The following is a 57,671-nucleotide window of genomic DNA, read 5'->3' on the forward strand; positions in this document are numbered from 1 at the left end:
TTTAACCGCAAAGCACGCAAAGATAAATCGCAGAGGACGCAAAGCAGATGCAGGTTGTTTCCCGCAGATTACACTGATAACCGCAGAATAGGTTTTATACATATTGTCTTCCGACCTCTAACTCCCGACCTCCGACTTATTTTACCACAGAGAAAGTAGAGAAAAAACACAAAGGCCACAAAGAAGAATTAACCACCAAAGCACTAAGACACCAAAATCTTCCTTGTTATTCCGTGCATCCGTGGCTATTTAACCCGTAGTAATCTGTGAATCCGTGGCTTTTTTACATCCACTTAATGACCTTAAGTTCTTAATGGTAAAAATCGAGATAAGCTTATGTTGCAATTCTTTTGCCTAATATCGTCAAACTCTTTTCTTCACCATCCAAAACTGCGATGTTGGGCAATTGCCCCCAATGCTCAAAACCAAATTGCTCGAACAAGCGCAGGCTCGGTGTATTGTGCGAAAATATAAATCCAATAAGCGTTTTGATACCGTAGTTTGGCGCCTCATTAATACAATACTCCAGAATTCTTTTGCCCAATCCCTTCCCCCTGCTTTGCGGATCGATATAAATACTAATCTCGACAGTAGCCTGATAAGCTGGCCGGCCATAAAAAGATTGAAAACTAACCCAGGCCAGCGTATGGTTCTGTTCATCTGCTACTACCCAGAGCGGCCGGTTAGCATCATGCTCATCAAACCACTGCTCGCGGCTGGCTACCGATACGGGTTCAGTATCGGCAGTTGCCATTCTCGTAGGTACAGTGGTGTTATAGATTTCCACAATCCTGGGTAAATCATTTTTAGTTGCGTTCCTGAATTTTAGTGTATCCATATCCGTTTAATGTTCGTTCAAATGAGTGGTTACTGGTTTAGCGGTTTGTCCGAATAAATTTCTAAAAGCTTTGAGTTTGAGTTCAGATATGCCCATCCCGGCAAAGATAAATAGTCCGCCGATTAAAAGCTGCCAGGTAATTACTTCGCCTATGAGGTAAGCTGCTGCAAATGCACCGAATATCGGTTCTAAAAGATAAATTACGGATACCCGTTCGGCACTGATATATTGTTGTGCCACGTTGGATACAGAATACATGTAGGCAGTAGAGAAAAGTGAACAGAAAATAACCCCCAACCAAAAAGTATTATCGGCCGGCAGCAAGCTTTCTTCAGTGCTCCAGATCACCGCACCAAAAGTAAGCAGCGCACAGGTGGCAAACATAGGTACAATGGTAGCAACAATATCTACCTTTGCTGCTTCTTCTTCAACCCTGATGAGGTAATAGGCAAAGCCGATGGCACCGCCAATGGTAAATAAATCGCCCACGTTAATGGCGAAACCATTTTTAACCGAAATGATAAACAAACCCGTTAATGATAAACCCGCAGCAATCCAGATTTTAAGGTGTGGCACTTTCTTATACAGCGCCATTTTTAATAAGGGCACAATCACCACCGTGGTTCCGGCTAAAAATGCAGCTTGCGAAGCTGTGGTGAGCTTAATGCCTAAAGTTTGCAAGCCAATGCCTAACATGAGCGGGATAGCCAGCAAAGCACCTGAAAGTATGCTTTTATAATTCAGCTGTTTCATTTTTTTGCGAAAAACAACTGCCAGCACCAGTGTTGCCCCTATAAAGCGGTAAAGTAAAAAAAGTTGCGGGGAGTGGTTGCTAATCGACAATTTGGTTATCGAAAAGGATAAGCCCCAAAATGCGGTGCCTATAATGAGTAACACCAGGAAAATATTTTTCTTGCCCATGCTTATAATTGTTTTTTCATCATCAGATCGGTTTGTTCATCATCGCCCAAACGAAAAATATGACTGTTAAATACCTCGAAACCAGCTTTGGTGTAAAAACGGATGGCCCGCTGATTATTTTCCCATACGCCAAGCCATATATTTTTGTATTGGAGCTCCTCAGCCACCTCAAAAGCTTTATTTAACAGGGCCTGTCCTACTTTTTGGCCATGAAAAGCAGCCAGCACATAAATACGTTCAATTTCAAGCGCATCTTCCAGTTCCTGCTCTGTTTGTTCCTCTCCGGTGTTCAGTTTTAGATAACCAACTACATTTCCTTCAGAAAGGGCGAAGTAAAACTTTGAGCCGGGATTTTCAAGCTCAGCCAGTAATTTATCGTAAGAAAAGCTCGAATCGAGATAAGCCTGCATATTGGCCTCGCTGGTGGTATCGGCAAAAGCTTCTAAGAAGATTTGCCGGCTAATGGTCTGCAAGGTTAAAATAGCTGAGGGGCCAATCTGCTGTATGGTTATTGAATGATGCATTTTAATGTTGTTTGCTGGCTTGTAATAGCACAAAGATAAGTCATACAATAATTCAGTAAAATGCTATTTTATCATTTATTAATGCATAAATTGCAATAATGGATTTACAGCAAATCAAATACTTTTTAACCCTGGCCGATGAACTTCATTTCTGGAAAACAGCAGCAAAGATGAACATTACGCAATCTGCACTGAGCCGGCAGATACAGGCTTTAGAGCAGGAACTGGATATTCAGCTCTTCATCCGCAATAAGCGCAATGTAAAGCTTACTGCAGCGGGCAAGTTTTTGAAAGAAAAATGGATGAAGCAGTTCAATGAGATCAGCCACATTCATAAGTTTGCCAGTCAGATCCAATTGGGCGAATATGGTACCATCAGGATTGCACACCCCGATTCTATTTCAGGTTCGCTGGTACCGCAAATTACTTCGCGGATAAATGAAGAATTTCCCAAACTACAGATTGAGCTGGTACAGGTAATGTATGAAAATCAACAGGAGTTTTTGGCTAACTATAAGCTCGATGTGGTAATTACACGCGATAAGACCACCATTGATGGCATTAGTTCAAAAAAAATCTATACCGATCATCTGGCATTGGTGGTGCCGGAAGACCATCCGCTTAAAAATATAGATGAGCTAACGCGCGAAATGCTGGTGGCCGAGAAATTTATTTTGCCGGTTAAGGATGAGGGTAGCAGCTATAACCGCATTATTAAAAATGTGTTTAAATCGTTTGGAATTCAACCCAATGTTTACCTGCATTCGGAGTTTGGCTCTACCATTATCGCCCTGGTGCGGCGGAAATTGGGAGTGGCTATTCTGCCCGATTCGTATATCCATCATGCAGTGCCGGGTATCAGGTATATCCAGCTGCCCCATCCAACCGATCTTTACCTGAACTGGAGAAGTGATGATGAAAATCCGATTATAGCGAATATTATTAAGCTGCTGTTGGAGATTGAATTGGTTTAAGCTGATTAACAAGAAACTCTCCATGTTATTCCGTGCATCCGTGGCTATTTAACCGCAAAGCACGCAGAGATAAATCGCAAAGGCCACAAAGCAGATGCAGGTTGTTTCCCGCAGATTACACAGATAACCGCAGAATAGGTTTTATGCATATTGCCTTCCGACATCTGACTCCGGACCTCCGACTTATTTTACCACAGAGAAAGCAGAGAAAAAGCACAGAGGCCACAAAGCAGAATTAACTACTAAGGCACAAAATCTTCCGTGTATCCGTGGCTTTTAACCGCAAAGCACGCAAAGATAAATCGCAAAGGGCGCAAAGCAGATGCAGATTGTTTCCCGCAGATTACACAGATAACCGCAGAATAGGTTTTATGCATATTGTCTTCCGACATCTGACTCCGGACCTCCGACTTATTTTACCACAGAGAAAGCAGAGAAAAAGCACAGAGGCCACAAAGCAGATTTAACCACCAAGGCACAAAACATTCCGTGCATCCGTGGCGTTTAACCGCAAAGCACGCAAAGATAAATCGCAAAGGCCACAAAGCAGATGCAGATTATTCCCCGCAGATTACACAGATAACCGCAGAATAGGTTTTATGCATATTGCCTTCCGACATCTGACTCCGGACCTCCGACTTATTTTACCACAGAGAAAGCAGAGAAAAAGTACAGAGGCCACAAAGCAGAATTAACTACTAAGGCACAAAATCTTCCGTGTATCCGTGGCTTTTACCGCAAAGGGCGCGGAGAAAAAACACAAAGTGCGCAGAGAGGAAAAGCAAAAAGTACTATACCACTATCAATTGCTAACTTGCCAGCATCAATTGCTAACCCACCAGTATCAATTGCTTAGCTACCAGCATCAATTGCTTAGTCGCCAGCATCAATTGCTTAGCCACCAATATCAATTGCTAACCTGCCAGTATTAATTGCTAAGCTACCAGTATCAATTGTTTAGTCACCAGTATCAATTGCTTAGCCGCCAGTATCAATTGCTTAGCCGCCAGTATCAATTGCTAAGCCACCAGCATCAATTGTTTAGCCGTCAGTATCAATTGCTAAGCCGCCAGTATCAGTTGCTAACCTGCCAGCATTAATTGCTAACCTGCCAGCATTAATTGCTAAGTCACCAGTATCAATTGCTAAGCCACCAGTATCAATTGCTAAGCCACCAGTATTAATCAGGTCTATACTCACATAGCCAACGCTGCATGTGAGGAAAGGGTTGTGTTTGATGTTTTTCAGCTTGTATATGATCGAAAGTCATACCGCACCATTGCAAGAGCGGGATTCCCATGGGGATTTCTTGCTTAAAACTTTCAATTATGGCTTTCCCGCCGGCGCTGTATCCATCATTGTGAAACACAACTATTGGATCGATATTAAGGTGAATACAGGCTGCGTAAGACCAGGCAATGGCCATCATCTCGCCTCCCTGATGGAGATCGGAAGCGGCTAAATCATCGCTCATTTCTTGCCTGATTGTTGGTGGCATACAAGCCAGATGACCGGCTTCATGCAAAATATCGCCGGGATAAAGTAACTTATTAAGATCGATAATTAAGGTGCCCTTACTGAGTTTTAAGCCGGGAAGAAAGGTCTGGCTGTTGATTTCGCTAAGCTCATAAACTAAACCGATCCTGTCTAAAAAAGACAGGATCGGTGAGATTTCTGATAAAAAGGATTTCATGCTTAAAATTTAATCATGCCCAAATTGCATTTAGGTTTCTTATCTAAAATTGTATTTCAAGCCTATTTCAAATTCTCCATTGGCATAATTCTGTAAAGCTGAAGTATTGGTGGTATACATCACCAAAATAGCCAGTTGGTTTTGATAAGTTGTACCTGCACCAACCGAAACGCTGTTGCTGCTGTGGTAAATGGTACTTAACAAAAGTTTGTTGGTCCAGAACTGGGTGTTTAGGCCCAGATCAACAATATCACGGTAATTATCAATACCGCGGTAACTGAACTTCGGCTCAATTACACTTAATACTTTGTTAGGGTTGATGAATTTGTAGCTTACCGCAGCAAAATAGGTTGCCCTATCTACCACTGATCTCGAAAGATCGCGGTTAAAGAAACGTTTCATGTTGGGTAGTGCCGCCTGGATATTTAAATTCTGGTTGCGGAAAGCAATCCCGAAATCACCATCGAAATACAGCTTGCGCTGGTTGAAGTTTGTTAACGACATATCGCCCTGGTCGCCCCTGATCTTGCTGAAGTCGATCCACTCGTTCATAATACCTGCCGAAAGACCAAAATCCAGGTAGCTTGATTCGTTGTTAAGTGGTAAGTGATAGGCATAGGTACCTTTTAAACTGGTACGTTGAATCACTCCTGCGTTTTCATTATAAAATGATAATCCAGCTCCTACTTTGTTGCTTTGGGTACCGTAAGTTGCGGTTACTGCCTGCATGGTGGGTGCGCCTTCAATTGAGGTCCACTGTGCTTTGTAACCTGCGTTAAGTTCCCATCCTTTTTCAATACCTGCCATAGCCGGATTGCTTAGGTAAAGGTTTTGATAGTACATGCTTCCCATAGGGTTAAGCTGCGCAAAAGTGGTCATGCTGATGCCAAGCATCAGGCAAGTGATCAAAATTCTTTTTGTTTTCATCTTTATACGTTTAGCTAAGCCATGATCAGTTTTGTATAGTTAAATACTCAACTGATCATGACTGATTAATCTCTCTTATTGTTGACCTACTATGGTGATATATCCTTTTCTTACACCAACACCAGGACCGAAATCGATGATGTAGTAGTAAGCACCCTCAGGTAATACCGATCCTCTGAAAGTACCACCCCAGCTGTTGTCGTAGCCTTTCATTTCAAACACAAGCTTTCCTGAACGGTCGAATACCTTAACTGTATTGTTTGGATACATATCGATATTCTCTACTTTCCAAGTATCGTTTTTACCATCACCGTTAGGTGTAATAACGTTCATAATATTCAGCACCTGGTAATCGGCCCTTACCTCGAGGGTAAAAGTTTTGGTGCTGCTACGACCGTACTGGTTAAAACCGGTAACCGTGTAAGTGGTGGTTTGAGATGGTCTAACTGTTAATAAAGCATTGTTTTGTCCGCTAAGGATACCATTGGCATTTGACCACTGATAAGTTAAAGCACCACTTGCCGTAAGTACAGCAACCTCACCTTTGCTGATGCTGTTACCCTTGTTGCTGGTAATGGTAATTACCGGTGGCGGGTTCTCGATTACAGTGAACGACTGCACCACATTGGTTGCGGCCTGGTAATCGGCATTTCCGGCCTGACTGGCAGTAATGTTAATTACACCTGCTTTCAAGATCTCAACCTGGTTACCATTAATAATTCTGGCTACAGTTGGATTACTGCTGGTATAAGTTACCGGTAAACCTGAGCTTGCCGTTGCTGTTAAAGTAAAGGTACCATCGGTATCTAACTTATTTGGCAATGCAGCAAACGTAATGGTTTGTGCAGTTGGGTTAATGGTTAAGGTACCTGCAACATAAGTAATGCTATAGTTTGCCGCAGCTGCACCGCTAGCTGTAATTGGGTAATTACCTGCTGATGATGTGGTAGTAGCGGTTGTACTTAACACTACCGGACTGGTTAAAACTGCTGCAGTTTCAGTACCCACAAAACCACTGTAACTTGCCGTAAGTGCAGGGTTAGCTGCTCCAAAGTTTTTGTTTTTATTGTCGGCCGTAATTACCAATGCTTTTCTGGTAATTTCGAGATTAGCCGGTACGTAGGTAATAGTATAATTGCTACCTGCACTAAGTGTATTTTGTGCAATGGCATAAGTACCTACAACCTCGCCTGCTGCCCTGCTCAATGCACCTGTGGTGTTATCGCCGGTAGCTAGTGCACCTGCAGATAAAGTATAGGTTAATGCAGGATCTGCTGCGCCATACACTTTTGTCTTAGCATCGGCAGTAACCGTAATTGGTTTTACACTGATGTTTGCAGTTGTAGTTGCCACGCTGGCCAAAGTATAGTTGGCAGCCTTAGCTCCCGATAATAACAAGCCTGCGCCTGTTACCACTTTCGCAGTGCCCACGTTTTTATCGGCAAAGGTTGCTGTTCCGCCTGTTAAGCTTACATCGGCAACATCAGCAGTTAATACACCGGTTAAGGTTCTGCCTGTAATGGCAGCAGTAGTAGTACCATCGTAAACCTTGTTGCTGGCAGTAATGCTTCCGTTAACTGTTTTTGCAGTAATGGCAGCAGTTGTGGTGGCTACGCTGGTTAAGCTGTAGTTAGCAGCTTTTGCACCAGTAAGCGCCATACCTGTTGAAGTTACCGTTTTACCTGTAGCTACATTAGCATCGGCAAAGCTTGCGGTTCCACCTGTTAAGGTAACATCAGCAGCGTCGGCAGTTAAAACACCGGCTAAACTTCTGGTTAATACAGTAGCGGTAGTGTTGCCATCGTAAACTTTATTATCAGCGGTGAATGATCCGGTGATGGTTTTAACGCCAATGTTAGCTGTTGTGGTAGCTACTCCGGTTAAGTTATAGTTGGCAGCTTTTGAACCCGCTAAAACCATACCTGTTGAAGTTACCGTTTTACCTGTACCAATGTTGGCATCAGCAAAACTTGCTGTACCACCGCTTAAGGTTACATCGGCTATATCGGCCGTAATTACGCCAGTTAATGTTCTGGTTAAAATAGTTGCGGTGGTGTTACCATCATAAGCTTTATTATCGGCTGTAAATGCACCTGCAATATTTTTTGCAGTAATGTTAGCGGTTGTATTAGCTACGCCCGTTAAATTGTAATTGGCAGCTTTGGCTCCGGTTAAAGTCAATCCTGTAGCCGATACCGTTTTAGCTGTGCCTACGTTTGCATTGGCAAAGTTTGCTGTTCCGCCGGTTAAAGTAACATCGGCCACATCGGCAGCTAACACGCCAGTTAAGGTTCTGGTAAGGATATTTGCTGTGGTAGCGCCATCGTAAACTTTGCTATCGGCAGTGAAGTTACCGGCAATATCTTTTGCGGTAATATCGGCTGTTGTAGTAGCTACAGAAGATAAAGTATAGTTAGCCGCTTTGGTACCGGTTATAGTCATACCAGCAGCTGTAACCGTTTTACCAGCACCTTTATTCGCATCGGCAAAGCTAGCAGTACCGCCTGTTAAGGTAACATCAGCTGCATCAGCTGGCAATACGCCTGTTAAAGTTCTGGTTAACACAGTAGCAGTGGCATTGCCATCGTACACTTTATTATCTGCTGTGAAGTTACCGGTAATGGTTAAACCTGTGATGTTTGCAGTAGCAGTACCTACACCTGTTAAGTTGTAGTTAGCTGCTTTTGAACCAGAAAGGCTCATACCTGTTGAAGTTACAGTTTTACCGGTACCAATGCTGGCAGTGGCAAAACTTGCTGTTCCTCCGGTTAAGGTAACATCTGCTACATCTCCGGCCAGTACACCTGTTAAGGTACGGGTTAAGATACTCGCAGTGGTATTACCATCATAAACCTTGTTATCGGCAGTAAAGTTACCGGCGATATCTTTTGCAGTAATATCGGCGGTGGTAGTACCTACTGAAGCTAAAGTATAGTTAGCAGCCTTAGCACCTGTTAAAGCTAAGCCTGTTGCAGTTACGGTTTTACCTGTGCCTTTGTTGGCATCGGCAAAAGTTGCTGTTCCGCCGCTTAAAGTTACATCTGCAGCATCAGCAGCCAGCACACCTGTTAAGGTTCTGGTTAAAATGGTGGCATTAGCCGATCCATCGTACACTTTATTTGCAGCTGTAATGTTTCCGGTAATGGTTAAACCAGTAATGTTGGCTGTAGTAGTAGCCACACCAGTTAGGCTATAGTTAGCTGCTTTTGCACCTGTAATGGCCATACCTGTCGAAGTAACCGTTTTACCTGTGCCTACACTGGCTGTAGCAAAACTTGCTGTACCACCGGTTAAGGTAACATCTGCTACATCTCCGGCCAGTACACCAGTTAAGGTTCTGGTTAATACGGTTGCTGTGGTGTTACCATCGTACACTTTATTATCGGCAGTAAAGTTACCACTGATGTTTTTAGCAGTGATGTTTGCAGTAGTTGCATTTACAGTTGTGATATTGTAATTACCTCCTTTAGCTCCTGCCAATACCAAACCTGATGCATTTACAGATTTGCCTGTACCTACGCTTTCGTTATTGAAGGTTGCTGTACCTCCGCTAACCGTTACATCAGCAACATCAGCGGCCAATACACCTGTTAAGGTTCTGGTTAAAATGTTGGCAGTAGCATTGCCATCGTACACTTTATTGTCGGCAGTGAAGCTCGCAGTAAGGTCTTTAGCGGTTATATCGGCAATTGCTGTATTTACACTACCCAAAGTATAGTTGGCAGCTTTGGTTCCGCCCAAAGTCATTCCGGTAGCAGTAACCGTTTTACCGGTTCCTTTATCGGCATCGGCAAATGTTGCTGAACCTCCTGTCAAAGTAACATCGGCAGCATCAGCAGCCAATATACCTGTTAAGGTTCTGGTTAAAATTACTGCATTGGTGGTACCATCGTACACTTTATTGCTAACCGTAAAGTTACCTGTTAAGGCCAGTCCGGTAATATTGGCTGTAGTTGTAGCCACGCCGGTTAAGTTATAGTTTTCGGCTTTGGTTCCATCCAAAGTCATTCCGGTTGAAGTAACCGTTTTGCCTGTGCCTGCAGTTGCAGTTGCAAAAGTAGCTGTACCTCCAATTAAAGATACATCAGCAACGTCAGCTGGCACTACGCCGGTCAAACTTCTGGTTAAGATACTTGCTGTAGTATTACCATCGTATGCTTTGTTAGCAGCAGTGAAGGTTCCGGTGATATCTTTTGGTGTAATATTAGCTGTTGTGGTATTTACAGCAAATAAAGTATAGTTACCAGCTTTAGCACCAGTTAATACCATACCGGTTGAAGTAACGTTTTTACCATTTCCGGTATTGATACCTCCGAAAGTTGCTGTACCACCAGTTAAGGTTACGTCTGCAATATCGGCAGGTAATACGCCTGCTAAAGTTCTGGTTAATATTGTTGCGGCATTGGTACCATCATATACTTTATTATCGGCAGTAAAGCTACCCGTTAAGGCCAGGCCGGTAATGTTTGCAGTGGTTGTTGCAACAGATGATAAGGTATAGTTAGCTGCTTTGGTACCTCCTAAAGTCATACCTGCTGCAGTAACGGTTTTACCTGTACCTACATCGGCTGTACCAAAAGTAGCTGTACCACCAGTCAGGCTTACATCAGCTGCATCGGCAGGGAGTACACCGGTTAATGTTCTGGTTAATACGCTTGCTGTTGTATTGCCATCGTAAACTTTATTATCGGCTGTAAAGGCACCGGTTAAAGCTAAACCGGTAATATTTGCGGTGGTAGTAGCTACACCTGTTAAGTTATAATTGGCAGCTTTGGTTCCGGTTAGGGTTAAGCCAGTTGCAGTAACGGTTTTGCCTGTACCGGCAATTTCATTATTGAAAGTAGCTGTACCACCTGTGGCAGATACATTTGATGCGTCGGCTGGTAGTACACCTGTTAAAGTTCTGGTTAAAATGGTAGCAGCATTAGTACCATCGTAAGCTTTATTGCCAGCAGTAAAGTTTGCCGTAATATCTTTTGCAGTAATATCGGCTGTAGTGGTATTCACTGATGCTAAAGTATAGTTAGCAGCTTTAGTACCTCCCAGGATCATACCAGTTGAAGTAACCGTTTTGCCTGTTCCTTTATCAGCATCAGCAAAAGTAGCTGAGCCACCTGTTAAGGTTACATCAGCCACATCGGCAGGAAGTACGCCTGTTAAGGTTCTGGTCAATACATTAGCCGCGTTGTTTCCATCGTAAACTTTATTGTCGGCAGTGAAGTTACCTGTAAGACTTAAACCAGTAATATTAGCCGTAGTTGTGGCTACACTGGTTAAATTGTAATTAGCAGCTTTTGCTCCACCTAAGGTCATGCCAGTCGCGGTAACTGTTTTTCCTGTGCCTGCTGTAGCTGTTGCGAAAGTAGCTGTTCCGCCTGTTAACGTTACATCGGCAACATCTCCGGCCAGTACACCAGTTAAGGTTCTCGTTAAAATACTCGCTGTGGTATTGCCATCGTAAGCTTTGTTATCGGCTGTGAAAGTTCCGCTAATGTCTTTTGCTGTAATGTCAGCAGTAGTTGTAGCGATTGAAGTTAAATTATAGTTACCTGCTTTCGTACCGGTAAGAGTAATGCCTGTTGCAGTAACAGTTTTACCTGTTGCTGCATTTTCATTATTAAAAGTAGCTGTACCTCCTGCTGCAGTTACATTTGCCAAGTCTCCTGCTACTACTCCAACTAATCCCCTGCCGCTAAGCGTAGCGGTATTATTCCCATCGTATCTCTTATTGCCAGCAGTTATAGTTCCGGTGATATCTTTCTTGGTAATATCAGCAGTGGTTGTTGTCACAGATGATAAAGTATAGTTAGCTGCTTTGGTTCCCCCTAAAGTCATACCTGTTGCTGTAACGGTTTTACCATTTGCTACATCAGCAGTACCGAAGGCAGCTGTACCACCTGTTAAGTTTACATCAGCCACATCGGCAGGGAGTACACCGGTTAGCGTTCTGGTTAATACGCTTGCTGTGGTATTGCCATCATAAACTTTATTATCAGCGGTAAAAGCTCCGGTTAAAGTAAGGCCTGTAATGTTGGCCGTAGCAGTAGCAACCCCAGTTAAATTATAGTTGCTTGCTCTGGTTCCGGTTAAAGTTATACCCGTTGCGGTAACCGTTTTACCGGTACCAACACTTTCATTATTAAAAGTAGCAGTACCACCAGTGGCAGATACATTTGCTGCATCAGCAGGTAATACTCCTGTTAGTGTTCTGGTTAAGATCGTGGCCGTATTGTTACCGTCGTAAGCTTTATTACCCGCTGTAAAATTACCTGTAACATCTTTAGCTGTAATGTTAGCTATAGTAGTATTAATCGTTGATAAGGTATAGTTAGCAGCTTTAGTTCCTCCAAGGGTCATGCCCGATGCGGTTACTGTTTTACCATTAGCCACATTTTCATTATTAAAAGTTGCTGAGCCACCAGTTAGTGAAACATTTGCCGCATCAGCCGGAAGCACCCCAGTTAACGTCCTGGTTAAAATGGTTGCTGTATTATTACCATCGTATACTTTATTATCAGCAGTAAAATTACCGGTTAAGGTTAAACCTGTAATGTTAGCTGTAGTAGTAGTTACGCTGTTTAAGTTATAATTACCTGCTTTTGTTCCCGTTAAAGTCATTCCTGTAGCGGTAACTGTTTTACCATTGGCAACATCAGCTGTATTAAAAGTAGCAGTTCCGCCAGTTAAAGTAACATCGGCAAGATCACCGGCCAGCACACCTGTTAAGCTTCTTGTTAAAATACTTGCTGTGGTATTGCCATCGTAAGCTTTGTTATCAGCAGTGAAGCTTCCGGTAATGTTCAGTTTTGAAATACTTGCAGTGGTTGTTGCTACGCCTGTTAAGTTATAGTTACCTGCTTTGGTTCCCGCAAGTGCCATACCTGTGCTTGTAACCGTTTTTCCTACTCCTACTATTTCATCACTAAATGTAGCTGTACCACCTGTTAAACTTACTGTTGCTGCATCGGCAGGTAATACGCCTACTAAACTTCGGCCTGAAATCGTAGCATTTGCATTCCCATCGTAAGCTTTATCAGAGGCAGTAAAGGTACCGCTGATATCAAGCTTGGTAATGTTAGCTGTGGTGGTTGCAACACCCGTTAAGTTATAGTTAGCCGCTTTCGTTCCACCTAAGGTCATGCCAGTTGCAGTTACAGTTTTGCCATTGGCAACATCGGCTGTGCCGAAAGCAGCTGTGCCACCAGTCAGGTTTACATCGCTTGCATCTGCAGGTAATACCCCTGTTAAGGTTTTGGTTAATATACTTGTGGTGGTATTGCCATCATAAGTTTTATCCGACGCGGTGAAAGTACCACTAATATCAGCCTTAGTTATGCTACCAGTAGTTGAAGCTGTTGTAGTGGTAAGGTTATAATTATTTTTTGCACTACCTGCCAAAGCAAAAGTATTGACAGTAACTGTTTTTCCACTACCTACTGCCGGAGTATCATAACTGGCTATACCTGATGCACTCACAATATCTCCCCCTACTTTTCCCACTAGGTTATAATTGCTTGCAGCCAAAAATGCCGTTGTACTGTTATCGTAAGTTTTGGTAATTACCGGCGCTGCATTTAACGTAAGGGTTAAATCCTTTTTATTTACGGTTAAGGTTTTGGTTACTGTAGTTGCAGCATTATAATTGCTGTTTCCGGCCTGAGTGGCTGTAATAACACTTGTACCTGCACCTACTATGGTTACTGTATTGCCCGAAATAGTGGCAACAGTTGTTGTTCCTGAGGAGTAGGTTATTGGCAAATTGCCATCGGTATTAGCTGTTAATGTAAAGGATGCATCGCCATAGGTTTTAGTCTGATCGGCGAGCGTAATGGTTTGATTGGCCTTAGCAATGACAATGGAATAAGATTTTGTTCCTGTATTGGCTGTGGCACAATTATCGGTAGCTTTAATATCAAAATTATAGGTACCGGCCAAAGTAGGTGTTCCGCTAATTACACCAGTAGCCGATGCTAAGGTGAGTCCGTTAGGTAATGCCCCTGAATTTACTGTGTACGTAAAAGTACCACTTCCACCCGATGTAACATTTGCTGTCTGACTATATGCTGTATTATAGGTACCACCAGCCAGGGTAGCATTGAAGGTTAAGGTAGGATTTAAAAGTGTTAAGTTGGCTGCATTAGAAGTTAAACCATTGGCACCTGAAAGCACAACCCTGTATTGACGACCTCCCAATGTTGTGGCGTTGGTAATAGTCAATGTAGCGGTTTTGGTACCGGTGTAAAGTCCACCTTCGGTTAAATTATTGAATGTTGTTCCATCAGTACTTTCCTGCCATTGGTAAGCGCATACATTGCTGGCCACTACAGTAAAGGTAGGCGAAGTGCCAGGACAAATATTATTGCGATCGGCAGGATGGGTAGTAATGCTTACTCCAATAACCGTATATACTTCGGCTGTAACAGAAGGGTTCCATGGATTACCAGTACCTTCAATCTCCCAATTACCGGGGGTATTTATAGCATTCAGTAATGCACTAGCTGTTCCTGTTTTTAAGTTTGCAGTTTTATTATATCGGGCAATTTGGGCTGCAGGGAATGAAGGATCACCCGGATCGCCCAGCCTGATACCCAGATTTTGTGCGCCGCTGGCCAGAGCAGCAGGTAACATTGATCTTTCAGCAGCCGTAGTGGTATTAGATAAGGTTGCATCCCAGTATGTAGCTGCTAAGGGGTCTCTGTTGATACTGATACCTGCCAAAAATGTAGGACTGGCAACAGTGTTCACAAACGCAAACAACTGATCTCCAGATATTTCAGCCAAACTCATATGTTCGGCAGGTGTAACATTTAAAACCGTAGTATTATAAGAATCCTGTTGTATTGCAATTGTACCGCGGGGAGTTCCTGCACGCGATTTAGCTGTAAGGATGTACTTACAGGTAACAATCACCTCGGTACCTGCAGTGTATGCTACATCCGCCGTCCATTTTAATATGGCATCACTTCTACCTTTATCGGCTGGTTGAAAAGCATTGGCACTTGTCCAGCCCAGATCGGTAAAATAAATAACCTGGCCAGCAGGTATATCTTTCAATATCATAAAAGAGAAAGAGTCGTCTACTGTGGCGCCATTTACACCATCATCTAACTGATTATAGCCAGTAAAGACTAAATCGCCAGGGCCCAGCGTACATTGTGCTGAGGCAGAAAATCCAAAGCATAGAGCCAGACAAAAAGGTACTAAATACCTTAACAGTTGTTTACGTAAGAGTGCTTTCATAGAGAGCGCTGATTTGGGATAATTAATATTTTTATGAGCAGAGGTAAGTATTCAACCATCCTGTTGAAATCCCTACTATTTTCTGCTCGATCATTCTGTTAAAAGATGCTTCTACTGCATCGAGGTTAAGCGTTTGAAGGTGTTGTGTTTCTCCTGCCGTAATATTGACATAATACAACGGATTTATGTATTGGTGACTACCGGTATGCAATTGCATCGTTCCTTTGGCCCCGGTAAGTTTTTTATCGGAAAGTAATTTAATTATGTTTTGAGGATCATTGGTACCGTTTTTACGTACACCTGCAATGGCCTCAAGAATTAGGGCAGTATCCCAGCCCAATACGCCAAAGCTATCTGGTACCCGGCTTGTGCGGCTTTGAAATGCAGCAGAATACTGCTCATTCTCAGCTAAAGGATTATGAAGAAACCAGGATGTAAAGCCTTCAACATCAAAACAATTAACGGTATCGGTTAAGGCCCCCGATTCCTCTACCATTACCGGACTTCCATAGAAAGTAACAGCCGTATTAACTTTTGTTTTATTTATCTGGCTGTGAATCTCGGCAACAAGTTCTCCGCTTAATACGGTTAAAAATGCTTTTATTTCTTCATCCTGAGCTAAAAAGGATACCAATGGTGAAGCATCGAAGTTACTTTTTAACTGGTGGCCAACTAAATTAAAGCCGATTTTTTCGCCGGTACTTGAAAAGGAAGTTGAAATGGCGTGGCACAACGAATAACCCCCATCATAATAAGAGCTGATGAAAGCTGCTTTCTGGTGTTCTTTTGTAATCTTTTCGCCGGTACACCAGCTTCCTAATGCGCTACTTAAATGATGGTGAATTACATTTGGATGTCCCTCCCAGGTTTGAGGGTATTTAGCACCATGGTTAACCACAATCAATAATTTGTTTAGGGCTTTAACCAGTGGAAATAACCCCTCAATAACCGGAAAATCGGCATAAACAACCAGCAAATCTACCTGATGCTGCATGAATAGTTCCTCGGCTTTTTGTTCGATTATCAATTCATCTATGCCAAATCCGATATTTGCAGTTATCAAGGCAATTTCACCCGTCAGGCCATGTTGCTCCAAAAACGCATGAATCCCATCCATAAAGCTAAAAGCAATTAGTGGATGGGTAGTAGAACGAGGTAATAATAAACCTACTTTCATTTGTTTTATATTTACCTGATTAGTTTGATGTAGGATAAACGCCGAATAAAGAAATGATAAAATTTATTGCTAAATAAGGCTGCATATTATTGTGTGGTTGCGAACCTCCCTGTGGTGCGAGCGATGTTGTAGAAGCAAGTGGTGCCATCTTTAACCCGCTCGAAGTTTTACTGAAAAATTTCTTCAAGGGTGCAATTCCTATCGCGTGATTATCAGGAGAAGAAAAGTTACCTGAAGAATCACCGCGGGTCATGAGTGTTAACTCCCCGTTAATGGTATGTTGATGGGCGGGCATTTGATTCACAGTTAAGGTAACCGATTCGACTCCAGCCATCTGTCCTATTGTATAAGTTACTCCTGACGACGTACCCATGTGTACAGGTACGCGTCCGTTTAGGTTAGGCAGTCCAAAAGTAGTCTGCCCATCCCCACCATAAGTGGTACCTATCAAGTTATATAATACATCATTTTCTGCAATAGAAAGTAACTGACCGCTACATAAAGCCCATCCTGCAGGGGCAAAATTGCCTCCAAACATTCTAATTTCTCCAACGTATGGTGTTGCCATAATTTCTTTTATTTATTAATTAGTTTAACTTCTAGCCGGAAATACTCCCCGTAAGGCCACAACAAATGATACTGCTAAATACGGCTGCATATTATTGTGTGGTAAGCTATTACCTACAAATTCGGTTGTTGAATTTAAGGTAACATTAAGCGGGGTCATAAAATTAGCACCTGCGGTATTGGAATATAGGTTAGTTGGCGCTGCATTTGCCGGAAAAGACCCTATAGCAGTAGCAGTTAGCGGAGTGGTACCTGTGCCTATAGCCACCTGTAAAGTGTGCGTATGTGAAGGCATTTCGCTTGAAAGCAAGGTTACATTGGTTGAACCTGATGTCTGACCAAGATCATATATTGATCCGGTATTACTTTGCCCCTGCCCTAGCGGTACCGAGCCCTGCAAGTTAGGTAAGGCGAAATTACTCATTCCATTTCCACCATAATATGTACCTAACAAAGAAAACAATGCGGTATTTTGAGATATTGGTAGCAACTGACCATTGCAAAGTGCTGTATTTACTGGTGCAAAATTACCGGCGAACATAAATATTTCGCCTACAAAAGCTTCTGATGGCATAATTCGTTTTAATTAATTTCGTGAAGGAAAAATACCCTGAAGGGCAATAATAAAATTGAGTACTGTGTAAGGCTGCATATTGGTGTGCGGCTGGCTACCACCAATTACAGCTGTAGTAATGGGTGCAATATTTCCCATACTGGTGTCCGGAACATTAGTAAACCTTTTTGTTTCAGCAGTATTCTCGGCAAAATAATTATTCTCGGGGGCCGTCTGATTAGCTACCGTACCTGTTTTTGCCTTTACCTCACCAGGTGTAACAAGGTGAGCATGCTGAGGCATTTCTGCTGTTGTAAGGGTATGGGTGGCAGCACCCCCTGTTTGCCCCAACACAATGTTATTTCCCCAATGCATGGGCACTTTACCTCTAAAATCAGGGAGTGCAAAAGTGGTTACACCGTTTCCACCATAGGTGGTTCCTAAAATAGAAAACAGTGCTTGATTTTGTTGTATGGGTAGTAATTGTCCATTACACATTGCCCAACCTCGTGGGGCAAAATTAAATGATACAATGCTCACCTCGCCGAGGTATTGATCGTCTGCTGGCATGATGTTGAGAGTTTGGGATGATTTATGTGTGTAAATGTAAAGGAAAGTTTTCACAACTAGCAAAAAAAATATCAAAATCACAATATTTAAGTATTTGTTTCGTTGTTATGCATTTTATTCATTTTTTTTTCACAATATTTACATCAAATTATTTACGCCTTATGCAATTTAAACGCAGGTCATTCCTTAAAAATGCCTCCCTACTGGCCGGAACAGCATTTTTAAGTTCCCCAATCGAATCTTTTAGTGCAATTCACAAATCCATTAACAACTTAACTAAAGGCAATAACATTAGTATTTTTCATACTACAGAATTGAATGGAAATGTTAATCGCAATGCCAATTTAATAGGCGGACTTCAGGAAATCCGTAGTACAATTAATCAATCTGAAACGGCTGGTTTAATATTAGATGCCGGCAATTTCACGAGCCAATCATGCTCGTCTGACATGGTTTACCAGATGAATAAAACAGGTTATCATGCAGCAACAATTGGAACAAACGAACTGATGCTTGGCGCTGCAAAACTCGAGCAACTCATTTCTGAGACCAATTTTCCTGTTGTAAATTGTAACTATACATTCGAGGCCTCAACAAAAGTTAAACCTTATTTTATTGTCTACTCTGGCAAACTTAAAGTTGGTATTACGGGTGTTTGTGCCGAAGTTAACACTGCTGGTTTAACCTTTCATGATCCTTACAACCGTGTTAATAAAATGACTAAATATTTAAAAGAGCAGGAAGCCTGCGATTTGGTTATTTGCCTTTCTGCACTTAATGCAACAGACAAAAAATTTAACAACCAGGGTTTAGCAGCTGCTTCTAAACATATAGACTTAATTATTGGTGCTAAAGGCGAAAAAATACAAAATGGCGCCTTAGTTTTGCGCAATGCAAATCAGGGTGAAGTAATTGTAAGCGCTTCCAGTTATAATGGAATGCTTCTTGGAAAAACAACTTTTGGATACAATACGGATAAAGTACGTAATCATTTCGACCATCAGTACCTGATCCCAGGCTCTCCCTTTAAGAAAAACTCACTCCAGGCTCAAAAATTATATCACCAATTAACATCTGATGTAGTTTAACTACTCTATTCGTTCTTACCTGTTTCTGCGAACGGGTAAGAACGAACATAAAAATGCTCAGATCTTATTTTTTAATATTATTGGATCTTTATTGCGACCAGATGTCTTAACAAACTTTTGTAAGCTGCTTCAGCTACAGCATAATTTTTAAGCTCAGGCTTATCATCTACTGAATCTTCCTGCATTACCGATTTAAAAAAACAGATAAGCAGCGATTTTACCCCCCAACCATAATCGAAAAAGGTATTATTAGGATCACTAACGGTAATAATTTCTTGTAGGGCTCTGTAATACCCGGCAATTACTTCTGCTGTAAATAAATTAAAATCCTGATTATGTCGCTCCTGAATATCGATTTTTAAAATTTCTGAATTAATCATTCCAGGAACGGCTTGCATCCCTCTCCTATGATGATGTGAAGCAATTACAGCATTTGGCTCTCTCGAAAGAAAAAAGAAGGGTGTATCAGGATACCATTTCCTTAACAAGGAGTAAAAATGAATGTGCCAGCTATCTAATTTGATAAATAGCTGTTCATACCCTGCTTTTCTCTTTTGGCCCATTAAAGCAACTGCAGATTTAAACCAGAGTTCCTGTTGTTCTGCTGTTATAGCAGGATCTTGTTCCTGCATCCGTAAAATTTCATCAATTAAGGGAGCCTCCGGATAAACAATATTTGTTTCAGCAGTAGCCAAAGCTTGTGATAATAAAGTCGAACCGCATCTGGATACATGAAAAATAAATGCACCTGGAGCTATCGAGTCCACATCCTTCGCTGCTTCTATTAAAAAATCTAAACTGCTTGCAGGTATATATTCAGATCTTTCTTTCATACGCAACCGGCAAAACCGAATGGTTTCATCAAAAAAAGGCTCTTCAATATGCTTTTCCTGCAAATCCAGCCACAAAAGTTGCCAATCATTGTCCTGATAGCTCAGTTTATACGGAATCCAGTTAACCAGTGTGCTCACTTCAAAGCTTTTTTCAGTTGTACCACCAATTCTTTTGCCGCCGGCGTATCCATGCGTTCCAGTTCTTCAATCATTCTTAAGGTTGTAGCCTGATCTAAGGCCTGCCCTTGCTTTTCTGCTTCAAAATCATAGCCATAAGCTTGGAATAAACGATCAGTCCATTCGTTTCTCAAAGCATCGATTACCAGATGTACACGAACATTTTCACCTGCATTAATAATACTGTGGGTTTGATCGAAATCGATGTACCAGCAAGAACCTTCTGCCAGTTTGAGTTGCTCCCCGCCTACCATAAACTTAAGCTCATTGTTGGTTTGGATGGGAATATGAATTCTAAGCACTCCTCCTTCATAATTACAGCCACGATCACGGTGAGGTTTAATCTCTGCCCCGGGATGTAAAGCGAGTAAGCGAATAGCATGTTTTGGGCATTTCCATTTTTCTATGATGGATTGAATATAAGGCAGTTGGTTTAGCAGCGGTGTATCCTGATGATGATCTACCCCATAATGCGCAGAAATATCCTGTTCTTTTCCGCTTGCAGAACGTAAGGCAATACTTTGCCAGTTTCCTTCGTAATCTTGCTTATTGAAATGATCTACCCAGCTTTGCTGTAAAGCAATGGTCAGTTCGGCTTTAAGCAACGAAACATTATAATTTTGGTTAAACTGAATGTATTTTAGCAAGGTCGGGATGTTTGCCGTAATATTAGTTATTGTTTTTTAATGCGCAAATATTTTAACTGGTTTTTCTTTCTAAAACCTACAGCTATTTTTAAAATTGCAATTTTAATCTTAGTATTGACTTGATTTAACTTGCTCAAGCGCTATATGCACAATTCTTCTATATCACCGTTTCTCGATGTTTACCGGCTTCATCATCATCCCAGCCATCCTCAAAGACAAACAGACGAATCTTTTACACAAACAGAACAGCTTTTCCTGAATGTATTTCAACTGGGTTTATTTGAAGTTTATGATTTTTTATACACCAAATGCATAGACAGCAATCATTTTACGCAATGGATTATCGATGTGAAAGGGCAGGATTTTTTCGATACCGCATCATTTCAATTCAACGAGCTGCAAAATGGCAAAAATAACCTGAACGAGACTGGTTTTATTGATGTATTGACAGCCGAACAGCACGCTTTCTGGAATACGAATGGCTATCTCAAAATAGAAAAACTAATTAAAGAACAAGACTGTGATGCCGTAACCGACCTGATTTGCCAAACCCTGAATATCGATTTAGCAGATGCTGCAACCTGGTATCCGCAACATGAGTTATTACAGGGCTTAATGTTACAGAAATATCAGGATGAAGCCATTGCAAATATTCGCAATAACACTCCACTTAAAGCAGTTTTTAGCAGTTTGTATGGTCACAATAACATTTTAGGCAATTGCGAAAAAGTAAGTTATAATCCCCCGGTAAATCAGCATTTCACTTTTAAAGGCAGTCCGTTGCATTGGGATATTAATTTCGAAATAGGTCACAGATATTACATTCAGGGCTTATTGTATCTGAATGATGTTCCGGCCAACAGAGGCGCTTTTACTTTAATTCCAGGCTTTCATCATCAGATTGATGACTACCTATCCCAATTCGACCATCCAGAAAGCGCAATAGCAGATTTACGCAACAAAGGACTTGAAATTCCTGTTGAAGGAAAAAAGGGCGATTTAATTGTTTGGTTAGAGTCGCTTCCTCATGCGGCTAGCCCGAATTGTTCTGATTTGCCAAGATTTGTTCAGTATGTGAGTTTTAATGAGGTAAACTAGCTTTTTAACCGCAAAGTTCGCAAAGAAAAACCGCGAAGGACGCAAAGCTGTTTTTTACCACAGAAGGCTACAGAGAAAAACACCGAGTACACAAAGCACAGTTTTATAGCAAATACAGAAACATCAAAATCATCCGTGTTTTCCGTGCATCCGTGGCTTTAACCGCAAAGGGCGCGGAGAAAAAACGCGAAGGATGCAAAGTCATTTTTACCACAAAGAGAGCAGAGAAAAACACCGAGTACACAAAGCACAGTTTTTAGCAAATACAGAAACATCAAAATCATCCGTGTTTTCCGTGCATCCATGGCTTTAACCGCAAAGGGCGCGGAGAAAAAACGCAAAGGACGCAAAGTCATTTTTACCACAAAGAGTACAGAGAAAAAACACCGAGCACACAAAGCACAGTTTTATTGCAACTACAGAACATCAAAATCATCCGTGTTTTCCGTGCATCCGTGGCTGATTTAACCGCAAAGTTTGCAAAGAAGAAACGCGAAGGACGCAAAGCTGTTTTTTACCACAGAGGGCTACAGAGAAAAAATGCAGAGTACATAAAGCACAGTTTTATAGCAAATACAGAAACATCAAAATCATCCGTGTTTTCTGTGCATCCGTGGCTGATTTTTATTCCCCCCTTCAACAAAGGGAACCAGATTATAGCTAAATAAGCATCGCCATGTGCTTTCCATTATTTTTTTTAATTTTAAAGCTGCTCACCACCATAAACATCTATACTTTAAACAACCACACCATGAAAAATAACAATCAGGAACAAGAACATCAATCACCAGCAGCACAAGCCTTTACCCAAACTTTTTTTCATGGAACAAAAGCAGATTTAAAACCCGGAGATCTGATTACAACCGGATATCAATCGAACTTTGTAGATAAAAAACTGAAGCACATTTACTTGTCGGCAACCTTACACGCCGCAATATGGGGTGCAGAACTGGCCTCGGGCAGTGGACCTGAGCGCATTTACCTGGTAGAGGCTACGGGGCCACTTGAAGATGATCCCAATGTAACTGATAAAAAATTCCCCGGTAATCCGACGATGTCTTACCGTTCAACCCATCCTTTCAGAGTTATTGGCGAAGTTAAGTTATGGGAAAGTCACTCACCCGAACAGGTTAATACGATGAAAGCCGGAATTGAAAAGCTTAAACAAGAAGGGATTATGGCAATTGAGGAATAAGCGTGAATAGCATGCTTAGCGAGTGGCCAAAGTTGCATCCAGAATTTCGGCAATAGAAAAAACTGCAGCACAAATAAATTCATCTGCTGCACCGTAATAGATCGTAAGCTTGTCGCCATTTACCACATGCCCGTTGGTAAAAACCACACGACCAAAAAATCCGCTGAGCTCGTAAGGTTCGGTAGGAACCATTATCGGATCTATTGTTCTGCCCAACACAATAGCCGGATTATCCAAATCGAGCAAAAAAGCACCCAAACAGTATCTTTGCGACTGGTCGGCACCGTGATAAATGGCAAGCCAACCTTTTTCGGTGCGGATTGGTGCAGCCCCTGCCCCAACACGTGCGCTATCCCACATACCCGGCCTGGTTTTAACAATACATTTGTGGTTTCCCCAGCTTTCGCCATCTACCGAATCGCAAAGCCAGATGAAGTTACCACCAATTTCTTTCGAACTTGGCCGGTGTAAGGCAAAAAACTTCCCGTCGATTTTTTCTTCAAACAAAGCACAATCTTTATTGTGCGGAGGCAAAATCATTACCGGTAGGGAAAAGTTTTTCCAATCTTTAGTAGTTCGCAATCCAACCCCTACCCCTGAAGGAGAAACCGCAGTGTAGGTCAGATAAAAGGTTTCGTCAATCTTCACAACCCTGCAATCCTCAATTCCAAAACGTTCGAGTTCACCCATTCCAAAAATTCCGGGATATCCTTCTTCCTCGGTAAAGTTTATACCATCGTTACTACTCAGTAATCTAAGATGGGAAATGGTTGTGAGATAATCGAGACCACGGTAGTTCATTACCCGCGCATCGGTAGCAATTAATTCAGGATCATTTAGCGCAACTGCTGCTATTTCCAATTTTCCAGATGCATTCATCGTTGGGAAAAACACAAAGCCTTCTTTTTGTGCAATGTTTTCGGCCACCCGTACAAGCAGCCAGGTTTTCCCTTTAAAACGAAAAACACCAGGGTTAAGTAAATAGATTACCTGCAAAGATTTTTCGCTGGGTGTAATATCGCGGGGCAGTAAAATCGGGTTGGATTCAAATCTGTGGGCAAGGTCTTTCATGTTTTAATGAACACCCTCTGGATGGTTAATGTTTTAACTTTAACCTGCTGACCTTCGAACACAGTAAGCAAAACCTTAACTGATTAACAAATGAGCAGTAAGCGATATTCACCATCATTTTCAACAGGCGCCCGATGCACGCAAGGCAAAACTTTTTGTTGGGGATGATCTACCGCTAATTTCCAAAGATGCCCCAGGCCTAAATTTGTGGGTTTAGCACCGGGTTTTGGCTGATAGTGCAGATCGAAAAAATATTCCTTCAAAAATTCTTCAAATTCAGCATCGGAGCCATCGTGTAAGGCTTTAAGTTTTTCGCGGATTTCGGGAATTAAAACTTTCTGTTCGGCCTGATCATTCGGCAAAATATCACTCGATGCGCCATAATACGTACATAAAAAAGTATCAGTAGCCACCGGCGAGCGGTCTACATGATAGGAATATACATCGGTAGAAATGAAATCGAGCTCCTCATCACGCTGATAATTTTTAATGAGGTTGAGTGAAGGCGATGCGCCAAAATCAGTCAGCAACTTCAAATCAGTTAGGATGATCCTTCGGGCAATATCTCCCATTTCAGTAAGTTCAAGTGATAAAAGATCTTTGGCAGAAATTTCTGTAATATTTTGATCCAACTGAAGTTTAGCCACAATTTCTTTAAAATCGCCATCCAGTTCCCTGTACCAGCACAAAGCGTTAATTGTTCCCTGAAAATTAGAAGCCGTCAGTTCAGCAAAAGTAGCCACCAGGCCAATTTGATGGTTATCTGAAAATTTAGCGATCATTTACTTAACAGTATTTACTGAAGAATTATTCCGGTATAAAAAAATTAACATACACATTTATGCTCAAAAACAGTTATAAAGGAGTATAATTTTGCGTTGCAATGTTAAAAACTCAGGTTTAAAAAACCAAATTTCAAAAAAAAACATCCGGAATGTTTTTCAACAATACAATACGCCGCAAAACACCATCTTCAAATCAAATTTATCCTACCAGTGCCACATTAAAAACATACCGCGTTTTACTGCATTAAAATCTAAAAATTTTGCAAATTGCAATGTAAAACCAAACCCTCCCATGACCCGGAAAACTACTGACGGCCCTTTAAGAAACAAAGAGCGTACAAAAAAAGCAATGATCTCGGCTGTAGGTAAAATCCTGGTTAAAGAAGGATTTACCGGTCTTAATGTCAGCAAAGTTGCAGCAAAGGCTAAAATCGACCGTAAGTTAATTTACGATTACTTTGGTGGTATGGAAGGTTTGGTAAAAGAATACCTGAACACCAGGGATTTCTGGGCATCTAACACCGAACAAATTGAGCAGGCTATCCCTGAAAATGTAGCAGATATTGGCAAAGCAGCAACCTGCGATATATTGGAACAACAGTTTGATGCGTTAATGGAAAATGCTGAAATGCGTAGTATCATAACCTGGGCGCTTTGCCAGGACCTGAAACCATTAAGAGAGCTTAACGAAGCCCGTGAAGAGCTGGCTGAAGCTTTTTTTACCAACCTGGCCGATGCCTATTTTAAAGATAAGGACAAAAATTTCAGGGCGGTGGTTGCCATTTTAATCAGCGCCAATTATTATATGACCCTGATTAGCCAGGTGAATGGCAGTAAAATATGCGGAATCGATATTCAAAAAACGGAAGATCAGGAAGCAATAAAAAAGACTTTCAGACAGATTATCGATTGGGCATATGCATAACTGACCTGTGCTGCCTGTGCATTATTTGGTATTCCACTTAAATAATTTAATGCCCACACCGGCAAATAATAGCACATAGCCAATGGATATGAGCACTGCCACACTTGTAGCGGAAGACCAGGTTTGCGGAGTCATACTGGTAGCCAGCATCATTTTCACAGCACCGTACGGAGAATAATGTATATATTTTTTAACCTGCTCTCCAAGGGTACCCAATTCGCCGAACATGCCCACCATAATAAAGATAAAATATACAATCCTCGTAGTGGCATTAACAGTTTCGGGATTTTTGATCAGGCCAACAATCAGCTGCCCCAGCGATAAATAAACTGCACCGCCCAAAAAAGCCACAAAAAAGGTTATGACATAACCTGCTAATGTTAACGTAACACCATCATACGATTTGTCGATAATAAAGATGAGTATGGTGAGGAGCATAATCATAAAAAGTTGTATAGCCAGTCTGCTTACCATAATTGCCCAGGTAGGCACCGGAGCAACCCTTAACCTTTGAAATATTCCCTTATCCCTGTCTCGCGCTACTGTAATGGAGTACCCCATCAACCCAATTGCCATCAGGCCAAAGGTAATGGCAGCTGAGAGCGCATAAGCACCTCCCAATTTAGGAATGAGGGGTTTCCAAGATATTAATATAACCACAGGCACAAGGAGTGCCAGGATAGCGGAACGGCGGTTAGCCCTGAGGACTGCGAAATCTGCTTTTAACAATGCCATTAAGGCGGTGTTGGTTTTAGGAATTGATACCGACATCTGAAAATTTTTAGGCACGCACTTCGCGACCGGTTAATGCAATAAACACGTCTTCCAAAGTAATTTTTCCACGGCGGGAAACAGCAATAACCTCCGGATCATTGCGGTGTTTTTCTATCAACGCCTGGGGTTCATCGATGGTGATAATCTTACCGTGATCGACTATAGCGATGCGGTCACAGATCGCTTCAGCTTCTTCCATTGAATGTGTAGTTAATAAAACGGCATGTCCGCTTTTACGGATCGCTTCTATACGTTCCCACAATTGCCTGCGCGACTGTGGATCAAGACCTGTGGTAGGTTCGTCAAGCATAACCAGACGGGGATGATGTATGGTTGAGATGACAAGCGACAAACGTTGTTGCTGTCCACCGGATAGCTGGGCAAATCTCCTGTGGGCAGCGTCTTCCAACTGGATTTCTTTTAAAATCCGGTTAACCCCGTTTTTATCAAGTGGTACACCATATATACCAGAAAACAGCTGCAGTATCTGCACCACATTAAGTTCAGGCTGAAAGGTTGTTGACTGCAATTGTACGCCCATTGCCGCACGTGCGTGCAAGGGATTTTTAATTACATCATAGCCATCAACAATGATAGTGCCCGAAGAAAACCTGACCAAACCTTCTATTGCACTCAATGTGCTGGTCTTGCCAGCCCCATTGGGACCGAGCAGGCCAAAAATTTCTCCAGGCAAAACGCTGAAGCTAATGTTTTTCACAGCCTCGAAATTCCCATAATTAACAGAAAGGTTTTCGACATTTAAAAGGCTTTGACTGATCTCCATATACCAAAGATATAAATTTAGGCCTATTCAATGTTCTCCTTTATAAATCTGTTAGCTGCTTAGGTTATGGTTTTACAAAAATTTATTCCAAACGGGCGACTTTAGTTTGTAGAAGACAAAGACATGGAGAGTTTATTGCCAGGTGCTTTACCAAAATGGCCAGTATACCATTCAATCAGTTTATCAGATTTAAACTGGCTATTGCCGTTAACACCTCTAATGAACCGTTTGGCAGATTTAGTTCCATCTTCGCCTTGCATAGCTTGAAAAAGCACATAATCAACTAAAATTTTATCGTCAGGCTTTGGGCCCTTGTAGGCTAAAATGGCTCCATCCTTACCAATAATAAATGGTGCAGGATCATTTAGTTTCAAAATCTTACGGAATTCAGCCGATGATGCATCGTCAACTAACCTGTTGGTTGTAGATGAGCTATCTGAGCCGACAATTAGATTAGCAAAAACTACGTCAGGATATTTAGCAAAACGTTCTTTGAGTAACCGGTACGACTTTTCTTGTTCTGCAGATAATTTCTTATTTCCCCAAACATACAGATAGACCGTTTTTCCGCCATACAAATTTTTAAATGTTTGATGCTTACCATTCGGATCTTCGATCTGTATATCAGAGACATAGGTACTGGTATAATCATTATAATCTTTAACCAGGAGTTTGGCAAAACCTTTAACCATCATGGTGCAAGAACTGGTAAGGACACAAAGGCCTAAAATAAACAGGTAAATAATTTTTTTCATCTTTTAAAATTTGTTAGGTACTGCAAATACGTTTGTTACTTTGTATGCAGGAAAGACGACAAGGATTTATTAAAGGTTGCACCACCATTTAGATATATTTATTCACTGCCTGGGTAATTTCACAAAATAGCGATAGTACCTGCGAGTTGCCCCTTATAAAGTGACTAAACATAAATTAAAAAAAGGATTGCTGATGTAAGGTTCAAGTAAAACACCATGACCATTAAAACAACAATCCTTTAATACTATTATACTGTCAAAGTAGCTTCGCTGAAAGTAGCGCTTGATTCTATTTCTATACTGTAATCAGCTGACATTTCAGGCTCCTTACCCCATCTGGGAAAATAAGCTGAAAGAGGAAATTATCAAGTACAGGGTACATTTGACAGGCCCTCTTTAACTTTTCTGTTGAAATCAGGAATAATACTGAATTTTCAATTGCCCGGAAGCTCAAGGTTGCTGAGTCCTCCGATTTTCTTTCCCAAATAAATACGCTTTGATCTCTTCCCTGTCTAATATCGGTTTTTTGAAACAGCGCTCCCGCTGCATATGCGGTAACAAGCCCATTTATAACTACAATAAGGGTATCTCCTTCTGCCGATGGTTCATTTATTGTTATACTATTGTTTTTTACTATTGCAATGACCCTGGCCAGACTATAAATAAACTTAACGGCCTTCTTTTCAGTACTCCATAAAGCATGGAAGAAATTTAAAAACGCTCTTCTCTCACCTATCGTATTTTCGTTTCTCTTAGCTAAGCTATCAACCATCTTACAGTCGTTATTTTTTCCTTCAGCGCGTTTATCTTCGCCTCAATCACCTTAGATTGCTTATTTAAGCAGCAATTTCTTCAATTCATCAAGCTCTAAATGCTGCTTAATCACAAATCCATCCTGATCAATAAGAAAAGTAGCAGGTAATGCTGTAACCTGGTAATCTGTAACAATTTTAGATTTCATGGCCGATGGTGCAATTAATTGTAACCACGGAATACCATCTGACTGGATTGCTTTCTTCCATAATTCCTTATTTTCATCAACCGATACCGAAACAATTTCAATTCCTTTATTTTTTAAGTCTTTATATATGGGAGCAATGTTTCTGTTCGTTGCCCTGCAAGGTGTGCACCACGAAGCCCAAAAATCAACCAGCACGAATTTATTCGTTTTTAATAGTTCCTCAAGTGATACATTGTTACCGGTTACTGCAGGTAAAATAAACAATGGTGCTTTTTTGCCCAACAGTAATTTTCCATCTGCAAGCTGAAGTTTTTTATCAAGCTCAGCAGATACCAGGTTAGTTTTTTGGGTAGCCGAAAAGATTTTAACCAGTTCTCTAAGCTCATGATCCTGCCAAATATTAAGGTAGCTGTGTGCAAGCCATTCGCCCAGGCTGTTGTTGATATTGTTTTTGATAAACGCCAAGCGGGCAGTCTGAACTTTTTCTGCCTTTTCCCTGTTTTCCTTTTCTGCTGCGAGCTTCTCTTCCAAACTACTTGCTGTGGTGTATTTTTTCCCTGCTAAAGTCCATTCTTTTTCGAGCGGTTTAATAGCGGCAAGATATTTTTCATAAATCTGCTGTTTTGCTCCACCATTAACCAGTGTCTGTGAATCGGTGTTCAACACTATATGGCAGGATCCTTTTTCGAGTATCACAATACGGCTAAAAAAAGGTTTTCTGAGCTCAACAGAATAAACAGCCGGAAGACTATCAGCTACATGAAAAGTGTAGTGCCTTTGGTTATCCAACACGCCGGTATCGATCAGTTTCCTGGCTGGCCATTCTCGATACAATTTTAACTTAGTACCACTTTGGTGTAAAGCCGTACTAAATTCAATATCCATATTTATGCGTGCTGCCGATTGTGCTTTGGCGCCAAAAGTTAAGCCGGCCACCATAAGGGCAACCAAGCCAGCAGTTTTTTTCAAATAAACCATCATTTCTAACATCTTTAATCCTTGTTGTTTTTTCCTGCTGTTAACTGATCTAATAAAGTAGTAATCCGCTCGTCACTTGGTCGCGGAGCATCGTACTGCAACAGCTTCCCTTCGGTATCGAATAATAAGAATCTGGGGATGGCTGTGATATCATAATGGTTTACAAATGCGGATGCACTCCCTGCAAAAAGCTGAGCAATATTTGAAGTTGCTTCGGTTTTCACCATATCTAACCATTTTTGTTTCTGACTTTTACTATCTATAGAAACACCTACAAAACTGATATTCTTATCTTTATAGCGCGATGCAAGCGCATCAAAAAACGGACGTTCCTTTTTACATGGGCCACACCATGTTGCCCAAACATCTACGTAGAGATACTTCCCGGCATAGTCTTTTAAAAACACAGGTTTTCCGTCGGTATTTTCTAAGGAGAGCTTAAAGCCTTCTGCTCCGGCAAGCATACTTTTAAATTTTTGGATATTTGCCCAAAGATAATTTACGTAAGCGGTGTCTCTTATTTTCTGGATACTGGTAGCGATTATGGTCTCTGCTTGCGCTGAAGGTGTAACCCCTTTGCTGGCTTTAATGTATGCTTTAAGTTTATAAAAGGCATAAGTATCCAGCAACTGCTGATTGTCGGTCAACTGGTAGGCCTGTTTAAGCGTATAATCTAATTCCTGCGCTTTATCGCCGCTTGTTGTTGTTTTTTTATTGAGCTGAATATAATTATCTAACCAAAACAAAGGAGACTCTAACTGAAACATCACCTCATTTCTGTTCAGGTACCGCTTATAATCAAATCCATCGTTGTAATAATCAGCACTAATTACCCATTTTTTGTCTTTATTCTTCTTCTGCGCCTGGTAATATCGCGGGTAATCATACAATATAGAAGTGTATTGAAAAAATGTTGACTGATCGAGATATTCTTTAATGAAGCTGTTCTTTCCCTGATAAGAGGCCTTTACCTTTGCCATTAATGTTTTAATTTCATTGAGCTGTAGTTTTACCGAATCGGGATTTCTGTTTTCTTTGTAAATGCTCATCATTACCGGATTAACCAGGCTATTGGCTTCATATAAGACTTTAGTCTCTTCATTAATCCCTTTGGTGAGATCGAGCTTTACCTCCGGGTTATGCACCTCAAACTTGGCATGCACATTTTTACCAGGTTCCAGAAAAAAATCGACAGCTCCCGGACGCCCTTTTACGGTATATGTTAATTTATACAGTCCGGATTTTTGAGGATTCAACGCTACCATGAATCCGCCTTGCTCATCAAGGTTTAGCTCATATTTTTTAGTCCTACCCAGTGCTACATCCTGGTATCCCTCCGAAATATCCCAAAGGGTAGCCTTTATTTCGCTGGCAGGCACATCGCCAGAGAACTGTCCGTTAATGGTGGTTTGTTGTGCTGCTACACTAAATAGCTGAAGCAAAAGGCCTGTCAGCAACAGATATTTTATATTAAAGGAATTAATACGCATTTTATTGGATATCATTGAAAAACTATATTTTACTTATTGCCTTTTTTGGGCAGGTTTATCTGGGGTTTTGAATAATTAAAGGATTAATTGAAATAATTTTAGGGGCGATCTGTAACTGATACCGGTCGCTACCTGGTTCCAGGCTATAGGTTTGTCCGCCAACCGTCCTTGTAATTGTTTTCTTAAAGCGCTCGTCGCGGTTTAATCTTTTAAGTTCAAACCACCTGAGTCCGCGAAAAAGCAACTCTCTTCTCCGCTCAGACAATACCTTAAGCAAAGCATCATCTGCCGAAGTAGCAGTTAAGGCTACATAATCTGCTGGCTTGAAGCGCTTGGTACGCAATGTATTTAATAGCGAAACGGCACCATCTTTATCTCCTGATCTGGCCAGGCATTCGGCCTTGATTAACATCATTTCAGGTACACCAATACTAAAGTTTGGCGTAGTGCCAAGATAATCGGGATTAACACTGGTACTTGGCGCTCCGGTTGAGGTTAAGCGGGTAAAGTTGAACACATAGCGAAGGTCTTTCTGCTCTAAAACGCCCAATAAATCGGTACTGGCCATAAAACGGGTAAACAAACCTGCATTTGAAGCCGTTTTGGTGTAAATATTTTCGATATTATTCTGCGGCAATGGGTTATTTTGTATGGTAGCGGCAGTTGGTTTAAGCGGATTACTAAAACTTAAGGTATTCCAGTCGAATAATGTACTTTTCTTCGCCAATACCAGGTTAGCATATTTTAGGGCATTTTCATAATCGCCTTTAAACAGGTACACTCTCGAAAGGAGTGCCATAGCAGCCAGCTTACCCGGATGAATATAATTCCGGCCTTCTTCCGGAAAATCGGTTATGTTTATTGCCGTATTCAAATCAGCAGTAATCTGATCGCAAACCTGCTGTACTGTTGCCCTGCTGGCCTTTATTTCCAAATCTGCATGTAGCATAATCGGAACCGATAAATCTGTAGCAGCAGTTTGCGCAACATAATCTTTCCCGTATAAATTAGCCAGGGAAAAGAAATAATATGCGCGTTGGGTTAAGGCCTCGGCACGTAAGCGGTTCCTGGTTTGATCGTTTCCCTGCTCTGACGACTGCAGATTATCCAGCACCAGGTTACAAATGTAGATGTAATTATAAGGCGAATTCCACTCTGCATCATCGTCTGTTGCCAGTAAAAGCTCTTTTTGCCAGGTATAAGATCTTGAAGTCCGATCAGTTGTTGGCGCGGTAACCGTGCCTATTAATACATCATCAGTCATAAACTCCGAATAGATATATCCGGATTGGCTGAGTAAAATATCATTTAAAAATTCTTCGTAATCTGAAAGTGTTTTAGGAATGACTTTTCCCTTTATGGGATTTGCATCCAGGTATTTTTTGCAGGATCCAAAACCAATCAGGATAAACGCTGCGATTATAATTAATTTAATTTTCATTTGGCTAACATGATTTAAAGGTTAAAAACCTGCACGCAGGCTAATCGTTGTAACTTTAGGCGAAGGCAGGTAATATCCGCCATTCTGGGCATCAATGGCCTCTGGATCTATGCCATACTTATTTTTAGTCCAAATGGCAATGTTATTCATTTGGGCCGATATGGACAGGCTCTTTACCGGTGTATGCTTCAATATTGAAACGGGTAATTTATAGCCAATCTGTATCTCTCTTAGTCTTAAAAAACTGCTACTCTCTACACTATTATTTGAGTATTTCGCTGCCCGGTCGCGACCATCATATAGCAATGAAGGCGAAGCCTGAAATGCGGCAATATCTGTTCTGGCCTCATCTCCCGGTACCCTCCACCTGTCTGCTACCTGATAATTGATTACCGGACTCCAGTCGTAACCATTCATCGAAGGCATTTCGCGGCGGAAAACACCACCCAGGTTATAAATCATAACTACGCTGGCAAAAGCCCCTTTGTAATTAAAAATATTGGTAAAACCACCGGTATACCTGGGGCGATAAGAACCACTATATTCCAAAGAACCTAATACAGGCACCAAAACTTTATTGCCATTGCCATCATATACCTGCGGATCTCCGGTGCTGCTCAAACCAGCCCACTTGTAGCTCCACAATGCCTCGCGCTGGTAACCTTCAACGTAGTACGGTACAGTGGCTGTTACACGACCTAGAACAGGATTACTTTCTGCGATTTTATTCTCAGTTATTTTATTGGTGTTATAAGCAAAATTTAAAGTACTGCTCCACATAAAGCTTCCCTGCTGTAACACCCTGCCGGTTAAAGCCAGTTCTAAACCGTTATTGGTCATCTGCGCACCGTTCAGTTTTGTTGAGGTAAATCCAATAGTCGGGTCCAGTAACTGGGTACCCAGCAGGTCGTATCCATATTTTTTATATGCATCTATACTCAACTGGAATCTGTTCTTTAAAAAGGCGATATCAGCTCCCAGGTTATAGGTCTTTGTTCTCTCCCATCTAAGCTTTGGATTATAGGGGTTACTGGCATCTACCCTCGACCTGTAATCGGAAGTTGCTGCCTGAAAAGCTCTTGTTGCTACCAGCAATGGCGTGGTTGTAGGATCGTAATTTCCGGTTAGCCCTACCGTTGCGCGCAGTTTAATTAAATTGATAAAATCAACATGAAAGAATTTCTCTTTGCTTAGTTCCCAGGCTCCACCCACCGACCATAATGGCGTACGTCTGTACTTAGGGTCTACGCCAAATAAATTGGATTCATCGAAACGTAAACTACCCTGCAAGGTATATTTATCATTGTAAGTATAACTACCTGTGCCATAAAAAGAAACCTCACGTGTATTTCCATAGCTAAAACGGTCGTACTGGGTAGCATCATAAATGGTATTGGAACCACTTTGCCCGATTACACCATTTAGCAATACAATCTGATTAATAGGTGACCAGGACTGCAAATCGTCGTTGTAATTGTATTTACGGTTGGTGAGGCCTGAAGTTAAATATTGTTTCACCTCTACCCCTCCGCCTAAACTGATAAAATGTTTGCCAGCAAATAAATTAGTATAATTGATCTGTGAGCGGACTGAGGTATTATCATTTGTATTCTCAGCTAAATTCAAATAATTCCCTTTAGGCAAATTAAATAAAGCCTTTCCATTGGCATCTAAACTGGCATATCTGTTTAATAATGACCGCGCAGCATAAGCGTTTTCGTTTACCAGCTGATTATTGGTTGATTTCAGCTTATCGTAAAGAAAATAAGTGTTAAACGTTAAACCTTTGGTTATTGTAGCCTCAAGCCCAACTTTAGTTCTTAAAGCAAAACTGCTGTTGCTGTTATCAGATAAACGTGCATCCTGCAATAAGTTCTTGCCATTATTGTAATAACCTTTTGCCATCAATACAGCATTGGTATTGACATTAAATGCATTGTAATCGTAAACATAATTGCCATTGGCATCAAGCTGCATCTGATAGGGAGCCAGGCCATAAAGCTGCGATCTGATATCTGCCCCAATATCCTGGTTATTAAAAGCAGCATTCAAATCTGCTACCGCATGTAACCATCTGGTTATTTCATAATCATTACGCATGTTAACCTGGATTGAGCGGTTCGCATCTCCTATGAAGTTAGACTTGCTGTTATCATAAGATCCTGAAAATCTGAAGCGATATTTCTCGGCACCACCAGCCAAAGACAAGTAATAATTCTGACGGATACCTGTTCTGGCTAAAAGCGCTTTATTTTGTTCTAAATTCGATGTGGCTGAAAGCGAATCCTGTCTTCTGGTCAGTTCTGCTGCCGAAATTAATCCTTTTTCCTTTTGAAGGATATAATCGAACGATGGAGAAAAGCCGCCTTGTGTGCCCTGAAAAAATGCTGAATTGAAATATCCTTTTGCATAAATTTCATTATCCACACTAATCATATCGGCTGAGGTAGCTCGTTTAAGTACACTAAAATCATTTTTTTCGGTCAGGTACAGGTTTGCCGAAAAATCAATACTTAGTGCTCCTTTTTTTCCGCGTTTTGTGGTAATTACAATTACGCCATTTGCCGCTCTGGCACCCCAGATTGCAGATGCTGAGGCATCTTTTAGCACATCTATTTTTTCTACATCGTTAAAATTATCGGGCAGCTGGTTAACCGGAAAACCATCCACAATAATTAAAGGGGTATTGCGCTCGCTCTGAATAGCACTTCCGCCTCTCACCTGAATATCCACTCCGGTTTGTGTTCTGGTTCCGTTTACTGATCTAAAACCATTATATACCGAAAGGCCTGGAATTGCCCCCTCCAGAATACGATCTAAACTCTGGTTGCTCCTGCGCTCGATATCTGCAGCTGAAAGCGTAGCATAACTACCTGCAGTATTCTTTTTAGCGAGTGTTTGATAACCGTTTGATACAATAGTTACCTCTTTTAACATGCTGGCATCCTCGCGTAAATTTACATTTACCTCTGCATTGGTTGCCGCCGCAATCTCTATTGTTTGATAGCCTACATAACTGAAAGAAAGCTTAACTGAAGATGAAGGGCTGGTAATCCTGAAATTCCCCTTATCATCTGTTATCGCGGTGCTTGTTGAGCCTATTGCCCTAACTGTAATTCCGGGTACATAAATAATATGGTCTCCTTCAAATAATCCGGCCTTTCCCTTAACCTCAAAACTGGATTTGACGGGAGGCATCTCTTTGGCTGCTTTTTTACTTACCGCGATCATATTCCCGGTGGTTTTAAATATAAGTCCGTAAGCTTCATCAAAATAGTCCAGGATCTCATTTAAACTACGCGGCTTCCTGGCCATGTTAATCACCAGTTTTTTATCGATGCTTTTATCAGAATAATAAAAACGGATATTAAATACTTTCTCCAGTTTATTGAATGCTTCTTCAACAGGTGTTTGGTTAAAACTGATTTGCTTTTTTTCCTGCGAGCGGGCATTTAAAGCAAACGTGATGAACAGCATACTCATCAATAGCAAGCGTAATAACGGAGTTTGCCGGTATGGTCTCCATTGCATTTTTTTAAAAATCATGAAATGTTTGGTTGGTTGTTGTTTGGGTTAATAAATAATAATATGGTTAGTGTCAGTAAATTTGTAGTGTTTATTTACTGTAAAGCAGAGCATTTCCATTACCGACCGGAGCGAATCATGCTTAAAGGTACCATTGAAGGTTTCCTTACCGGCATCACTATCTTCGATTTCAATGGCAACGTTATAATAAATTTCGAGCTGTAAGAGTACTTCCTTAAGCGGGGCATCTTTGAAGATAATCTCCTGTGCTTTCCAATCGTTAAGTTTCTGAACAGAATATTTCTGGTTTTGGAACAGTTTAAAGCGATCGCCAAAACTGATGCTCTCTTTAGGGTTCAAGGTAGCAAGCAGACTCCATTCCCTTCCTTTTCTCTTTTCTACAGTAACTTTACCTTCTTCTAAATCTACTTTAAGTTTCTTTTGATCGTTACTGCTCTCGAGCTTAAATGCAGTACCTACTGCTGTGGTTACATAATCACCAGTGTAAACTTTAAAAGGATGTGCTTTATCTTTTGCTACTTTAAAATAGGCTACTCCGGATAAATGCATCACACGTTCTTGCTCACCAAAAGCAGAATCGATATATAGCGATGCATTTCGATCAAGGATTACAAAACTACCATCCCATAAATTGATGGCTTTCTTTTGGCTGGCGCCTGCCTGGTAAAAATATTTATGTGAAGCATAGCTGGCCAGACCTGAGTGCCCCCCATGGTTCTGAAGCCGGTAAAACACAAACACAATTGCCATTAAAAACAGTACTACCGCCGCTGCAGCAATATAGCGCCATGGATATAACCTGTTTTTACGGGGTTGTAAACTTTGTTTTAATAAAGAAACTGCACCAGGTTTTAGCTGCTCTGCAAGTAAAAGCAAATGCAGGCTTTTAACCTGATCTTTGGCTTCATTTATATACTGTAATTTATTGGGATTGTTCTCAACGTAGTTTTTCCAGAAAACGATATGCGTTTCATTTATATCAAGGCAATAATCGATAAATGATTCATCTGCTAAAAACTCTTCGGTTGAATTAAACTCCATAATGGCTTGCTCTTTTTAATACAGAGCATAACACAGGCAGAATTTACCACAGCCAAAGAAAGTTTTTTTCATTTATTTCTGATCTAAGCTTACTAATGCCTCTGTGAAGCAGATTATATACCGTACGCAGGCTCGTTTTTTTCATATCTGCTATCTCCTGCAAAGATTTACTTTGCAAAAACCGCAGCTCTACAACTTCTCTTTGTGCCGGGCTGAGCAGGGTGAGTGCTTTTTCCAATCTTAAAAACTGCTCGCTTATTGCCTCCGCATCCAGCAATTCGGCTTCGTTATTTTCAAATGTTTCACCCATCTGTTCGATAGAGGTTAACCTTTGATGCTTTTTCCATTGATACAATAAGCGTCTGCGAAAAGAGGTAAGCAAATAAGCCTTAACATTGATATCTCTTGAAAGTTTATCTCTGCTCTCCCATATATAAAGAAAAAAATCATGGAGCTGATCTTTTACAAAATCCTCTTCACCAGCTAACCACTTGCAGCCCCATACAAAAAACATGCTGTAATAGCGCTCATAAAGACTTACGAGAGCGCCCTCATCACCATCACAAAAGGAAATCCAACGTTCAGCTTCTGTGCTGTCCTGATTCATAATAGCAGTTGATTTTGATTAGGGTTTGTAAATTAAATTCTGATCAGCCGGGATGATTAAGACTAAAGATACAAATATAACCATTCGGTTTAATTGTAGCTTATTTATCAACGGCATTCCATTTATCGCTGAAGCTAAACCTGCCAATATTCTGGTGAACTATTATCGAAATCTTATTTTCGGCCAGTTTAAGAGATGGGCTGTATAAGCCTGCATTGTCAGCATCGCACTTATTGCTTATCTTTATCACTACATATTAGCACCTTAGCGTTCCCTTTCGTTTTACGCCTATGAAAATTTTCTTTTCCTTTTTTATGTTGCTCCTGCTCTTAAACTCCTGTATCAAAGATGCACCAAAGAACCCTGAAGCTGATATTGAATCTTTCAATATACCTGCCGAGCTAACCACAGGAGCAACTGTTATTGATCAGGCTAACCGGAAAATACTGGTTTATTTAACCCAAGAGGCTTATGAAAATGGAATTAGCCCTACGCTAACGCTATCCAAAAATGCACGTGTATCGCCGGCTTCAGGCGAAAAGATCATATTTACTCCAGGCCGAACTATAAGTTATACCGTAACTGCAGAGCGGAGTGAAAATCAAAAGACTTATACCCTTCAGGTAGTAAACCTGGGCAACTGGAAATTCGATTTTGAGCACTGGCAACAGCATCCAACCGATAAATATGAATATCCTGTAGAAGACGATATGAGCTCAGTCTGGAGCTCGGGTAACCAGGGGGTAGCGATATCCGGAGTACCTAAAGAGCCCGGCGCTTATCCTACCCGTTCAACCACCGATGGATACTTATCTACTAAAGCGGCTGAAATGGTTACCATTAAGGGCACTGCTTTATCGGCATTTGTGGGTATATACCTCTATGCCGGATCGCTCTTTACGGGCAATTTTAATCCTGCTGTAGTGCTGGTAAACCCGCTGGCGGCCACAGAATTCGGAGAACCTTACCAGGGCCTTCCCGACCGCTTTAGCGGCTATTATAAATACACCCCAGGGGCGGCTTATCAGGATGAAAATCAGAATATTATTGCGGGCAAAACAGACGAATGCTCTATTTACGCTGTTTTATTTGAAGGCACCGAACGCCTAAATGGCACCAACATAGCCAACTCAGAACGTATTGTGGCCAGGGCAGTACTTGCCGATGGTTCAATGAAAGCGGATTTTACCAAATTTGATCTGCCCTTTGTTTATAAGACCGGCTGGACTGCCCAGCCCGGAACTAAACTCATGCTTGCCATTGTAGCCTCCTCGAGTAAAGAAGGCGATCATTATCGCGGCTCGCTGGGCAGCCGCCTGGTTATCGATCATTTATCTATCCAACCTAAATAAATCTGATGCGTATTACCTTCTCTCTGCTGTTAACCTTACTTTGGATTTCAGGCTATGCTCAAACTAAATTTCAACACAGCATAACCATTGGTTATAATATTGGCGGCCTGGCCCCAACTTCACTTCCTGATAACATCAGGAAAATAAATCATTATTCTCCGGGCTTTTCACCCAGCCTGGGTTATGAGCTCATTTACCATACAGGAAGTAAATGGGCAATTGGATCAGGACTAAATATTGGCTTTAAAAACATGCAGGTTATCGATAGCGTTCAGTATTTTCATACGCAGGTATCGGTAGATGATGCTTTTGTGGAAGGGGATTTTAGCGGCACCAATACCACCAGGGTAAAAAACTTGTATCTTTCTGTTCCTGTCTATGCCAGTTACCAATTAGGTGAAGCCTGGAGATTCAAACTTGGCGTTTATCTCTCGCGGCTCATCAGTCCCTCTTTCTCCGGAAGCGTATCTGATGGTTATCTGAGAAAAGGCGACTCTTTTGGCGAAAAAATAACGATTAATGAAGCCAGTTTTGATTTCAGCGATCGCCAGCGTAAAATTGACTTTGGGCTATTGGGTGGCGCTGAAAGGCTGGTTTGGAATCAACTGGCCGTAAGGGCAGAACTGCAATGGGGGCTTGTTCCGGTATTTCCAGGAAGCTTTAAAGGGATATCATTTAAAATGTACAATATCTTTGCTAACCTTGGCCTGGCTTATCACTTTTAATATCTGATATTGAAAGCGATTAGGCTACCGGATAGCAGCGACACGAAAAAATAGCTATAATTGGTGCTACTGGTAACCTGGCGCCTGATCATGAGCAAGCCCGGCGTAACCTTGAACCTCAATTAAAGAACTCAACTCTACCGGAGTTCATATCATAAACTCCACCAATAATCTTAATCTTTGCGTTTTTTTCCATCTCATTCAATATGGGGCTTTTTTCACGGATCAGACGAATAGACTCCTTTACGTTTTCATCACATACGGCCGCAACAAAATCGGGATTTGAAGAAGTTGTTTTTCCCTTGAAAGAAGCCTTCGCATGCTGAACTGCAGGTTGTATTTTCGCTAAAAGTGTAGTAATATTACCCAGTTTTACATCATCAATTGCGGATTTTACTGCACCACAATATTCATGTCCCAATACCACGATCAGCTTAGCACCTGATACTTTACAAGAGTACTCCAGGCTGCCTAAAATATCATCATTGATAATATTTCCTGCTACCCTGGCTACAAAAAGATTTCCGATTCCACTATGGAATACATCTTCTACCGGCACACGCGAATCCAGGCAGGATAAAACAACTGCCTTAGGATACTGCCCAAGCGATGCCCTCCTAACCCTTTCTGTACTATTCCTGACCGTAAGATTGTCTTCCGTAAAATCTTTATTCCCCTTTTTCATACGTTGCAGCACACTATCGGGAGTAAGTTTCTCTTGTTGTTCTGATGTGAGCGCTTCGGAAATAAGAATATCTGCTTTGGGAACAACCACAGTATCGACATTTTTTGACTGGACTTTCTTTTCAACAGTTTGATTACAAGCTCCTAACAAAAGTGTTCCGATTATCCCCAGCGTATAAATTTTTCTCATGTGTTTTTTTATTTATGCCATTATTACACTTACAAATCCGGATGCGCTTCAAACCGGCCTGTACCCTCTTTGATATTAATCCTGTAAACAATAATATTGGCACGCTCGGCCGGATCAATTCCATGAGACGGTCCCTGAGATGAAGCATCTGTTAAGGGCATAATCTTGTGGATAATTCCCTGCATGGCCTGCTGCCGTTCCTCTCCCTGTAGTTCTTCAAACTTTCCCCAAACAATTACACTTTTCCAGCGAAAAGTATCCTCAATCTGGTCGACCTGAAAACATACTTCCGGATTTGCCCGCAGCATATCCATTTTCTTTCCCTTTGCCGAATGGGCATAGATAGCGTTATCGTGATAGATATAGTTTATCGGTACAATGTAAGTTTCGCCCTCACTATGGCAGCCCAACCGGCCAATTACCTGATTTTCCAGCAGTGCGACGATCTCTCCTTTATTTAGATTTCCCAGCATATCCTGTTTTGTTTTTCTATGGTTAAATTTGTCTTTAAAATAAAGCTATCAATAAAGCCTGTGTTATCCAATAGCGGATAAAAAAATCATGAGGTTGCAGTTTACTGCATCAACATTTCCAGCAAACGCCCATCGCGCTGGTAGACATCATCCCTAAAATTCAATTCTCCCGCCGAATCTACATAGGCTGTAAAATAGCCGATATAAACCGGAACTTTACTTTTTAATGGAATCCATTGCTCTTTTCCACCTTTCATGGCAGCATCGATATTTTTTGAGGTCCATTTAGGTAATAACAGCGCCGCAAGTTCTTTTGGTTTTTCAACCCTGATACAGCCATGACTAAAGGCCCTGACATCTTCTTTAAATAAAGGCTTACTCGGGGTATCATGTAAATAAATATCGTTTACATTGGGGAATATAAACTTTACCAGGCCTAATGAATTATCGGCTCCGGGTTTCTGCCTTACCTTGCCATCGTTCCATTCCATTCGATGCCGGTCGAGATAAGCCGGATTATTTTTCATAGCTGGCAGGATTTCCTTTTTGATGATGCTTTCGGGCACATACCAATATGGACTGAAAACGATATATTGTAAATTTCCTTCAAAAATAACCGTCTGATTCATTGCCTTTCCAACTACAACCTTACAGCCCCAGCTGAGCTTGTTATTTTCATAGTAATACAGCTGGTAGGCGGGTATGTTAACCAAAATAAACTTAGCGCCATGATCTCCCAGCGGAATCCACCTCATGCGCTCTAAATTGATCATCATCTGCTGTATGCGGCTATGCAGCGGAACATTGATTTCTTTCAAAAAGCCTTGACTGATGGAAAAATCGGCGCGTATGCCATGTCTTTTTTTAAACCGCACTATGGCATCTGCCAGGGGCTGATCGTACACGCTGTCGGGTGCTTTAATTTTTAGATCGCCCAACTGCAATAACCGTTCGCGCAGCTTAGCCAGCGCCACCAGTGTATCTCCTACGCTTATTTTTTTAAACAGCGTATCATTGTCTACCCATACATCTTTTTCCTTTTTTTCGAGCTCCTGATAATGGTTAAGCATTTTGCGCAGGGCGATATATTGAGGGATCACCGCTTCCTGTTCTATCTCGCTGGAAGGGCTTTTGAGCTGTTTGGCAAGCAACTGGGCATAGGAAAGTTTTTTCGCCTGTAAATACCAACCGAGATCTTTAGCTTTGGTAAGTTCTGAGCCTCCCAGCCTGTTTTTCGAATAGCTAAAGTATTGGGCAGTTAACATCAGCTCTAAGGCCAGCAAAGGCTTCAGCGGTTTCGCTTTCTGCTGATCGATTAAGGTAAAGAACTCGTCGGCGTATGCCTGTTTCTTTATTACCCCATCATTTTCCCTGGCCCTGATCTGCCCTGCTAAATGCTGGGCTCCTTCGATTATCCCTTTTGTATCAAACCAGGCGTAGCGGAAGTTTCTGGCGGCATAAAATGTTCTGAAATCCTCTTTAAATTCCTTAAACGCCGGTTTATTAACCAGAAAGCTATCAATCATCAAAGTATCAAGCACCAGTAAGGAGGTATCGACCAAGGGTTCAGCTACTTTTGCTGTATTTACTGTTTGCCTTTCTTTCTTTTTTCCATTGCCTGTACAGGCCACTGCGGTTAGCAGGGAAAGCCCGAGCACGATGTATTTTATCATATAAACCTGAGAATATGCAAACTTAGCTATGATCTTCATATAAGCACTACTTTTTCAGCAATCGCGACTTGTGGTAGCGGAAATTTAATTCTGCAATGTGTAGCACAGAAATACCCTGAGGACACTCTACCTCGCAAGCCTCTGTATTGGAACAATGGCCAAAACCTTCTTCATCCATTTTGTCAACCATAGCCAATACCCTTCCGGCACTTTCGATCTGGCCCTGAGGCAAAATTGCCAAATGTACTGCTTTTGCAGCGGTGAAAAGTGCAGCACTGGAGTTTTTACAGGTTGCTACGCATGCACCACAGCCAATACAGGCTGCTGCATCAAAGGCGGCCTCAGCCTGTTCATGCCCTATGGGTATGCTATTGGCCTCAGGAGCCTGACCGGTTGAAGCGGAGATATAACCTCCTGCCTTTATAATCCGGTCAAAACTACTCCGGTCTATTTTAAGGTCTTTGAGCACCCGAAATGCATTTGCCCTAAAGGGCTCAATGTAAACCGTATCTCCATCTTTAAAGCTACGCATGTGTAACTGGCAGGTAGTAGTATGCTTTAAAGGGCCATGTGCCCGTCCGTTGATCATCAGTCCGCACTGCCCACAAATACCTTCTCTGCAATCATGATCAAATTCGATAACGCGTTCGCCTTTTTGAATTAGCGTTTCATTGAGCATATCGAGCATTTCCAGAAAAGACATGTGCGTGGTCACTCCATCAAGCTGATAATTTACAAGACTTCCTTTCGCTTCGCTGTGCTCCTGGCGCCAGATTTTTAAGTTTAATTTCATAACCTTTCTATTTGTAGCTCCTTACCGATAAACTTACATTTTCAAACACCAGGGGTTCTTTATGCAAAAGATGTGGCTGATCTTTCCCTGTCCATTCCCAGACCGAAACATAGGCATAGTCCTGATCATCACGTAACGCTTCGCCTTCGGCAGTTTGAAATTCTTCCCTGAAATGTGCCCCGCAAGATTCTGCTCTTTGCAATGCATCTTCACACATCAGCTCGCCCAGCTCCAGATAATCTGCCACTCTTCCGGCCTTCTCCAGCTCGCTATTCAACCCTGCGTCTCCGGTTATTCTAAGTTCTTTTTTAAACAATTCACGAAGTTGCTGAATCTCTTTTATTGCTTCTTCCAAACCAGTTTTATTTCTGGATAGTCCGCATTTATCATAGAGCAACTTACCCAATGTTTTATGAAAATAATCGACCGAAAGGCTCCCTTTGCATTGCATAAAAAAGGCTAACTGCGCTTTTACTGCATTTTCAGCATCAGCAAATGCAGGATGTGAGGTATCGGGCTTACCAGTATTCAGCTCGCCTGCGAGGTAATTCGGTATGGTATAAGGAGCAATAAAATAACCATCTACACAAGCCTGAAGCAGGGAGTTTGCGCCCAGGCGGTTTGCGCCATGGTCTGAAAAATTAGCTTCTCCCAGTGCAAATAAACCGGGTATACTGGTCATCATCTCATAATCGATCCATAAACCACCCATGGTAAAATGAGCAGCGGGAGAGATTAACATGGGCTCATTGTAGGCATCTATGCCGTTAATTTTCTCATACATGGCAAAAAGATTGCCATATTTCTCTTTAATCTTTTCTTTTCCCTGCTCTGCTAATGCTTTGGAAAAATCGAGATATACTGCATTTTTCATTGGTCCGACACCAAATCCGGCATCAATACGTTCTTTCGCTGCCCTCGAGGAAATATCTCTGGGAGAAAGGTTACCAAATGCAGGATAGCGCCTCTCCAGATAATAATCCCGTTCTGCTTCCGGAATGGCTGCTGCTGCTCTTTTCTCATCCGGCAACAGTGGCACCCATATCCTGCCATCATTACGCAGCGATTCTGACATCAGGGTAAGCTTAGACTGATTCTCTCCGGATTGAGGCAGACAGGTAGGATGAAACTGGATCCAGCTTACTCCTGCCATTAAAGCTCCTTTTTTATGTGCCCTCCAGATTGCAGAAGCATTACACCCCATGGCCAGCGTAGAAAGGTAATAGATTTTCCCATATCCTCCGGTAGCCAAAACAACTGCATCGGCAGCATGCCTTTCGATTTCTCCCGTAACCAGATCGCGTGAAATTATCCCCTTTGCCTTACCGTCGATAAGCACCAGATCCAGCATCTCGTGCCGCGAATAGGTCTTTACTTTCCCCAGGTTTTCCTGCCTCATTAACGCCTGATAGGCACCCAGTAAAAGCTGCTGTCCGGTCTGTCCTCTGGCATAAAATGTTCTGGAAACCTGTACTCCACCAAAAGATCTGTTATTGAGATAGCCACCATACTCGCGGGCAAAGGGTACCCCCTGCGCCACCGCCTGGTCAATTAAGGCTGCTGAGCATTCGGCTAAACGGTAAACATTAGCCTCGCGCGATCGGAAATCCCCTCCTTTAATGGTATCGTAAAACATCCGGTAAACACTATCACCATCATTTTTATAGTTTTTAGCAGCATTCACCCCGCCCTGTGCTGCAACTGAATGTGCCCTTCGGGGTGTATCCTGAAAACAGAAAGATTTAATCTGATAACCCTGCTCGGCAAGTGCAGCCGCACATGAGGCGCCAGCCAGTCCTGTTCCAACCACAATAACCGTCATCTTTTTCCGGTTGGCGGGATTAACCAGTCTGGCCTTATTTTTAAAGTTCGACCACTTATCTTCGAGCGAACCTTCTGGAATTTTTGCGTCTAGTTTACTCATCTTAAGTCATTAAATAAATGTAAACGGGCATGGCCATAAATCCTGCGATGATTAACACGGTATAGCCCCAGCCAAACACTTTCATTATCCTTACATATTTTGGATGATATAGTCCCAATGTTCTGGCAGCACTGAAGAAACCGTGCAGCAAATGAAAGCCCAGTGCAAGCAGCCCTAACTCATATACCAAAACATACCAAAATTGCCGGTAGGTTGTGATAACGATCTGGTATAGGTCTTTCTGACCTTGACTATCGAGGGGCAACTCGCCGAATTTGTATTGATACCAAAAGTCTTTAAGGTGGATGATCAGGAAAAGCAAAATAATGGTTCCCAGTAATCCCATATTGCGGCTATACCATGGACTCACATTAGCTCTTCTGTCGTAGGCATAAGCTGCACCGTTTGCTTTTTTCTTTTTTAGCGTAAGTACAATCGCGTAAAAGACATGTGCCAGGATTGAAAAATAAAGCACATAAGAGATGAGCATGATCAATATGTTACCGGATAACAACCTGGAATACCAGTTAAACTGTTCTCTTGCCTGCTCAGCTGGTAAAAAAAGCTGTAGATTACCTAAAACATGGATGACCAGAAATACGCATAGAAAAAGTCCGGTAAGGGCCATCCATAATTTATATGCCTGTGTACTTCCTTTTAATCTTACCATAACCCTATTGCTTTCCACCAAAGCCCACCGATTACAAACCAGATGAGCAGGAAGAGTACACTAATAAAAAAACCTTGTTTCCACCAATCTTTCATATCCACATAGGTACTGCCGAAAAATATTGGTGCCGGACCATGGCCATAATGTGTAAGCGATCCCATAAGCGTGGCACAGGCTCCTAAAAAGATAGCCAGCATCGTGCCCGGAACACCAACTGCAATCCCGACCGCTAAAAATACGGAATACATTGCCGCTGCCTGGGCCGTAGCACTTGCAAATAGGTAATGGCAATAAGAATATACCAATATAATAATCGGGAAAGCCCATTGCCAGCTTAAACCCGACATTTCTTTACCAACCAACTGACCGAACCACCCGATAAATCCCAATGAATTGAGGTAAGATCCCATCATAACCAGGGAAGAAAACCAGACTATAGTATCCCAGGCACCTTTTTCTGATTTTACATCGTCCCAGCTCAGCACGCCGCAAAGCAACAATGTCGAAAGGCCAATCAAAGCTCCCGTAGTTGCATCCATGGCGAAGAGGTTACCAAATATCCACAATACCAGTAAAATAATAAAGGTGGCAACCATTAACCACTCCTGCCTGCTAACTGGTCCCATTTTCTTAAGTTCCTCCGCGGCTATTCCAGGTGCATCAGGTGTCTTTTTTAACTCCGGAGCATAAAATTTGTAAAGAAAAACAGGGGCTAATAAGAAACAGGCCAGTCCGGGAATTACTGCAGCCAAAAACCAGCTTCCCCAGGTAATGGTAATCCCTAAATCTTTGGCAAATTTCTGCGCCATGGGATTACTGGCCGTGGCTGTGAGAAATATAACCGAAGTAATCATATTGGCATTATAACTACTTAAGGTCAAAAATGCACCGATTTTACGATGCGTTTCGGCTTTCTCTGGAGAGGAGCCCATATTTACTGCAATAGATTTCATGATGGGATAAATTACCCCACCCGCCCTTGCAGTATTGCTGGGGATGGCCGGTGCGAGGATAAGATCGGCTGTATTGAGGCCATAGGCCAGCCCAAGAGAGCTTTTACCAAACATCCTGATAAAAATATAGGCCAATCTGGTCCCAAGCCCGGTTTTAATAAACCCTCTGGCGATAAAAAATGCCAATCCGATTAGCCAAATGGTTGAATTACCAAAGCCGCTAAGTGCATTTTTTATGGATAATACAGGGTCGCCGGGAGCTAATACCTGTGTAGCTGCACAAAGGGTAATCCCAATCATAGCCATAGAACCCATTGGCGCTGCCTTTAGAATGATGCCGACAATGGTTGCCGTAAATATAGCCAATAAATGCCATGCATTGGGTTTTACGCCTTCGGGAACAGGGATAAACCAGATCACCAGTCCAATAATGGCTGTAATGATCAGTGATTTGAGGTTAATGTCTTTCATGAATAAAAAAATTAAAAGCGGACTTGTAATTGCAGGTAATACAAACTACTGGTGTAAGTAGCTGTGAGGGGTAAATTACGATTGTAGAGATTAATGTTAACGCCGGTCTGTATCGCTGCATAAAAATCGTCGGCGAATACGAGCGAGATATTGGGAACAATATTTTGCCTCAGGTTTGGATCTAACTTGTAGTTAACATCCAGATATTCATACCTGGAAGATAATTCTATGCCTCTTAAACGAGGTAAATTAGGGTTATAGCGTAATATGGGGAATACATAAAAACCTTGCATTCTGACTGCTGAAAGTGAGGGGGCATTGTTGGTATAGGTATTAAAAAGGGCCAGATTTGTACCATTCTTATACTCTGCGCTTAAAGAAAACTGCCACCTACTCCCCACTTTATGTGTAGTGACCACATCTGCTCCCCAGGCATCGCCCTGACCTTTGCCCAGACTACCCACGGCTGCGTTTACGCCGATAATTAATTTTTTGGTCAATTCTGCCTCTACTCTTCCGTAAAAGTTTTTAGCTTCATCATTATCTGAAGGCTCGTTTCTGTTATTTCCATTGTACACGCCTAAATAATACCTGAGCGGAACTTTTGCGTTCGAAGTAATATCGCCAAGCAGCGACAAGCCAATCTGGAAACTTTGCCAGCCACTTGCCCCAAAAGCATAATATTGATTAGAGTAATCAAAAGTCCGGATCACATCAACCGGAAGCGCATCTTCTATCCCAAAAAAAGGCCTGAACTGCCCGGCTTGTATATTAAAATGCTTGTTCAGACTATATTTGACGTAAGCATTCTCCAATACTTTATTGGATGGATTGGAGTTAAACTCAGCGAAGTTGACCATAATATTGGCTGCGAAATGGTCGTTAACATTGCCTTTAATCTGCAATCTTGCACGCTTGAGCATAAAAGCATTTCTGTTTTTGCTTTCAGCAGTTTCGCTAAAATTTTTACCGTTAATATCTACCTTATCTGTAAGTGAGGCTAAAAAACGGGTTTGAAGTAAGCCTGCAAAGCCGATAGAACGTTTATATTTAGAATAATTGCTGATGGTATCTCTATCAATGCCTCCAATATCGGTTTGCTGGGCGCTGGCCAACATACGTGTAATTACCAAAATAAACAGGATAGTAGTTTTTCTATACATAGGAGCGTTTTAGGTTTTGTTGTGATTGCTGAGTAATTTAAACAACAGGAACACAGATTACATTTTGATAATAACCTTTCTAAGATACTTAAAATATTGTGCCATGACAATATTTTAGGTTATGGAATTCTTTTAATTACCAGCCAGGCACTAAATCCAAATTACGCTTTGGTCTGGCCATACTATAATTGAAATGTCTTCGTCCACCCCAGAGCAATCCAACTCCGAGTAAACCGATCATCAGGTGATGATCAACAGCACAATCCACGATGGAGGTGATCGTCACATTGGTTCCGGTAGTAGCTCCGTTCACTGTACAGCCACCACTATAAGGCGAGGTATAACTATAGGCCACCTCGCAAGCTGCATTACCTTGAGCGTAACTCACTTCAACTGAATAATGGCGTGAAGAGGAGGCATCAGTATGCAAATATTGGGTGAAGACCCGCTCTGCCCCATTGTAAAAGATCAGACAGCCATGCGGATAATCGCTGGTAGAAGCGCTTGCTTGCCAGCCTGGCAACAATAAAAAGATAAAAGGAATCAATTGGGGTAATTGGCGTAGCTTCATAAATATCAATTAAAAAAGGAACATGCATTATATTTCTCTCCTATCTTCATCCAAAAACGGAGATTAAACCAAAAAAACCAGCTAATAATTACTTTTGCCTGAGCAAAAATCAGAAAAAACACACAAAACTAAAAAATCTCTTCTTCCGATTAAATTTCACAAACTTTATACTATCAAAAATACACAACAACTTTAATTTCCCCACCTAAATAAGAAAATTTAATCAAAATTTAATAATTCCTCACGTTATAATCAAAAATAAATTAGCATTTTTCAAACACATAAGCCTTTTTACTCAGACAATATTTAATAAACTGCAAACAGATCATATTAAACTACCTAATAAACCATATAAACATAAAGTACAGGTAGTTTTTTTTTGAAAATTGACTGGTTAAATATCAATATGCTCCGGATCCCGGAGGCATTTGATAAGTATAAGACTTAGATGGAAATGATTAAGCACACAGTAGCTACCTGTCCTGATTTAATTACCTATCTTTTCGAAAATCAACTGCATGTTTTCGCTACTCAGGGCATCCATATCGACCAGTTTCAACGACTTGACCATTTTTAAGGTGCTGCTCTTGTATTTTTGAAAATGTATTGATCTGATATGTGAATCGTAGGCTTCTTTACTACTGTAAATTTCGACCAGTCTGAACACATTGGGCTTATCTTTTTGGTACATTGGAAAAATAGAAATTACCCCCGGTTCTGTTGTTATTGCTGTAAACGACTGTTCTTTTAGAATTGCCTTGTATTGTTCCAGGTATGCTGGCACTATTTCGATCTCAGCAATCCTGACCATCATATCGGACTGTATGAGAGGAAGTTCTGCTAGTCCGAGTGTTTTTCTGAAGTTATTTGCCTGTGCTTTTCCAGTGTGTTTTTCCAGGATAGCGGCAAGTTCGGCAAGCTGGGCATCGGTAATTCCGGTATTTCTGCCCATAGCGATGTGTGCTTTTAGTTGGGGTTCTACATCTTGCATGGCTGCCAGGGCAGAAATGGTAACCAGCTCCCGTTCGCTGAAACTGAGTACATCGCTACTGAAAATATCTGCAAAGAGGTGTTCCTTTAGAAAGAGATCGGCACGGGGTGCAAATTCCCCAAATCCGGGAGCCGGCTTTTGCTGTGGCGTTTTGGTCAGCTCTTCCAGGACTTTTCTCCCCTGTTCATATTTATCAATATTATTGTTTTCTGTTACTACCGGTTTACCTTGTTTATCCTGAATGCCTTTTGCTAACCTTGTATCCAATACGCGTTTGAAAGTGTTCAGCGCATTCAGGCTGCGTGGAAATCCGCAGTAGGCATAAAGTTGTACCATGGCCTCCTTGATTGGATTAATCTCCAACCCGGCATTTAAGCCAGCTTCCAACGCTATTTCCAGTGCCTGCTGATCTCCCTTGGCGGTAAGGATAGCTATGATAGCCATGGCCTGCTGCGATTTGTTTAAGGTATGCTGAGTTTTATTATTTTCCTGTGCTTTCATGGTATTGATGTATATAGCGAACAAAAAGAGTAGGATCATGCCTTTAAAGTTGAATCTGCTCATGAGATTTGTTTTTAATGTGATTGTGATGTAGTACTACGTATGCCCTGTGCTGTTTATTGAAACAGTATTTTTGAATCGGAAACAGGGCTTTTTTTAGTAAAACAAAGTTCGACATTCTAGGTGTTGGTTTAATTATACAGAATACCGATTTACCTACCTTTTTTACGTTTTTGCCTTTGGTAGGCAATATTAGCATGAAAGGTTTTTAATTTTGTTTAGAAAAATAATGGTTCATGGCAGCAGTGAAAAAGATCGACACGGTTAAAAGCTATAATGAGGAAATGGGGGCTGAAACCCGGCATCCACTGGTAAATGTGGTTAATTTTGATGAGATAGCTACTTATACGCAGTTCAGCAGGCAAATGGGTCTGTATTGTATTTTCCTGAAAAATGTAAAGTGTGGGGATATGCGCTATGGTTGTCAGCCATACGACTACGAAGGGGGAACACTAGTATTTATTGCCCCCGGCCAGGTTTACGGAATTGATGATGGCGGCAGTAAAATCAAACCTTCGGGTATGGCCCTGGTTTTTCATCCCGATTTAATTGCCGGAACCGGACTAGCAAAAAAGATAAGGGAGTATACTTTCTTCTCCTATGCGGTAAATGAAGCCCTTCACCTTTCAGAAAGTGAGCGCTCAACAGTTGTGGATTGCCTGAATAAAATAACAGAAGAAATCAAGCTCATCTCAGACAGACATAGCAAAACCCTGATCGTTTCCAATATAGAGCTTTTATTAAATTACTGCCTGCGTTTCTACCACAGGCAGTTTATCACCAGGACCCATGTGACCGGTAATATATTGTCAAGGTTTGAAAACCTTTTAGATGATTATTTCAGTTCAGGGAAATCACAGCAGCTCGGGCTTCCTGGCGTAAGCTATTTTGCTGAGCAGCTCCATTTATCTCCAAACTATTTTGGTGACCTGATTAAAAAAGAAACAGGCAATAAAGCCACCGACTTTATACAACGCAAACTTATTGAAGAGGTTAAAGCCAGGATATGCATTCCTGATAGCTCGATCAGTGAAACCGCCATGGAACTAGGATTTAAGTATCCACAGCACCTAACCCGCTTATTCAAACAAAAAGTTGGATTAACGCCAGATGCATTTAGGCGACTCAATTAAACAAGTTTTCATGTTTCCACAGCAAAATTTGTCTGGTCCTAAAACTTCAACCCGCATCGTCTTGTCTGCTTTCATTTCTTTTTAGCAGCCCCGGATAAAACTTTTTCCAAAAATGCATGTTTAAATGCCAATAGTTCCTATCCAGGAGATTTAACCACCTTCATAACGCTAAGATTGGAAAAAATAATCAACAAGACCACAGCCGGTAAACTTAGCCACCGCATTTTGCTCATTTTTGCACTGGCCATACTGCTTGCAGCCGAAGGTTTTTTCGGCTACAGTTTGCATCAGTTGTCAGAAAGGCAGGAACAAATTAAACACGATTATTCGAGGGTAAACAACATTACTTATGGGCTGTTTTCTGTACAACAATGGAAAGATAAGGTTGCAGCTATTGTTCACCATCAGGTTTCCGGGCTTAAAATAACCCGCAAGCAAAAAAAAGTGCTTCAGGGCGAAGTTGAACAGGTACTCCTTGCACTTATTGATAAGGCCGAAGCCCTGGTAAACAAACCCAAAAAAACCATCAGTGGTAAGATTCAGAAGTTCGCCATTAAAAACTTTGTGAATTCGGATAGTATCCGTGCGCAGGTTCCCTCCTTTGCCCGAAAAATTATCGCCGAAATCGATAATCCGAAAAACAAAAAGCAACTTGGACGTATGGCTTTGGGCGAATTTAATGAAATAGCCAAAGAAGAAAGCCAGGATACCGCATTTGTTGCCAACAATGCGATAATGAAAAAAATTTACAACAGTTATGGTGTATCCTCTAATGCGCAGCTGAACCAAAAGCTCAGTAGTTCATTAATCAGCATCAGGAAACAAACCTATGCCTACTGTTTTGGCATGTTAAGCTGCGTTATTGTGGTGCTTGCATTTTGGTGGCTGCTACGCAGGCGCACAGATTTACATTCAACACTTTTCATCATGTCGTTGCTTTTTGCATTCATCCTGCTGGGCGTAGGCCTTACCGCATCGATGATCGAAGTTGACGCCAGGATCCGCTCTCTGGACTTTGTTTTACTCGGAGAGCATGTGGTATTTAACGATCAGGTACTCTTTTTCCAGAGCAAGAGTATTATGGATGTAGTTCGCGTGCTCATTAGCCAATCGGCAATAGATTCGGTTCTGGTGGGTGTATTGATCCTGGCTTTCAGTATCCTTTTCCCTGTTGTAAAACTAACTTCAACCGGTGTGCACCTGCTGGGCGGAAAACGTTGGGCAGAAAACAGGATAATCAGGTATTTTGCTTTTCAGTCTGGAAAATGGAGCATGGCAGATGTAATCGTTATTGCAATTTTAATGGCATACATTGGGCTTAACGGGCTTCTTGAAAACCAGTTGCGGGCATTGAATATCAACAACGATTCGCTTACGATACTGACCACCAATAACACAGCCCTGCAACCAGGCTACATTATTTTTATCTGTTTTGTACTTTATGGGTTGATCCTTTCTACAATCCTTAAATCTATTACTCCGCACGATGTGCATTAAATCTGTAAATTAATGAGCAAATTGCAAAAAGATACTATCAATACTAACCATACAGCATCCGGGGCATCCAGATCAGCTTCATTTTTGCTGATTGCGATGCTTTCACTTCTCCTGGTTACAGCTGCATATTGTGGCTATCGGTTCAGGGCACTTGCCTACGAGCAGAAGCATATTAAAGAAGATTACAGTCTTTCAAACAACATTACCTTTGGTATATTTTCGGTAGACCGCTGGGGCGATAAAATATCGGCGGTGGTCGACAGACGGGTAAAGGGCTTTAAGCTGACCAAAAACCAGAAAGCGGATATGCAAAAAGAGGTTGAAAAACAGCTGCATGGTATGGTAAACAAAGCTGTTGCAGAAGTTACAAAGCCTCAGAAAGGGCTTGGTGCAAAACTCAAAAAACTCGCTTTCAATACTTTTGTTGATGTAAAAGAGATACATGCATTGGTTCCTTCCTTTTCCCGCACCATTGTTACCAAAGTAACCAGCCCAGCGAGCCTGAAAAAATTAAAATCTGTAGCAACAGGGAAACTCGATGAGCTGGAAGCGCAAACTTACGACCGGAGCGATCAAACCATCTCTTCGGTTGAGCATAGCATATATCAAAAATACAAAGTCAATAATTCAGCCGCCTTTGATAAGGTTATCAATGCTAAACTTAGTTACATTAAAGATTTAAGCTACAGGTATGCGATTGGCATGACCGCCTGCATTGCCATTGCCCTGTTGCTCTGGTTATGGCTGCGCAAACGGGTAAACCTCGAAGTTCCGCTTTTTATTATTTCATTGCTTTTTGCCTTTACGCTACTTGCAGTGGGTGTATCATCCCCTATTATTGAGGTCGATGCCAGAATTCAAACCTTAGAGTTTGCACTACTTGGCGAAAAACTTGTTTTCTCTAATCAGGTGCTCTTTTTTCAAAGCCAGAGCATACTCGGAGTAATCGGCACGCTGGTAGAACAACCTAAACCCGATGCAATATTGGTGGGGGTATTGCTGATGCTCTTCGTGGTGATACTCCCCTTGCTGCGCCTGATCGCACGGGGCTTACAGGTATCTTGCAGCGAATTACTGGGTAATTCGAAATTCGTCCGTTTTCTGGCTTTTGATTTAGGCAAATGGGATATGGCAGATGTGATGGTTGTCGGGATAGCCATGACCTATATAGGCCTTAATGGCATTCTAAAAAGTCAGCTTTCAGGACTTAATATCACCAGCGATACGCTAAAAGTGATTACGGCGAACAATTCGGCGCTGCAGCTTGGCTTCTTTATTTTTGTTGCCTATGTAGCTTATAATATCATTTTGTCAGCTATACTTAAGCGCATAGACGAGCAAAATGGGCCCTGTTAAAGTTTTTTTGAACAGTAAATACCTGACAGCGATTCAATATCGTAGAGTTCAATAAATTACCTTTTCATTAATTGACTACGTACTCTTAAAGGTGGTACTAAAAAACTAAACAATTAAGGTGTGAATCTTGTTGATTTATATCTTTGCACACCATGAATCCTGCGGACCACACACTTTTTGACCAATTTAGTGATAGCATGCTGATTGCTGCACTCCAGACTTCGAGCGATGCAACCGCCATTTATATCAATGAAGATCTGCTGATCAGATTTGCTAATGATGCAATGCTTTCCATTTGGGGAAAAGATAAAACGATTATCGGTAAAACCCTTGCCGCAGCACTTCCCGAACTTGAAGGGCAGCCATTTATTGCTATTTTACAGCGTGTATGGCATACCGGGCTAACCTATTCCGTATCTGATACTCCGGCCTCACTTGTGGTTGATGGTATCCTGCAGGAATTTTATTTCGATTTTGAGTACAGGGCAATTCAGGATCAGTCCGGACGCACCCTCTGCATTATTCATACCACCAAAGATGTTACCCAAAGAAGGGCGCATCTTTTAAGGATTGCAGAAAAAGAAGCAGAAGAACAGGCCCTTAATGAGGAGATGGCCGCCACTATGGAAGAGCTGACCTCTACCAATGAAGAACTTAACCGCTCTTTTGTTGATCTTGCTGACAGCAGGGAAAAACTGCGCACGCTCATTGCGCAGGCACCTGTAGGTATTTGCGTTTTGCAGGGCCCTGAGCATATCATCGATATCGCTAATGAACAAATTCTGAAAATCTGGGGACGCACTGAACAGGATGTTATAGGAAAAATCCACGAGCTTGCACGTCCTGAACTGGCAGGTCAGCCCATGCTTGCATGGCTGGAAAAGGTTTTCCAGACTGGCGAGCCCCGGATAAACAGGGAGCTGAGGGTTAACCTGTACACACCGAATGGTACACGCGAGGCAGTAGTTAATTCGATGTATCAGCCCATCCGGTCTTCGCGCGGAGAAATTACCGGCATACTTTGCATCCTGGAAGAGATTACCGAACAAATGGCAGCACGTGCTGCCCACGATAAAAATCAACAGATGCTCAAGATGGCGATTGAGGCCGGAGAGCTGGCTACATTTTACTATGAGTCTGCCACCAATACGTTTTCAGGTAATGCCTTATTAAAAGCCTGGTTCGGCCTTTCAGAAGACGAGCAAATTGACCTCTCTAATGCCCTTGATGTAATTGTATCAGAAGACCGCGAACGTGTGATTAAGGCCATATCTGCCGCACTTAATGGAGAGCAGGATGGCCATTATGAAATCGAATATCAGGTACAAACTCCGGGGCAACAGGCAAGGACTTTACAGGCGCTTGGAAAAGTATTTTATGATCTGGCCGGTAATCCTACAAGTCTGAACGGAACATTACGCGATGTTACCGAGCAGAAAAAAGACGAACAACGTAAGGATGATTTTATCGGCATGGTGAGCCACGAGATGAAAACGCCTGTTACTTCGCTGAAAGCTTACCTGCAGCTGATTAAACGAAACGCTATTCAGAACGACGATGTATGGCTGGGATCTACCAGTGATAAAGCCCTTAAACAAATTGGCTACATGACTTCAATGATTAATGGATTTCTGAACGTATCCAGGCTGGAATCAGGAAAAATGGCCATCGATTATAGTCATTTTGATGCTCAGGAGCTTTTTTCGGAACTGGAAAACGAACTGTCGGCCAATATACATACCCATAGGCTTTCATTTATTGAAGGAGGCGCTTTGCCTGTTTATGGTGATCGCGAGAAACTTGCTCAGGTAATTAAAAATTTGGTTGGTAATGCAGCAAAATATTCGCCGGTGGGTTCTACCATCACAGTAGGCTACAAACGTTCAGCAAAAGATGAGTTGGTTATGTGGGTCGAAGATCAGGGAATGGGCATAGCTGAAGAAGACCAGCCCCATATTTTCGAACGTTACTACCGGGTTAAAAACACCAACATGGGATCTATTGCCGGTTTTGGGATTGGCCTTTACCTCTGTAAAGAAATTATTGACAGGCACTCGGGATCAATTGAGGTTGAAAGCGAACCGGAAAAAGGATCTCGTTTTAAAGTTACCTTGCCCATTAATACTCAACCGATGAGCTAAATTGAGGTCAAAACCTATCCAAAAGATATATTTCAATTTACGGTAAACAAAATGTTACATCCTATGTTAACTAGCAAGATGTAAACAGAATGGACAAAGGTTGCTATCGGAAACTTTGCTGTTTTAAGGAACAAGACTGTAAAATAACTGAGGTGAAAACAATAACTCAA

General features: G+C 41.7%; 46 protein-coding genes. 12 read left to right on the top strand and 34 right to left on the bottom strand.

The genetic code is table 11. The annotated features are described in order from the left end of the window. Window positions 1-334 precede the first annotated feature (334 nt). The 3 genes from OC25_RS03205 to OC25_RS03215 are packed head-to-tail and all read right to left on the bottom strand — an operon-like array spanning window position 335 to window position 2,283. Window positions 335-838, bottom strand: a complete 504-nt coding sequence (locus OC25_RS03205; RefSeq protein WP_039471733.1) for a GNAT family N-acetyltransferase — start codon at window positions 836-838, stop codon at window positions 335-337. Between the two features lie 6 nt (window positions 839-844). Then, window positions 845-1,759, bottom strand: a complete 915-nt coding sequence (locus OC25_RS03210) for a DMT family transporter (RefSeq protein ID WP_082018496.1) — start codon at window positions 1,757-1,759, stop codon at window positions 845-847. Window positions 1,760-1,761: 2 nt separating this feature from the next. Next, window positions 1,762-2,283 (bottom strand): GNAT family N-acetyltransferase, encoded by a 522-nt coding sequence (locus OC25_RS03215; RefSeq protein ID WP_039471735.1) that lies wholly within the window; start codon window positions 2,281-2,283, stop codon window positions 1,762-1,764. A gap of 98 nt (window positions 2,284-2,381) precedes the next feature. Here OC25_RS03215 and OC25_RS03220 point away from each other — a divergent pair, with 98 nt between their 5' ends. Next, a complete protein-coding gene (locus tag OC25_RS03220; RefSeq protein WP_039471737.1) occupies window positions 2,382-3,257 on the top strand; it encodes a LysR family transcriptional regulator in 876 nt (291 codons plus the stop codon). Window positions 3,258-4,437: 1,180 nt separating this feature from the next. Here OC25_RS03220 and OC25_RS03225 read toward each other — a convergent pair. From OC25_RS03225 to OC25_RS03255, 7 genes are all read right to left on the bottom strand, one after another. Then, a complete protein-coding gene (locus OC25_RS03225) occupies window positions 4,438-4,950 on the bottom strand; it encodes a hypothetical protein (protein ID WP_039471739.1) in 513 nt (170 codons plus the stop codon). A gap of 39 nt (window positions 4,951-4,989) precedes the next feature. Next, window positions 4,990-5,877: a PorP/SprF family type IX secretion system membrane protein gene (locus tag OC25_RS03230; protein WP_039471741.1), complete on the bottom strand. Its 888-nt coding sequence runs from the start codon at window positions 5,875-5,877 to the stop codon at window positions 4,990-4,992. Window positions 5,878-5,952: 75 nt separating this feature from the next. Beyond that, complete coding sequence (locus tag OC25_RS03235; RefSeq protein WP_039471743.1) at window positions 5,953-15,117, bottom strand: YDG domain-containing protein; 9,165 nt, start codon at window positions 15,115-15,117, stop codon at window positions 5,953-5,955. Window positions 15,118-15,148: 31 nt separating this feature from the next. Beyond that, complete coding sequence (locus OC25_RS03240; protein ID WP_039471745.1) at window positions 15,149-16,294, bottom strand: ABC transporter substrate-binding protein; 1,146 nt, start codon at window positions 16,292-16,294, stop codon at window positions 15,149-15,151. A gap of 19 nt (window positions 16,295-16,313) precedes the next feature. After that, on the bottom strand, window positions 16,314-16,862 hold the full coding sequence (locus OC25_RS03245) for a phage tail protein (protein ID WP_039471747.1): 549 nt from the start codon (window positions 16,860-16,862) through the stop codon (window positions 16,314-16,316). 24 nt (window positions 16,863-16,886) lie between these two features. Next, window positions 16,887-17,435, bottom strand: coding sequence for a phage tail protein (locus OC25_RS03250; protein WP_039471748.1), 549 nt, complete (start codon window positions 17,433-17,435; stop codon window positions 16,887-16,889). Between the two features lie 12 nt (window positions 17,436-17,447). Beyond that, complete coding sequence (locus OC25_RS03255) at window positions 17,448-17,984, bottom strand: phage tail protein (RefSeq protein ID WP_039471751.1); 537 nt, start codon at window positions 17,982-17,984, stop codon at window positions 17,448-17,450. Window positions 17,985-18,145: 161 nt separating this feature from the next. Here OC25_RS03255 and OC25_RS26670 point away from each other — a divergent pair, with 161 nt between their 5' ends. Further along, window positions 18,146-19,072 carry a bifunctional UDP-sugar hydrolase/5'-nucleotidase gene (locus OC25_RS26670; RefSeq protein WP_052265921.1) on the top strand — a complete coding sequence of 309 codons (927 nt, stop codon included), beginning with the start codon at window positions 18,146-18,148 and terminating at the stop codon, window positions 19,070-19,072. A 77-nt stretch (window positions 19,073-19,149) separates the two neighbouring features. Here OC25_RS26670 and OC25_RS03265 read toward each other — a convergent pair whose 3' ends face one another. Together OC25_RS03265 and OC25_RS03270 are read right to left on the bottom strand one after the other, a co-directional pair. Next, window positions 19,150-19,905, bottom strand: coding sequence for a hypothetical protein (locus tag OC25_RS03265; RefSeq protein ID WP_156131386.1), 756 nt, complete (start codon window positions 19,903-19,905; stop codon window positions 19,150-19,152). Window positions 19,906-20,039: 134 nt separating this feature from the next. Further along, window positions 20,040-20,729, bottom strand: a complete 690-nt coding sequence (locus tag OC25_RS03270) for an aspartyl/asparaginyl beta-hydroxylase domain-containing protein (protein ID WP_052265923.1) — start codon at window positions 20,727-20,729, stop codon at window positions 20,040-20,042. 144 nt (window positions 20,730-20,873) lie between these two features. Here OC25_RS03270 and OC25_RS03275 point away from each other — a divergent pair, with 144 nt between their 5' ends. The 3 genes from OC25_RS03275 to arr all read left to right on the top strand — a co-directional run bounded on the left by OC25_RS03275 (window position 20,874) and on the right by arr (window position 23,022). After that, window positions 20,874-21,827, top strand: a complete 954-nt coding sequence (locus OC25_RS03275; protein WP_052265924.1) for a phytanoyl-CoA dioxygenase family protein — start codon at window positions 20,874-20,876, stop codon at window positions 21,825-21,827. A 410-nt stretch (window positions 21,828-22,237) separates the two neighbouring features. Further along, entirely contained in the window at window positions 22,238-22,495 is a 258-nt protein-coding gene (locus OC25_RS27810) for a hypothetical protein (protein WP_156131387.1), read from the top strand. Window positions 22,496-22,578: 83 nt separating this feature from the next. Further along, entirely contained in the window at window positions 22,579-23,022 is a 444-nt protein-coding gene (gene arr / locus OC25_RS03280; RefSeq protein ID WP_039472016.1) for an NAD(+)--rifampin ADP-ribosyltransferase, read from the top strand. 15 nt (window positions 23,023-23,037) lie between these two features. Here the strand turns inward: arr and OC25_RS03285 are convergent, their stop codons facing one another. After that, complete coding sequence (locus tag OC25_RS03285; protein ID WP_039471755.1) at window positions 23,038-24,093, bottom strand: glycoside hydrolase family 130 protein; 1,056 nt, start codon at window positions 24,091-24,093, stop codon at window positions 23,038-23,040. Window positions 24,094-24,176: 83 nt separating this feature from the next. After that, entirely contained in the window at window positions 24,177-24,875 is a 699-nt protein-coding gene (locus OC25_RS03290) for a hypothetical protein (RefSeq protein ID WP_039471757.1), read from the bottom strand. Between the two features lie 295 nt (window positions 24,876-25,170). Here OC25_RS03290 and OC25_RS03295 point away from each other — a divergent pair, with 295 nt between their 5' ends. Then, window positions 25,171-25,803 carry a TetR/AcrR family transcriptional regulator gene (locus OC25_RS03295; protein WP_039472018.1) on the top strand — a complete coding sequence of 211 codons (633 nt, stop codon included), beginning with the start codon at window positions 25,171-25,173 and terminating at the stop codon, window positions 25,801-25,803. A gap of 21 nt (window positions 25,804-25,824) precedes the next feature. Here OC25_RS03295 and OC25_RS03300 read toward each other — a convergent pair whose 3' ends face one another. The 10 genes from OC25_RS03300 to OC25_RS03345 all read right to left on the bottom strand — a co-directional run bounded on the left by OC25_RS03300 (window position 25,825) and on the right by OC25_RS03345 (window position 38,180). Continuing rightward, window positions 25,825-26,574 carry an ABC transporter permease gene (locus tag OC25_RS03300; protein ID WP_039471759.1) on the bottom strand — a complete coding sequence of 250 codons (750 nt, stop codon included), beginning with the start codon at window positions 26,572-26,574 and terminating at the stop codon, window positions 25,825-25,827. 10 nt (window positions 26,575-26,584) lie between these two features. Next, window positions 26,585-27,361, bottom strand: a complete 777-nt coding sequence (locus OC25_RS03305) for an ABC transporter ATP-binding protein (RefSeq protein ID WP_039471761.1) — start codon at window positions 27,359-27,361, stop codon at window positions 26,585-26,587. Window positions 27,362-27,462: 101 nt separating this feature from the next. Continuing rightward, entirely contained in the window at window positions 27,463-28,116 is a 654-nt protein-coding gene (locus OC25_RS03310; protein ID WP_039471763.1) for a hypothetical protein, read from the bottom strand. A 295-nt stretch (window positions 28,117-28,411) separates the two neighbouring features. Then, window positions 28,412-28,888 carry a hypothetical protein gene (locus OC25_RS03315; RefSeq protein ID WP_039471765.1) on the bottom strand — a complete coding sequence of 159 codons (477 nt, stop codon included), beginning with the start codon at window positions 28,886-28,888 and terminating at the stop codon, window positions 28,412-28,414. A 60-nt stretch (window positions 28,889-28,948) separates the two neighbouring features. Further along, the gene (locus OC25_RS03320) at window positions 28,949-30,058 is read right to left on the bottom strand and encodes a TlpA family protein disulfide reductase (protein ID WP_209435559.1); all 1,110 of its coding nucleotides are present in this window, start codon (window positions 30,056-30,058) and stop codon (window positions 28,949-28,951) included. Between the two features lie 11 nt (window positions 30,059-30,069). After that, window positions 30,070-31,560, bottom strand: a complete 1,491-nt coding sequence (locus tag OC25_RS26675; RefSeq protein WP_082018497.1) for a TlpA family protein disulfide reductase — start codon at window positions 31,558-31,560, stop codon at window positions 30,070-30,072. Between the two features lie 40 nt (window positions 31,561-31,600). Continuing rightward, window positions 31,601-32,986, bottom strand: a complete 1,386-nt coding sequence (locus OC25_RS03330; protein WP_052265926.1) for a RagB/SusD family nutrient uptake outer membrane protein — start codon at window positions 32,984-32,986, stop codon at window positions 31,601-31,603. A gap of 21 nt (window positions 32,987-33,007) precedes the next feature. Next, window positions 33,008-36,532, bottom strand: a complete 3,525-nt coding sequence (locus OC25_RS03335; protein ID WP_039471770.1) for a SusC/RagA family TonB-linked outer membrane protein — start codon at window positions 36,530-36,532, stop codon at window positions 33,008-33,010. A gap of 27 nt (window positions 36,533-36,559) precedes the next feature. After that, window positions 36,560-37,573, bottom strand: coding sequence for a FecR family protein (locus tag OC25_RS03340; RefSeq protein WP_039471772.1), 1,014 nt, complete (start codon window positions 37,571-37,573; stop codon window positions 36,560-36,562). Between the two features lie 43 nt (window positions 37,574-37,616). Continuing rightward, on the bottom strand, window positions 37,617-38,180 hold the full coding sequence (locus OC25_RS03345; protein ID WP_039471774.1) for an RNA polymerase sigma factor: 564 nt from the start codon (window positions 38,178-38,180) through the stop codon (window positions 37,617-37,619). A 290-nt stretch (window positions 38,181-38,470) separates the two neighbouring features. Here OC25_RS03345 and OC25_RS03350 point away from each other — a divergent pair, with 290 nt between their 5' ends. Both OC25_RS03350 and OC25_RS03355 read left to right on the top strand, forming a co-directional pair. Further along, window positions 38,471-39,532 carry a PCMD domain-containing protein gene (locus OC25_RS03350; protein ID WP_039471775.1) on the top strand — a complete coding sequence of 354 codons (1,062 nt, stop codon included), beginning with the start codon at window positions 38,471-38,473 and terminating at the stop codon, window positions 39,530-39,532. 5 nt (window positions 39,533-39,537) lie between these two features. Further along, complete coding sequence (locus OC25_RS03355) at window positions 39,538-40,257, top strand: outer membrane beta-barrel protein (RefSeq protein ID WP_039471778.1); 720 nt, start codon at window positions 39,538-39,540, stop codon at window positions 40,255-40,257. Between the two features lie 118 nt (window positions 40,258-40,375). Here the strand turns inward: OC25_RS03355 and OC25_RS03360 are convergent, their stop codons facing one another. The 10 genes from OC25_RS03360 to OC25_RS26680 all read right to left on the bottom strand — a co-directional run bounded on the left by OC25_RS03360 (window position 40,376) and on the right by OC25_RS26680 (window position 51,377). Continuing rightward, entirely contained in the window at window positions 40,376-41,131 is a 756-nt protein-coding gene (locus OC25_RS03360) for a carbonic anhydrase family protein (protein WP_082018498.1), read from the bottom strand. Between the two features lie 29 nt (window positions 41,132-41,160). Continuing rightward, window positions 41,161-41,604, bottom strand: a complete 444-nt coding sequence (locus OC25_RS03365; RefSeq protein WP_039471780.1) for a pyridoxamine 5'-phosphate oxidase family protein — start codon at window positions 41,602-41,604, stop codon at window positions 41,161-41,163. A 101-nt stretch (window positions 41,605-41,705) separates the two neighbouring features. After that, window positions 41,706-43,277 (bottom strand): L,D-transpeptidase family protein, encoded by a 1,572-nt coding sequence (locus OC25_RS03370; protein WP_039471782.1) that lies wholly within the window; start codon window positions 43,275-43,277, stop codon window positions 41,706-41,708. 46 nt (window positions 43,278-43,323) lie between these two features. After that, window positions 43,324-44,070, bottom strand: a complete 747-nt coding sequence (locus OC25_RS03375) for a succinate dehydrogenase/fumarate reductase iron-sulfur subunit (RefSeq protein WP_039471785.1) — start codon at window positions 44,068-44,070, stop codon at window positions 43,324-43,326. A 7-nt stretch (window positions 44,071-44,077) separates the two neighbouring features. Next, window positions 44,078-45,994: a fumarate reductase/succinate dehydrogenase flavoprotein subunit gene (locus tag OC25_RS03380; protein WP_039471787.1), complete on the bottom strand. Its 1,917-nt coding sequence runs from the start codon at window positions 45,992-45,994 to the stop codon at window positions 44,078-44,080. A 1-nt stretch (window position 45,995) separates the two neighbouring features. Then, window positions 45,996-46,664, bottom strand: a complete 669-nt coding sequence (locus tag OC25_RS03385; RefSeq protein ID WP_039471789.1) for a succinate dehydrogenase cytochrome b subunit — start codon at window positions 46,662-46,664, stop codon at window positions 45,996-45,998. Further along, window positions 46,658-48,088 (bottom strand): anion permease, encoded by a 1,431-nt coding sequence (locus tag OC25_RS03390; RefSeq protein ID WP_039471791.1) that lies wholly within the window; start codon window positions 48,086-48,088, stop codon window positions 46,658-46,660. The genes OC25_RS03385 and OC25_RS03390 overlap by 7 nt, the downstream gene beginning before the upstream one ends. Before the next feature lie 11 nt (window positions 48,089-48,099). Then, on the bottom strand, window positions 48,100-49,251 hold the full coding sequence (locus OC25_RS03395) for a porin (RefSeq protein ID WP_039471793.1): 1,152 nt from the start codon (window positions 49,249-49,251) through the stop codon (window positions 48,100-48,102). Window positions 49,252-49,387: 136 nt separating this feature from the next. After that, a complete protein-coding gene (locus OC25_RS03400) occupies window positions 49,388-49,822 on the bottom strand; it encodes a hypothetical protein (protein ID WP_039471795.1) in 435 nt (144 codons plus the stop codon). Between the two features lie 487 nt (window positions 49,823-50,309). Beyond that, window positions 50,310-51,377 (bottom strand): carboxymuconolactone decarboxylase family protein, encoded by a 1,068-nt coding sequence (locus OC25_RS26680; RefSeq protein WP_082018500.1) that lies wholly within the window; start codon window positions 51,375-51,377, stop codon window positions 50,310-50,312. Window positions 51,378-51,610: 233 nt separating this feature from the next. Here OC25_RS26680 and OC25_RS03415 point away from each other — a divergent pair, with 233 nt between their 5' ends. The 4 genes from OC25_RS03415 (at window position 51,611) to OC25_RS26685 (ending at window position 57,501) form a co-directional block, all read left to right on the top strand. Next, window positions 51,611-52,507, top strand: a complete 897-nt coding sequence (locus OC25_RS03415) for a helix-turn-helix domain-containing protein (protein ID WP_039471800.1) — start codon at window positions 51,611-51,613, stop codon at window positions 52,505-52,507. 174 nt (window positions 52,508-52,681) lie between these two features. Beyond that, complete coding sequence (locus tag OC25_RS03420; protein WP_052265928.1) at window positions 52,682-54,004, top strand: paraquat-inducible protein A; 1,323 nt, start codon at window positions 52,682-52,684, stop codon at window positions 54,002-54,004. A gap of 12 nt (window positions 54,005-54,016) precedes the next feature. Then, entirely contained in the window at window positions 54,017-55,360 is a 1,344-nt protein-coding gene (locus OC25_RS03425; protein WP_052265929.1) for a paraquat-inducible protein A, read from the top strand. Between the two features lie 152 nt (window positions 55,361-55,512). After that, entirely contained in the window at window positions 55,513-57,501 is a 1,989-nt protein-coding gene (locus OC25_RS26685; protein WP_052265930.1) for a PAS domain-containing sensor histidine kinase, read from the top strand. Window positions 57,502-57,671 lie beyond the last annotated feature (170 nt).

Origin of the sequence: Pedobacter kyungheensis, assembly GCF_000812965.1 — a bacterium.
Taxonomy (GTDB): domain Bacteria; phylum Bacteroidota; class Bacteroidia; order Sphingobacteriales; family Sphingobacteriaceae; genus Pedobacter; species Pedobacter kyungheensis.

What these genes read in the sequence shown, in the direction of transcription:
- OC25_RS03225 (WP_039471739.1), bottom strand. Translation starts at nt 4,950, where the DNA reads ATGAAATCCTTTTTATCAGAAATCTCACCGATCCTGTCTTTTTTAGAC.
- OC25_RS03300 (WP_039471759.1), bottom strand. Translation starts at nt 26,574, where the DNA reads ATGTCGGTATCAATTCCTAAAACCAACACCGCCTTAATGGCATTGTTA.
- OC25_RS03305 (WP_039471761.1), bottom strand. Translation starts at nt 27,361, where the DNA reads ATGGAGATCAGTCAAAGCCTTTTAAATGTCGAAAACCTTTCTGTTAAT.
- OC25_RS03340 (WP_039471772.1), bottom strand. Translation starts at nt 37,573, where the DNA reads ATGGAGTTTAATTCAACCGAAGAGTTTTTAGCAGATGAATCATTTATC.
- OC25_RS03360 (WP_082018498.1), bottom strand. Translation starts at nt 41,131, where the DNA reads ATGAGAAAAATTTATACGCTGGGGATAATCGGAACACTTTTGTTAGGA.
- OC25_RS26670 (WP_052265921.1), top strand. Translation starts at nt 18,146, where the DNA reads ATGCAATTTAAACGCAGGTCATTCCTTAAAAATGCCTCCCTACTGGCC.
- OC25_RS03220 (WP_039471737.1), top strand. Translation starts at nt 2,382, where the DNA reads ATGGATTTACAGCAAATCAAATACTTTTTAACCCTGGCCGATGAACTT.
- OC25_RS03385 (WP_039471789.1), bottom strand. Translation starts at nt 46,664, where the DNA reads ATGGTAAGATTAAAAGGAAGTACACAGGCATATAAATTATGGATGGCC.
- OC25_RS03380 (WP_039471787.1), bottom strand. Translation starts at nt 45,994, where the DNA reads ATGAGTAAACTAGACGCAAAAATTCCAGAAGGTTCGCTCGAAGATAAG.
- OC25_RS03250 (WP_039471748.1), bottom strand. Translation starts at nt 17,435, where the DNA reads ATGCCATCAGAAGCTTTTGTAGGCGAAATATTTATGTTCGCCGGTAAT.
- OC25_RS03415 (WP_039471800.1), top strand. Translation starts at nt 51,611, where the DNA reads ATGGCAGCAGTGAAAAAGATCGACACGGTTAAAAGCTATAATGAGGAA.
- OC25_RS03345 (WP_039471774.1), bottom strand. Translation starts at nt 38,180, where the DNA reads ATGAATCAGGACAGCACAGAAGCTGAACGTTGGATTTCCTTTTGTGAT.
- OC25_RS03285 (WP_039471755.1), bottom strand. Translation starts at nt 24,093, where the DNA reads ATGAAAGACCTTGCCCACAGATTTGAATCCAACCCGATTTTACTGCCC.
- OC25_RS03310 (WP_039471763.1), bottom strand. Translation starts at nt 28,116, where the DNA reads ATGAAAAAAATTATTTACCTGTTTATTTTAGGCCTTTGTGTCCTTACC.
- OC25_RS03255 (WP_039471751.1), bottom strand. Translation starts at nt 17,984, where the DNA reads ATGCCAGCAGACGATCAATACCTCGGCGAGGTGAGCATTGTATCATTT.
- OC25_RS03365 (WP_039471780.1), bottom strand. Translation starts at nt 41,604, where the DNA reads ATGCTGGGAAATCTAAATAAAGGAGAGATCGTCGCACTGCTGGAAAAT.
- OC25_RS03375 (WP_039471785.1), bottom strand. Translation starts at nt 44,070, where the DNA reads ATGAAATTAAACTTAAAAATCTGGCGCCAGGAGCACAGCGAAGCGAAA.
- OC25_RS03265 (WP_156131386.1), bottom strand. Translation starts at nt 19,905, where the DNA reads ATGAAAGAAAGATCTGAATATATACCTGCAAGCAGTTTAGATTTTTTA.
- OC25_RS03275 (WP_052265924.1), top strand. Translation starts at nt 20,874, where the DNA reads ATGCACAATTCTTCTATATCACCGTTTCTCGATGTTTACCGGCTTCAT.
- OC25_RS03370 (WP_039471782.1), bottom strand. Translation starts at nt 43,277, where the DNA reads ATGATAAAATACATCGTGCTCGGGCTTTCCCTGCTAACCGCAGTGGCC.
- OC25_RS03425 (WP_052265929.1), top strand. Translation starts at nt 54,017, where the DNA reads ATGAGCAAATTGCAAAAAGATACTATCAATACTAACCATACAGCATCC.
- OC25_RS03390 (WP_039471791.1), bottom strand. Translation starts at nt 48,088, where the DNA reads ATGAAAGACATTAACCTCAAATCACTGATCATTACAGCCATTATTGGA.
- OC25_RS03355 (WP_039471778.1), top strand. Translation starts at nt 39,538, where the DNA reads ATGCGTATTACCTTCTCTCTGCTGTTAACCTTACTTTGGATTTCAGGC.
- OC25_RS03245 (WP_039471747.1), bottom strand. Translation starts at nt 16,862, where the DNA reads ATGGCAACACCATACGTTGGAGAAATTAGAATGTTTGGAGGCAATTTT.
- OC25_RS26680 (WP_082018500.1), bottom strand. Translation starts at nt 51,377, where the DNA reads ATGAGCAGATTCAACTTTAAAGGCATGATCCTACTCTTTTTGTTCGCT.
- OC25_RS03240 (WP_039471745.1), bottom strand. Translation starts at nt 16,294, where the DNA reads ATGAAAGTAGGTTTATTATTACCTCGTTCTACTACCCATCCACTAATT.
- OC25_RS03235 (WP_039471743.1), bottom strand. Translation starts at nt 15,117, where the DNA reads ATGAAAGCACTCTTACGTAAACAACTGTTAAGGTATTTAGTACCTTTT.
- OC25_RS26685 (WP_052265930.1), top strand. Translation starts at nt 55,513, where the DNA reads ATGAATCCTGCGGACCACACACTTTTTGACCAATTTAGTGATAGCATG.
- OC25_RS03315 (WP_039471765.1), bottom strand. Translation starts at nt 28,888, where the DNA reads ATGGTTGATAGCTTAGCTAAGAGAAACGAAAATACGATAGGTGAGAGA.
- OC25_RS03290 (WP_039471757.1), bottom strand. Translation starts at nt 24,875, where the DNA reads ATGATCGCTAAATTTTCAGATAACCATCAAATTGGCCTGGTGGCTACT.
- OC25_RS03205 (WP_039471733.1), bottom strand. Translation starts at nt 838, where the DNA reads ATGGATACACTAAAATTCAGGAACGCAACTAAAAATGATTTACCCAGG.
- arr (WP_039472016.1), top strand. Translation starts at nt 22,579, where the DNA reads ATGAAAAATAACAATCAGGAACAAGAACATCAATCACCAGCAGCACAA.
- OC25_RS03230 (WP_039471741.1), bottom strand. Translation starts at nt 5,877, where the DNA reads ATGAAAACAAAAAGAATTTTGATCACTTGCCTGATGCTTGGCATCAGC.
- OC25_RS03295 (WP_039472018.1), top strand. Translation starts at nt 25,171, where the DNA reads ATGACCCGGAAAACTACTGACGGCCCTTTAAGAAACAAAGAGCGTACA.
- OC25_RS03330 (WP_052265926.1), bottom strand. Translation starts at nt 32,986, where the DNA reads ATGAAAATTAAATTAATTATAATCGCAGCGTTTATCCTGATTGGTTTT.
- OC25_RS03400 (WP_039471795.1), bottom strand. Translation starts at nt 49,822, where the DNA reads ATGAAGCTACGCCAATTACCCCAATTGATTCCTTTTATCTTTTTATTG.
- OC25_RS26675 (WP_082018497.1), bottom strand. Translation starts at nt 31,560, where the DNA reads ATGATATCCAATAAAATGCGTATTAATTCCTTTAATATAAAATATCTG.
- OC25_RS03320 (WP_209435559.1), bottom strand. Translation starts at nt 30,058, where the DNA reads ATGATGGTTTATTTGAAAAAAACTGCTGGCTTGGTTGCCCTTATGGTG.
- OC25_RS03215 (WP_039471735.1), bottom strand. Translation starts at nt 2,283, where the DNA reads ATGCATCATTCAATAACCATACAGCAGATTGGCCCCTCAGCTATTTTA.
- OC25_RS03210 (WP_082018496.1), bottom strand. Translation starts at nt 1,759, where the DNA reads ATGGGCAAGAAAAATATTTTCCTGGTGTTACTCATTATAGGCACCGCA.
- OC25_RS03335 (WP_039471770.1), bottom strand. Translation starts at nt 36,532, where the DNA reads ATGATTTTTAAAAAAATGCAATGGAGACCATACCGGCAAACTCCGTTA.
- OC25_RS03395 (WP_039471793.1), bottom strand. Translation starts at nt 49,251, where the DNA reads ATGTATAGAAAAACTACTATCCTGTTTATTTTGGTAATTACACGTATG.
- OC25_RS03350 (WP_039471775.1), top strand. Translation starts at nt 38,471, where the DNA reads ATGAAAATTTTCTTTTCCTTTTTTATGTTGCTCCTGCTCTTAAACTCC.